Source organism: Actinoplanes italicus, from assembly GCF_003001815.1.
Taxonomy (GTDB): Bacteria; Actinomycetota; Actinomycetes; order Mycobacteriales; family Micromonosporaceae; genus Actinoplanes; species Actinoplanes italicus.
Window position 1 is genome coordinate 115,079 of the sequence record NZ_PVMZ01000007.1, and the last position, 57,671, is coordinate 172,749.

The window sequence follows — 57,671 nt, forward strand, 5'->3', positions numbered from 1 at the left end:
GGGTGCGGGTCGCGGGCCAGCAGGGCGACCACCTCACGCGGTGTGCCGGGCAGGTACGTGAGCAGGTCGCGGACCAGCGGTTCGGGGTGGTGGGCCAGGCGGCGGTGGACCCAGCCGGGCAGCGGATCGGACCAGCGGGCGGGAGGGCCTTCGAGGAGGGCCTGCAGGACCCGGATGCTGAGGTCGCCGACGAGGCGGGCGCGCTGTGCTCCGGTGGCGCCGGGGCTCTGGGCGAGTGCTTCGCGTACCTCGGGGCCGGGGTGTGCGGCGAGGGTGTCGAAGGCCTCGTCGGTCCAGGTGTGCCGGCAGGTGAGGTCCCACGGGGTGATCCGGTCGTCGGCGGCGAGCCGCAGCAGCACAGCGCCCGGGAGCGCCGGGTTGCGGGCCAGGCCGCGCAGGGCCGCCAGGGGGTTGGGCACGAGCACGAAGGATACGGGCAGCGGCCCGGCGCATCCATCCCTGGATGGACGCGCCGGGCGTGAGTGAAACCGTCAGTGCGACGTCACGAGAGAGGGCAGGTGCTGCGGTAGTCGGAGATCGACGAGCTGCTCGGCCCGGGGCAGATGAACTGGTCGTACCGGGTGTCGTTGTCGACGAACCGCTTCAGCCAGGCGACGGACTGAACCGCGGTCGGCGTGTTGGTGCTCTGCGGGAAGAAGTGGCTGGCGTTGTTGAGCTCGAGGTACGCCTTCTCCGCCGACGCCGGGATGCTGTTGTAGAAGGGAATGGAGTGCGAGGAGACGGCCGCGATGCTGTCACTCTCGCCGCCGATGATCAGGGTCGGCACACGGAGCTCGCTCCAGCTCTTGTCCGTGTTCCACGGCGCCAGAGGCACCGCGGCCTGCAGGGACGGCCGGCTGCTGGCGGCCTCGAGGCTGCCACCGCCGCCCATCGAGTGCCCGGCGACCGCGAGACGGCTCGCGTCGATGCGGGTACGCACGGAGCTGCGCTGGGTCAGGTAGTCGAGCGCGGCGAGCAGCTGCCGGCCACGGGAGGCCGGCTGGTCGGCGGTGGTGTTGGTCTCGATGCCGATGACGACGAAGCCGTGTGACGCCAGCCGCGGCCCGAGCCAGGAGATGCTCGACCAGTAGGCGGTGAATCCGGGCGAGATGGCGATGGCGCCGAAGGTGCCGTCGCTGGTCGAGGTCGGGTAGTAGATCTCGCCGCCGCCGAATCCGGTGACGGACAGGCTGGAGACGGAGGTCTGGCTGACCGCGTACGGGCCACGGGAGGCCTGCAGCGAGGAGAGCGTGGGCGCGGGGCCCCGCTCGTACGGGTTGTCCGCGGCCTGCGCGCTGGTCACGCCGGTGCCGGCGACGAGGGTGACCGCGGTGGCCGCGACGGCCAGCCAGCGGAGGGCCCGCTTGGGGACGGATGTCACGTCGACTCTCCTTACCGTGGGGGATCGGATCGACGAGCGTCAGTTTTGGCGGGATGACGACAAGTACGCATCGGTGAAATCACCGGCGTTCTGTCATCGCATGGCAACATCCCGGAAATTTCATTTGCCGAAACGGTGTTCCGTTCGCGCCGGGAGCAGGGCAGACTCGCGGCATGATTGATGCACCGGCAGTGCATAAACTTTGGCCGGACGCGATCGCCGCGATCGGCGGGCTCACCGCGTCGGCCCGTGCCGGCCGTGGCGGCGTCCTGGTGATCTCCGCCGGGCCCGGCGAGGGCCGCACCACACTGCTGCACGCGGTCGCGGACGGCCACGCCCACGACTGGACGGTGCTCACCACCACCGGGTACGAGGACGAGCGCGGTCTGCCCTACGCGAGCCTGCGGACGCTGACCGGCACCGGCGACGCGCTCCCCTTCCTCCTCGAAGCGGCGCAAGCCCGCCCGGTTCTGTGCCTGATCGACGACGCGCACCTGCTCGACCCGGAGTCCTGGCGGTCGATCTCCTTCGCCGCCCGCCGCCTCGGCGCCGGCCGGGTCGCGATCGTGCTGTCCGTCCCGGCCGGCGCCGAGCCGCCCGGGTTCGACGTGCACCGCCTGGCCCCGCTGAGCCCCGCCGCGGCCCGCCGGATCCTCGCCGCCCACTGCCCCGATCTGGCCGAGGACGTCGCCGGCACCCTGGTCGAGATCGCCGCCGGTCACCCCGGCGCCCTGGCCGACCTGGCGCGCGGGCTGTCGCCGGAGCAGCGCCGCGGATACGCGCCACTGCCGGAGTCGCTGCCGCCGGACAGCCCGCTGCGCCGCCGGCTGGCCGCCGAGCTCGACAGTCTTCCAGCCGTCACCCGTGAACTGCTGCTGCTCGCCGCCGCGGCCCCCGACGCCGCCCCGGACACCCTGCTGGCGGCCGCGCCGGGTGATCCCGGGCTCGCCGACTTCGGAGCCGCCGAGCGGCGGGGGCTGGTCACCGTCACGGCGGCCGGGGTGCGCTTCCGTGGGCCGTTGATGCGCGCGGTCGCGTACGCCGAGATGCCCGTCGCCCGTCGCCGGACCGCCCACGCCGCCCTCGCCGCGGTCCTGGAGTCCCGCGGGGCCCGTCTGCCCGCACTGCTGCAGCGCGCCGCCGCGACCACCGGGCCGGACGCGGCCCTGGCGCGGGAGCTGGCCGATGCCGCGCGGTCGGCTGATCCATCGGTCGCGGCGGAGGCGAGGCGGTACGCGGCCGGGCTGTGCCCCACCCCCGCCGACCGGGCCGCCCTGCTGCTGGACGCGGCCCGCTCCGCGTGGCTGGCCGGGCGTCCGCACCAGGCCGGGCTGCTGATCCGCCGGATCCCGGCGGCCGGTGGCACGGCCCGGGTCCGCGCCCGCGCCCTGACCGCCGAGATGAGCCTGCCGGAGAGCCGCCCGGGGGCCCGTGACGTGCTGCTCGACGTGGCCGCGGAACTGGCCGAGACCGATCCCGGCACCGCCCTCGAGGCGCTGGCCCTTGCCGGGGAGTCGGCGTGCCGCTCCGGCGAGCAGGGCCGCTACGCCGCGCTGGCCCGCCGGGTGGCCGCCGCGGAGCACGGCGACGAGCCGCCGGCCGTCACGCTCACCTTCCGGCACGTGGCCGGGCTGGCCCGGATCGCCGAAGGCGACGAGCAGGGCGCTTTCGTCCCGCTGCGCCGGACCGTTGCGCTGGCCGACCGGGTGGCCGAACCCGGGCCACTGCTGCGCGCCGCCACCGCGGGCATCCTGATCGGCGACGCCCGCAGGGCCGCCGCGCTGGCGGGGCGGGCCGCCGTGCTGGCCCGGGAGGCGGGCGCGTCGGTGCTGGTGCCGCAGGCCTTGGAGCTTGCCGCGCTGTCCGGGATGGCGTCCGGCGACTACGCCGCGGCCAATGAGGCGGCGATGGACGGGGCGGCGGTCGCCCGCGGCACCGGCCAGCCGGTCCTGGCCGCCGGCCACCTGGCGGTGCTGGCCGTGCTGGCCGCCCTGGTCGGCGACCGGACCACGGCGCTGCACCGGATCGCGTCGGCCGGCGACGGGCCGTCGCGCCCGCTCTGCGAATGGGCGCTGGCCCTGCTCGACCTGGTCGACGGACGCTGCCAGGCCGCCGCCGAACGCCTGCTCGCGGTGGTCACCGGACCGCCCGGACCGGGTTCGGCGCTGCTGCGGGTGGCAGTGGTGCCGCACCTGCTGGAGACCGCCGCGCAGACCGGGGCGCGCTCGGCGGTGGAGCCGGTGGCGGTGGCGTTCGACAGATGGGCCGGCCGCACGGGGCAGCCCGCCTGGCTGGCGCTGCGCGACCGCTGCCGCGCGCTGCGCTCCGACGACTCCGAGACCGCGGCCGGATACTTCGACGCGGCGCTCGGTCACGAGGGGGACGGGGGTTTCCCGCGGGCGCACACCGAGCTGCTGTACGGCCGGCTGCTGCGCCGCAGCCGCCGCAACGTGGCGGCGCGAACCCACCTGCGGCGGGCCGCCGAGACGTTCCAGCTGCTGGACGCGGTCCCGTGGGCCGAGCAGAGCGTCCGGGAGCTGCGGGCCGCCGGAGAGCGGGTGGAGACCCCGCAGCCGTCCGGGCCCGCGCTCACCGCCCAGCAGGAGCGGATCGCCTCCCTGGTCGCGGGCGGCGCCACCAACCGGGAGGTGGCCCAGGAACTGCACCTGAGCCCGCGCACCGTCGACCATCACCTGCGCAACGTCTTCGCCCGGCTCGGGGTCCGCTCACGCACCGAGATGGCCCGCATGTTGACGACCTGAGCCTGAGCCTGGGCCGTGTTTCGCAGGCGCGCTTCCGGGGTGTGCGGCTGTCAGCCGTATCTCGGGCCGGGGTTCCCCTGCCTTGAGGTGACTCGGCTACGCCAGCTCGCGGGCCGTCAGGTGCCGGGTGGCCGTGGTCGTCGGCTTGCGTGGGGGATGACCGCCGTTTCCCGGTGCTGGACGATCATCGTGGGCTGTTTTCCGAGGGCGGCCCCGTGATATGGCTGCTTCCCGGCCAGGGAAGGGTGCGCGGGACACCGCTGGGCGATCGGGTCGGCCTGGGAGGGGTGCGCGGGGTTCTGCTGGGCGATCGGGCCGGGTCGGTTGGGTGCGTGGGGTGCTGCTGGGTGATCAGGTCGGGCCGGTTGGGTGCGCGGGCATCGCGTCCGGGGATGCGGCAGGACCGGGATGAACTGCGGGCTGTCGCCGCGCTGCCCGTCGGTCACTCCGGTGTGAAGTTCTGGCTTGGTCGCTGAACCAACTACCGAACGTTATCGATCACCGCCACACCACAACATCAACGGCCCTACGAAACACTGCCTAGCCGAGGTCGAGGGTCGCCCAGCGTTCGGCGAGCTGACGGCGGCGGCAGGCGACCAGGTGGCCGGCCAGGATGCCCGGGTGGCCGCCGCGCACGCACACGTCGGCGCCCGCGTCGAGGACGCCGGAGACCAGCTCGGCGGGCGCCCAGTCGTCGATCAGGGCGACGATCCGGGTGACCGGCGGCAGCAGCGAGCGGGCGGTCCGGACACCCCGCGCCGTCGCGCCGCTGAGCACCACCAGCTCGCCGGCCCGGACGTCGTCGAGATCGGGCAGCATCCGCATCCGCCAGCCGGACGGCAGGTGTTGCGGCAGGGCGGCGACCCGGCTCCGCTGGCCGAGCACGGCGACCACGGGCTGAGCCGCGGGCGCGACGGCGTGATCGATCTGTCCGAGCATGGCGGTGCTCCCCTCGCTGATCCCTCGTGTGACCCCCACGATTCGCCGCGAGACTGTGCACCACCATGTGCCCCGGCTGTGTGTTAGGTGTCAGCCGTTCCAGCTGGCCAGCACGGGATCGACGTCGTGCTCGAACCCGAGCGCCGAATAGGTCGCGGTGTCCAGTCTGAGAAGCCCGCCGACCGCCGGGGGCAGCCCGATCCAGCGGGCGCCGGCCACGCGCAGGCAGTGCCCGTGCGCGATCATCGCCACGTCGCCGCGGGTCAGCATTTCGCGGGCGCGGGCCAGGACGCGGTCGAGACGCGCGCCGACCTGCTCGGGGGACTCGCCGCCGGGACAGCCGTCGGTCCACAGCGACCAGCCCGGCCGCCCGGAACGGATCTCCGGTGTGGTGATGCCCTCGTACTCGCCGTAGTTCCACTCGGCCAGGTCGTCGGTCACCTCGGTCACGGTTAGCCCGGCCAGCTCGGCGGTGCGCCGCGCGCGCTCCCGCGGGCTGGACAGCACGGCCGCGAACTCCCGCCCGGCGATCCGCTCACCGGCGGAGCGTGCCTGCCGTTCCCCTTCCGAGGTCAACGGCAGATCGGTGTACGAGGTGTGCCTGCCGCGGGCACTCCACTCCGTCTGCCCGTGCCGGATCAGAACGATCTCCGCCATGTGCCCTCCCGCTCCATGTCTACCAGGGCGAGGCGTCCACCAGAGGCGAGGCGTCCATCAGAGGCGAGGCGTCCATCAGAGGCGAGGCGTCTACCAGGGAACAGCCATCGGGTGCCGCTCCTCGTCGCGGGCGGCGATCTGTGCGAGCGCACGCAGATACTGCCCGCGGGTGATCTCACCGGCGATCAGCTGGGCGGTGAGGACACCTTCGAGGCTGCTCGGCGCCGACGGCTCGGCATGCCCGGCGGCGCGGTCCGGCCCGCTCCCGTCGGCCCGGTCCTCCCGCGAGGGCCAGAACGCGAGCAACGCAGCGGCCACCAGGCCTAACATCGCGACGAGCAGAACCACCATCAGCGTCACCACCCTTCCCGTGACATCTTCTGCACCCACCGAGATCATCGGCAGCGGAAGCGCGAAAGATCCCTTTTGACACACCCGGTAGGGCCCACGAAGGTATGACTAACGGCCCTGTCTGTGGCGGGCCTGTCAATGCACCGTGGAAACATGAAGTGCCTGGTGCTGTACGAATCGATGTTCGGCCACACCGAAGCGGTGGCCCGGGCGGTCGCGGCCGGGATGTCCTCCGCCCTGCCCGGCGGCTCTCTGGTGGAGATCGCCGACGTGTCGGCCCGTCCGCTCCCGAGGGGGGTCGGCCTGCTGGTCACCGGAGCGCCCACCCATGCCTTCGGGATGAGCCGGCCGGCCACCCGCGCCGACGCCGCGCGACAGGGCACGGTACGGCCCGGTGCCGTCGAGGCCGGGCTGCGTGAATGGCTGGACGGCCTGGCCGGGCTGGACGACGTCGCCGTGGCCGCGTTCGACACCCGGGTCGCGGGCGCGCTGTTCACCGGCTCGGCGGCCCGCAAGGCGCTGCGCTCGCTGCACCGGCTCGGCGGCGAGCCCGTACTGGCGGCCGAGGGCTTCCTGGTCTCCGGTACGCGGGGACCGCTCGTGCCGGGCGAACTGGACCGGGCCCGCGAGTGGGGTGCCCGGCTGGCCCGCGCGGCCAGCGCCTCCTCCGCCGCGGCCGCCTAAGGTCCGGACCGAGGAGGAGCCATGCGGCCCTGGATCGATGAGCCGGATCGGCACGATGACCCGCCCGTCGCGCCTATCGCACTATTCTGGACTAATCAGACAGCGAAACGGAGTGCCCGGTTCGCTGGTCTCTCCTTCAGGAGGCAGTGATGAGCACCGGATACCTGATCGTGGTGGGCGTCGACGGCTCCGAAGGCGGTCGCCGCGCTCTCGCCTGGGCGGCCACCGAGGCGGCCGCCCGCGGAGGAGCCGTCCGGGCCGTCATCGCCTGGTCGTGGACCGGCCTCGACTACGGCCCGATCGCCACCGCCGTCTCGCCGAGCGACGAGAGCGCCCTCGCCGGCCAGGTGCTGGCCTCCGAGATCGACGCCCTCGCCCGGGAGCGGGGCTCACGGCTGCCGGTCACCGCCGAGGTCGTCGAGGGCAGCCCCGCCGAGGCCCTCACCACCGCCGCCCGCGACGCCGACCTGCTGGTGCTGGGCAGTCACGGCCACAGCCGGGTCCGGCACACCGTCCTGGGTTCGGTGAGCGAGTCCTGCATCCGCAAGGCCACCTGCCCGGTCGTGGTCATCCCGGCTCCGATCCGGGAACCCGCCACCGTCGGCTGAGACGGACGCACGGCGAGGGGCGCGTCATCCGGCGCGCCCCTCGCCGTGTCCATCGGCCGGCGCATCAGGTACCGGGGGGCCGTTGGTCCCGAAACGGTCGGGACCTCGGCCGTGCCGCAAGGGGCTCTGCGGCACAGGTGGCGATCGATGCGGAAGCGGAGAGTCATAGGTGACGACAAGGTCTCGAGGAGGACCAGATGGCCACCACCGCACGCCACAACATCGCCCAGTTGGAGCAGGTCGAGGCCCCCGGCTCGATGCTCACCCACACCGCCGCCCGGGTGCTGGCGGTGCTGCGGATCGCCACCGGGTTCGTCTTTCTCTGGGCGTTTCTCGACAAGACATTCGGATTCGGGTACGCGACGCCCGCCGAGCGCGCCTGGATCAACGGCGGATCGCCGACCAAAGGATTTCTCTCCGGAGTCGAGGTCGGACCGTTCGAGAACTTCTTCCACAGCATCGCCGGAGCCGTCTGGGCCGACTGGCTGTTCATGCTGGGCCTGCTCGGGGTCGGCGTCGCGCTGATCCTCGGCATCGGCCTGCGGATCGCCGCCGTCGCCGCCGGCCTGATGATGGCCTTCATGTGGGCCGCCGAGTGGCCGCTCGCCCAGGAGACCAGCAGCGGTGAGCCCACCCGGTCGAGCAACCCGCTGGTCGACTACCACGTCGTCTACGGTCTGGGTGCCGCGGTGCTGGCCCTGACCTACGCCGGGCACACCTGGGGTCTGGGCCGCTGGTGGGCGCGACTGCCCCTGGTCCAGAAGAACCGCTGGCTCATCTGATTCGCCCATCCCCCACAGCCCGGCCGGGGCGCCCCGGCCGAGCTTCCCCGTGCCCGCGTCCGGCGGATCGTGCGCAACCGGTACCTCCGGACGGTCCGCAGGCGCATGCTGCGAGGAGACGAGAAACCGGGAGGCAGGGATGATCGCGCACGTGGGTGACCGGATCGTGGTCAAGGGCAAGCACGTCGGCGACGGCAGCAGGGGCGGTGTGATCACCCAGCTGCGGCACGAGGACGGCACACCGCCCTACGAGGTCCAGTGGGACGACGGGCACACCGGCCTGATCTTCCCGGGGCCGGAGACGCACCTGGAGGCCGGCCGCGCCTCAGCGGTCTCCTGACCCGCGGGGCGCCTCCGCCGGCCGGGCGGTGCTCTCCCGCAGGCGAACCCTCGCCGGCGGGGCCGGGCGGACCGGCGGCGGCCCACCGTCGAGCACGGCCAGGACGGTCTCGCCCAGGACACGGCCGAACGCGTGTGCGTCGGTACCGAGGGCGGACAGCGGTGGTGTGGCCAGCTCGCACAGCGGCGAGTCGTTGCCGGCGACCAGGCTGAGGCGCCCGGGGACCGGGATCCCCTCGCGGGCCAGTTCCCGGGCGGCGGCCACGGCCATGACGTCGTTGTCGAACACGACCGCGGTGGGCGGCGGGTCGGCGGCCAGCAGCGCCCGCAGGCCACGGACGCCGGAGGCGGCACTGTAGTCGCCCTCGGTGACGTGGACGGTGAGGCGGTGCGCCGCGGCGGCGGCGCCACGTTCGGCGGTGTGCGCCAGGGCGGCGGGCCCGCTGACGCGGCCCACCACCCGGTGCCCGAGATCGTGCAGGACGTCCAGCGCGGCGGTCAGGGCGCGGCCGTCGTCGGTGACCACGGCGGGGTACGCCCCCTCGCGCCGGCCCGCCAGCAGGGCCGGGAGTCCCAGCTCCGCCAGCAGGTCCGGCCGGTCGTCGCCGTGCACGAGGTTGACCAGCACCACCGCGGCGACCGACCGTTGCGCCGCCCAGCGGCGATACGTGTCACGCTCGGCCGCGGCGTCCGCGACGACGAGCAGGAACACGCTCCCCGCCCGTCCGGCCAGCACCTCGTCGAGCCCGGCGGTGAGTTCGAGGAAGAACGGTTCCACACCGACGCGCGCGTCGCCCGCGGTGAGGACGAGCCCGATCAGCACAGCCGGTTCGCGGAGTGCAGCAGTCGCTCCATCTCCGCGCCGCCGGTGCTCCCCGGGGCCGTCGTGACGGTGAACGTGCGGGACTCACCGGGCAGCAGGTCGATCAGCATGTCGTCGACCTCGGCGGACGGGCTCAGCCGGTCGGCGAGGAGGGCGACGTCCCGGGCGAACGACCTCGCCGTGACGGTCACCTCGTAGCCGTTCCGGACGGCGGTCACCTCGGTCGTCAGCGCGTCCGGGTCGTAGGCGAGGTCCCGGTCCTCGGCGAACAGATGGACGGCCCGCAGGGTCCCGGCGTCGGCCACCAGGACCTCGCCGGCCGCGCTCGTCACGGCGTACAACTCGGGGGTCAGGTCTTGGATCCGCACGGACCTGGCCGGCACGCTGACCTGGAGTTCCGCCGAGGCCAGGCACGTCCCGCCGAAGGTGGTCCGGCGCAGCCGGACCGGCGAGTCCCACGGCTCGTCGGTGTCGTTGACGGTGACCAGCACCGGGACGCCGTCGCGGAGGCGAAGGGCGAGAAGCCTGGGGGCGTACGCACGACGCAGCGCGTACCAGGCGGGCTTGCGCCGCCCGGCGCCGTCGACCATGGCCCACGACGTGACCGGCCAGCAGTCGTTGAGCTGCCAGATGATGCTGCCCATCGTGCGCGGGGCATGGGACCTCAGATGCTCGACGGCGTACGCGGTGGCGCGCGCCTGGTTGAGCTGGGTCGCCCAGTGCCAGTCGGCGAAGTCCTCGGGCACCCGCATGTGGTGGGCCAGGCCGCGGTCGAGTTTGCCGTTGCCGTCCTCCGCCTTCTGGTGCAGCAGGAACGCCGCCGACTCCTTGTGCAGGTCGGCCGGGTCGAGGGCCTCGGCGAGCGTGGACCAGGCCGGTGGCGCCTGCCAGCCGAACTCGGAGCAGAACCGGGGCACGAACCGGTCGTGATGGGTGTAGTCCTGCCGGTTCCACACCTCCCACTCGTGGCGGGTGCCGTACCGGTCGTCGTTGGGGTGCACGACCTCGGGATCGTGGCCGGGGCTGGACGGGCTGCCCGCGTGGTACGGCCGGGTCGGGTCGAGGGCGGCCACGAGTTCCGGGAAGTCGCGGTAGTAGTAGCCGGCGCCCCAGGTGGCGCCGTTCAGCTCGTCCTTCCAGCCCCAGTCCTCGTGACCCCAGATGTTCTCGTTGCCGCCGTTCCACAGGATCAGCGAGGGGTGCGGGGCCAGGCGGGTGATGTTCTCAGCCGCCTCGGCGAGGATCTCGGAGCGCAGCGGCTCCTCCTCGGCGTAGGCGGCACACGCCAGTGGGAAGTCCTGCCACACCAGGACACCGCGCTCGTCGCAGACGTCGTAGAAGTCGTCGCTCTCCCAGATGCCGCCGCCCCAGATGCGCAGCAGGTTGGCGTTCGCGGCCACGGCACGGTCGACGGCGGCCTCGAGATCGGCGCGGGTCAGGCGGGTGAGCAGGTGGTCCTCGGGGATCCAGTTGAGGCCCAGCACGAAGACCTCGCGGTCGTTGACCAGCAGCGTGAACTTCGTGCCGTGCTCATCGGGGGTCTCGTCGAGGCGGACGTCGCGGAAGCCGACGCGGGTGCGGTGCTCGTCGAGGGCCTCGCCGCCGGACAGCAGGGTGACGGTGACGGGCACCAGCGGCTGGTCGCCGTAGCCGGCCGGCCACCAGAGCGGGGCGCCGGGCACGGCGAGCTCGACGCTGCCACTGACGGTGCCGGCCGCCAGCTCGACGGTGGCGCGACGGTCGCCCGCGGTCACCTCGACGGTCAGCGGGGTGTCGGCGGCGCGTTCGACGTCGACGTGCACGGTGAGGCGGTCCCGGGTGGCCAGCGGGCGGACGGCGGCCAGGCGCGCGGTGCGCCACCGCTCCAGGCGCACGTTCTTCCAGATGCCGGCGGTCTGCAGGTCGGGACCCCAGTCCCAGCCGAACGAGCAGGCCATCTTGCGGACAGCGTTGAAGGGGTGGGCGTACGCGCGGGGCCGCCGCCCGATCCGGCGCTCGGTCTCCTCCGCGTACTCGAGGGCGGACGCGAAGTCGACGGTCAGCGGGATCGCCTCGCCGCCGAGCAGCCGGCCGACGTCGAAGCGGTAACCGCGGTGCATGTTCGCGGTCCGGCCGATCTCCGTCCCGCCGAGCTCGACGACGGCGACCGTGTCGAGGCCGTCGAAGACCAGGTCGACGCGCTCCCCGTCGGCGGCAGGCTCCGCGGTGAGGGTGGTCTCGTAGCGCCACGCCGACCGGTGGAACCAGACGAGGTCCGCCTCGTTCGTGCCGGTGTAAGGGTCGGGGATGAGACCGGCCGCGAGCAGGTCGACGTGAACGGTGCCCGGGACCGTGGCGGGCAGGGTGGCGGCGGCGATCGCGGGCGGCACGGGGCCGCCCGTGGCGCGCAGGGTCCAGCCGGTGTTCAGGTCGTGTCGCAGCAGCATACGATGATTCTTAAGCCAGTGAAGTAACCTCGTCAACCACCTGTGGGAGCGTGACCATGAGTGCTCGGGCACGCATCCTCGACGCGATCCGCGCGGGCGAGCCCGTGAGCCGTGTCGAATTGGCCCGCCGCACCGGGCTGACCGAGGCCGCCGTGTCGACGACCGTACGCAAGCTTCTCGATGAAGGTCTCGTGCTGGAGACCGGCCGCAGCCCCAGCGGCGGCAAGCCGCGCACGCTGCTGCGCCTCGATCCGGCCGCCCGCGTCGCCGTCGGCATCCACCACGACGGCGACCGGATCATCTACGTGCTGACCGGACAGACCGGCGGCGTCCTGGCCCGGCTCGCCACCCCCGCCGTCTCCCCCAGCTACGCCGCCGGGCCGCTCGCCGACGGCGTCGAGCGACTGCTCAGCGTCGCGGGCGTGGACCGGGACCGCTGCCTCGGCGTGGGCGTCGCCACGGCGGACGGCCCGCCGCCGGACGAGATCGCCGGCTTCCCGGTGCTCAGTCAGGATCAGGCCACCGCGGCGGCGGTCGGCGCCTACTGGGTGGAACGGGTCGAGCCGGAGCGCCCCTTCGCGGCCCTCTACCTGGGCACGGCCTTCGGCGCCGGGGTGGTCCTCGACGGCCGGGCCCGACCGGCCGGTTTCGGTCACGTCTGCGTGCTCGTCGACGGCCCGGAATGCTGGTGCGGCGGGCGGGGCTGCCTGGAGGCGGTGGCCGGGCCCCGTACCGTGATCACCTCCGGCGGGCCCGCCGGCTTCGACGCGGTGGCCCGGCAGGCACGATCCGCTCCCGGTCCCTGCCGGGAAGCCCTCGAAGCGTCGGCAGGGTACGTCGCGGCGGCGGCCGAGACGGTGGTGAACCTGTTCGGGGTGAACCTGCTGGTGCTGACCGGCCCGGGTTTCGCGGCGGCGTCGTTCGTCTACGGCCCGGCCATAGCCCGCCGGATCAGGGCGGCTGACGCCCGCACATGGAAGAGATCAGTAACGGTCACCGTCTCACCTGCCGCGACCATCGCCGCGGCCACCGGAGCGGCTGCCCTGATCCTCCAGTCCCACCTGACCCGCTGACCCGCTGACCGGCGGACGGTGACGGTCGGTCGCGAGAAATCTCCGGTGTGTCATTGAACCGATCCAAGACGGGGCTGGTACACACCCGCGTCCGGCTTGGGGAGGGAGAAGGACCATGGCCGATCGACTGCATGTCGACCCGGTGTCACTCGAGGGGATCGCCGACCAGCTGCTGCGGTCCGCGGACGGGCTGGGGGCGGCCGTCTCCGGCGCGCCCGGGGCACCCGACGCCGGGATGGACACACCGATCTTCGACGAACTGCTCGTGCACCTCGGGCAGAGCGCTTCCGGCCTGGCCGAAGGGCTCGGCGCGGCGGCCGCGCGGGTGACACAGGCGAATCACACGTACGCCGACGAGGACGCCGGCAACGCGCAGAGCATCAACGGGAGTCGATGATGCCGATCGACACGCGACTCGACGGGAACCCGGCCGCCCTGTTCTCCGGCGCGCAGTGGCTGCGCGGCCGGCTCGGCTTCGAGGTCGACAACGGCGCCACCACGATGCGGCTGGCCGGTCACGAGGCGCGGCACAGCTGGGTGGGCGCGGGCGGCGCGGCGTTCAGTGAGCGGATGACCGCCGCCGCGGGGCTCGCCGACCGGCTGCGGGCCGAGATCGAGGCGACCGCCGCGACGTTCTCCGACTACGGCCAGACGCTGGCCACCGCGCAGGCGCGCATGCAGGCCGTCCGGTCCCTCGCCGGCGGGCAGGGCCTCATGGTGGCCGGGACGTTGATCCTCGACCCGGTCGCGGCCGACCCGGCGACCTACGCGAGGCTGCAGACCGCCTATGTCCTGGCCATGTCGCAGGTCGCGGAGCTGCGCACGCTGATGGCCTCGGCACGGGCGCTGGCGCAGGCCCGGCAGGCGCAGGTGCGGGCCGTGCCGCCGATCCAGCCCACCGACGTGGTCAGCGGCTCAGGTGGCGCGCCGCCGCCCGCGAAGCCGGACGAGCTCCGGTCCCGGGCGTTCACCACGGAGCAGAGCAAGCCGGCGCCCGGCCCCGAACCCGCCGGGCGCAACCTCCCCGCCCACGAGCAGACCCACGTCGTCCAGCAGCGCAACGGTGTGCAGGCCGGAAACTGAGAACGGGAGCCGAGGGCCCGGGTTCTCCGCGAGGTGACGCTACAACCCGGCGGCAACCGTTCCGGCAACCGTGAGCAGGCAGAGTGCGACCCATGCGAAAACTGGGAGCGGCCGTCGCGGTCGTCGCGTCAATCCTCGGTGTGGCCGGAAGTATCGCCGGTCCCCTGTACGCCGCGTTCGGGGCGAGCTGACACACTTGACCGATCATGACGCTGACCGATCGCCTCCCGGGCTCCCCCGAACCTGACGCCGTCTTCGACGCCTTCCAGGCGTGGGTGACCGAGCAGGGCCTGACCCTGTATCCGCATCAGGAGGAGGCGCTGATCGAGATCGCGACCGGCGCGAACGTCATCCTGAACACACCGACCGGCTCGGGCAAGAGCCTGGTCGCGACCGGTGCGCACTTCGCGGCGCTGGCCGACGGCCGCACCACGTTCTACACGGCGCCGATCAAGGCGCTGGTGAGCGAGAAGTTCTTCGCCCTCTGCGCGACGTTCGGCGCGCACAACGTGGGCATGCTGACCGGTGACGCGAGCGTCAACGCGGACGCGCCGATCATCTGCTGCACCGCGGAGATCCTGGCGAACCTGGCACTGCGTGAGGGCACCGACGCCGACGTCGGACAGGTCGTGATGGACGAGTTCCACTTCTACGCCGAACCCGACCGGGGCTGGGCCTGGCAGGTGCCGCTCATCGAGCTGCCGCAGGCGCAGTTCATCCTCATGTCGGCGACGCTCGGTGACGTGACCCGGTTCGTCGACGATCTGTCGAGGCGCACCGGCCGGGAGACGGCCGTGGTCAGCAACGCCGAGCGGCCGGTCCCGCTGATCTTCGAGTACGCGATGACACCACTGCACGAGACGATCGAGGAGCTGCTGACGACCAAGCAGGCGCCGGTCTACATCGTGCATTTCACGCAGGCCGCGGCGCTGGAGCGGGCGCAGTCGCTGATGAGCATCAACATGAGCACCCGGGCGGAGAAGGACGCGATCGCCGCGGCGATCGGCAACTTCCGGTTCACGGCGGGCTTCGGGCGTACGCTCTCGCGCCTGGTCCGGCACGGGATCGGCGTGCACCACGCGGGCATGCTGCCGAAGTACCGCCGGCTGGTCGAGACACTCGCGCAGGCCGGCCTCCTCAAGGTCATCTGCGGTACGGACACGCTCGGCGTGGGCATCAACGTGCCGATCCGGACCGTGCTGTTCACCGGCCTGTCGAAGTACGACGGTGTGAAGACCCGCCTGCTCAAGGCACGTGAGTTCCACCAGATCGCGGGCCGCGCCGGTCGTGCCGGGTTCGACACCATCGGCACCGTGATCGTCCAGGCTCCGGAACACGTGATCGACAACGAGCGGGCGCTCGCGAAGGCCGGCGACGACCCGAAGAAGCGCCGCAAGGTGGTGCGCAAGAAGCCGCCGGAGGGGCAGATCGGCTGGGGCCGGCCCACGTTCGACCGGCTGGTCGACGCCGAGCCGGAGCCGCTGACCTCGTCGTTCCAGGTGAGCCATGCGATGCTGCTCAACGTGATGAACCGGGGCGGCGACCCGTACCCCGCCCTGAAGCATCTCTTGACCGAGAATCACGAGGAGCGGCCCGCTCAGCGCAGGCACATCCGCAGGGCGGTCGGGATCGCGCGGGCGCTCGTGGCGGGTGGCGTCATCGAACGTACCGATGAGGGCATCTACAAGCTCGTCGAGGATCTGCAGCTGGACTTCGCCCTGAACCAGGCGCTGTCGCCGTTCGCGCTCGCGTGCCTGGAGCTGCTCGACAAGGAGTCACCGGAGTACCCGCTCGACGTCGTCTCGGTGATCGAGTCGACCCTGGAGGACCCCCGGCAGATCGTCTCCGAGCAGCGCAAGAAGGCCCGCGGCGAGGCGGTCAACGCCATGAAGGCCGAGGGCATCGAATACGAGGAGCGCATGCAGCTCCTGGAGGACGTGACCTGGCCGCAGCCGCTGAAGGAGCTGCTCGAGGCCGCGTACGAGACGTACCGCCGCGGCCACCCGTGGGTCGCCGACTACGAGCTCAAACCCAAGTCCGTGGTCCGCGACATGTACGAGCGGGCCATGACGTTCACCGAGTACGTGTCGTTCTACGGCCTGTCCCGCTCCGAGGGCCTGGTGCTGCGCTACCTCGCCGACGCGTACCGCGCGCTGCGCCAGACGGTGCCCGAGGACGCCCGCACCGAGGAACTCACCGACCTCATCGAGTGGCTCGGCGAGCTGGTCCGTCAGGTCGACTCCAGCCTGCTCGACGAGTGGGCCCGCCTGCAGAACCCCGGCGAGGAGATCACCGAGGTCCGCATCGACGACAAGCCGCCCGCCGTCACCCGCAACGCCCGCGCCTTCCGGGTGCTGGTGCGCAACGCCATGTTCCGGCGGGTGGAGCTGGCCGCGCTGCGCCGCTGGGACCTGCTCGGCGAGATGGACGCCGAGCACGGCTGGACCTCCGAGCGCTGGCAGAAGGCGATCCAGGACTACTTCGAGGAGTACGACACGCTCGGCACCGGCCCGGCGGCGCGCGGCCCGGCGTTCCTGAACATCGAGCAGGGCGCCACCCAGTGGACGGTCCGGCAGGTGTTCGAGGACCCGGAGGGCGACCACGACTGGGGCATCGACGCCGTCGTCGACCTGGCCGAGTCCGACGAAGCCGGCACGGCCGCGATCACGGTCACCGCCGTCGGCCCGCACTGACGGTGCGACCGGAGGACGTCCTGGCCGTTCTGGCGGAGCTGGCCCCGGCCGGCGCCGACCGGATCCTGGACGTCACGCAGGGCTCGCAGCCGCTCGTGTGGCTCGCCGGCTCCGATCGTGTGCCGCGTAAGGACGGTGACCGGCTCGCCGCCATCGACGCGCTGCACCGCGAGGAGCGGATCCTGCACCGGGGCTGGGGCTTTCTGGCCGGCCGCACCGAGGTCGACGGGAAGCAGCGCAAGATCCGGGTACCGCTGCTCAGCCAGCCGGTGCACCTGGAACGCACGCTCACCGGCTACCGGGTGGCGGCGGCCGGGGACGTCGAGGTCACCCCGCTGATCGCCGACCGGGAACTGGCGGCCTCGCTGGAGAACGCGCCCGGTCTGGGCAGCGCCGGCTGGCTCGACGTGGTCGGCGCGCGGGCCTGGCTGGCGTCGGCGGCCGAGGCGACCGGGCTCGAGTTCGACGCGGTCACCGAGCCGGGCGGGCGGCTGCCGGCGGACCGCCTCGTGCTGGTGGCGGGGGCGGCGCTGTTCGTGGCACGTGACGTGTTCGGCGGCGGCCTGCGCGACAGTCTGCGCAGCTGGGCGGGCCGGGACCTGACCGGGACGGCGCTGGCCGCCGTCTACGGGTGTGCGCCTGACCTCCCTGCCGCTCCCGCTCCCGGCGATCCGGTCCTCTCACCGCTTCCGCTCAGTGAGGCGCAGGCCGCCGTGGTGGCGCGGGCCCGGACCGCTCCGGTCACGGTGGTCTCCGGGCCGCCCGGCAACGGCAAGAGCCATACGGTGGTCGCGGCCGCTCTCGAGGTGGTGCTGCGCGGTGGGTCGGTGCTGATCGCGACACAGTCGCCGCACGCCGCCGAGGTGCTGGCGGCTCTGCTGGCACGCTATTCGGGTCCGGCGCCGGTGCTGTTCGGGGACGCGGACCGGTCCAGCCTGGCGGCCTCCCTCGGGGCGGGCGCGGACGAGGGTGTCGGGTCACGGCAGCTGCGCGCCGACCGGCAGGCGGTTCTTCACAACCTTTCGCGGGTACGGTCGGCGCGCGCCGCCGTCACGACGGTCCTGCGGGCCGAGCTGCTGGCGGCCGGCCTGCCCGGCTACGAGCCGCTGCTGGCGGGGCTGGCCGCCGACGTGCCGGGTGCCTTCGACGACGACGTGGACCTCGACGAGGCCGCCCGCCTGCTCGGCTCGGGCAGTCCGGCCGGGTGGTGGGCACGTCGGCGGGTGGCGAGGGCTCGGGGGCGGGCCCTGCGGCTGCTGGGCGCTCGTCCGGGCGTACCGATGGAAAGGGTTCTCGAAGCTCTCGCCGCGGCGAGCGCGCAGCGAGCCGCCGCACGTCTCGCCGTGACCGGTGGTGGTGATCTTGACCGGTTGTGGGCCGTTGTGCACGAGGCCGAGGCCGCGTTGCGGGCGTCCGCCGGGACCTCGATCCGGCATGCCGCGCGCAGTGCCGAGCGGTGGGACGGTGACGCGCGGCGGGCCGCGTCCGCGCTGGCCACGGCTCTGCGGTCGGGCCGGAACCGGCGCCGGGAACTGCTCGCCCGCCTGGACGCGCCGCCGCTGGTGCGGGCGCTGCCGCTGTGGATCGGCACGGTCGCCGATGTGGAGGACCTGCTGCCGGCCGCGCCCGCTCTGTTCGATCTCGTGGTGATCGACGAGGCGTCGCACGTCGACCAGATCCGGGCCGCGCCGGTGCTGGCGCGGGCGCGGCGGGCGCTGATCGTCGGCGATCCACGACAGCTGCGGTTCGTGTCATTCGTCAGTGACGCCGGGGTGAGCGGGGTGCTGGAACGGCACGGCGCCGACGACCGGTTGGACGTGCGGCGGGTCAGCACGTTCGACCTGGCCACCGCGGCCGCGCCGACGACCTGGCTGACCGAGCATTTCCGCAGCGTGCCACACCTGATCGGGTTCTCGGCGCGGCGGTTCTACGACGGGCGGATCGTGGCGATGACCCGGACGCCGGCCGCCGACGAGGCCGACGCCGTCGACGTGGTGCCGGTGGCGGGCGCGACCGTGTCCGACGGGGTGAACACGGCCGAGGTGGCAGCCGCCGTAGCGGCGGTGGAGAAGCTCGCGGCGGCCGGGTTCCGCGGCATCGGGGTGATCACGCCGTTCCGGGCGCAGGCCGACGCCTGCGAGTCCGCGCTGGTGGCGGCGTTCCCGGTGGAGCGGATCGAGGAACTGGGGCTACGGGTCGGCACGGTACACGCCTTCCAGGGCAGCGAGGCCGACGCGGTCGTCGTGTCGCTGGGGCTGGTCGATGGCGACGCGGCCGGGCGGCGGCGGTTCGTCACCGACGCGCAGCTGTTCAACGTGATGGTCACCCGGGCGCGGCGCCGGCTCGTGGTGCTGAACTCGCTGACCGCCCCGGACGGGCTGCTCGGCGAGTATCTGCGCTACGCCGCGGGTCCGCCGCATCCCGGACCGGCTCCGGACGCGCCGACCGGCTGGGCGGCCCGGCTGGCCGTCGAGCTCGAACGCGTCGGCGTGCCGGTCCGGCCCGGTTACGCGGTCGGTTCCTGGCGGATCGACCTGTGCGCGGGTCCGGCGTCGTCACCGGCCGGCGTGCTGTGCGGCGTACACCCCGGCGGCCCGGAAGCGCACCTGGCCCGCCAGTCGGCCCTGCACCGGGCGGGTTGGCGCCTGATCGACGCGTTCCCCACACGCTGGGACGGCGACCCGCGCCGGGCGGCCCTGGAGATAGCCGCGGCGTGCTCGTCAGAGTGAGCGCGGGTTCCCGTCAGAGCGCGGGTTCCCGTCAGAGCGCGGGTTCCCGTCAGAGCGCGGGTTCCCGTCAGAGCGCGGGTTCCCGTCAGAGCGCGGGTTCTCGTCAGAGCGAGCGCGGGTTCAGAATGCGGTTTATGTCGGTCACGGCCGGCAGGCGGACACGGAACGTCGTGCCGAGGCCCGGCTCGCTGGTGGCGGTCACGTCGCCGCCCTGGTCAGCGACGATCCGGCGCACGATGGTCAGTCCCAGGCCGGAGCCGCCGGTGGCCCGCTGCCGGGCCGGGTCGGCGCGCCAGAACCGGTCGAACACCCGGGACACCTCGTCGGCGTTCATGCCGACACCGGTGTCGCGCACGGTCAGGATCGCGTCCGGCCCGTCCCGCGAGACGCGTAGCTCGACCTGCCCACCGGCGTCGGTGTAGCGGATCGCGTTGCTCATCAGGTTGCCCAGTACCTGCCGCATGCGGTCCGGGTCGACGAACACCTCGACCGGCTCGGGCGCGTCCACGACCACCTCGATGCCCGCGTTGCCGGCGACGACGCGATGCGCGGTCGCGGCGGTCTCGGTCAGGTCGGCCAGGTCCAGCGGCATCGGGTCGTAGCCGAGCTCACCCGCCTCGGCGAGCGCCAGCACCTGCAGGTCGTCGAGGATCCGCCGCTGCAGCAGGGTCTCCTCGTGCAGGGACGCGAAGAGTTCCGGGCTGGGCTCGATCACCCCGTCGGCCAGGCCCTCCAGGTAGCCGCGCAGGTTCGACAGCGGGGTGCGCAGCTCGTGGGCGACGTCGGCGACCAGCCGCCGCTGGCGTTCCTCGCTGCGCTGCAGCGCCTCGGCCATCGCGTTGAACGCGCCGGACAGGCGGGCCAGTTCGTCCTGGCCGCGGGTCGGCACCCGGACGTCCAGGCGGCCGGCGGCCAGTTGGAGGGAGGCCCCGGTGAGCAGCCGGACCGGCCGGCTGACCCGCCGGGCGATCGCGGCGGTGCCGACCGCGGCGACCAGCAGCAGGGCGGCGGCGCCGAAAGTCGCCGGTTGCTGGATGACCTCGAGGCCCCGGTCCTGCCGTGCGCCGAAATACACCTGCAGCGGTACGACCGACGGGTTCTGCACCGCCGACTGGAACCCCAGGAGCAGGCACTTGTCGTAGCCCTCGCCGGTCAGGGCGCAGCTGCCGATCCCCGCCCAGGCCTCCTTGAGCCACGTGGCGTCGTTGTGGACCTGGAAGGCCGCCTTCCTCACACAGTCGGGGGCGGCCAGGCGGCGTTCCTCGTCGAGGTAGGGCGGCTGGTCGAGGGTCAGCGCCGGGGACGTCGCGCCGCCGGCGGCCATGCAGCGGGCCGCGGCCAGCGCCGCACGGTACTGCGCGGCCTGGAACAGGGCGCGATCGGTCGGCCGGCCGTCGGCCGGCAGCCCGTCGAACAGGTCGGGCGGGAGTTGCGGCCGCCGCAGGATGATCTGCGCGGGCCGCGTCGCCGGGTCGTCGAGCCGCTCGCCCGTGCTGGCCTCGATCCGCACCCCGGCCAGCCGGGCCGACACCAGGATGTCGGGGTCGATGTCCGGCACCGGTTCGACGGTGCTGGGCAGGCGCTGCACCGGCCCGGACGGCCGCTTCTCGAGGTGGTCGGAGTCGGTGACCACGTCACCGTCGCGGGTCTCCACCCGGATGTGCAGGCCGGTCCGCTCGGACAGCCCGGAGACCACGCCGTCGATCCCGACCCACTGGCCGTGCGTCACGCCGAAGGCGCGGATGGCGTCGACGATCTCGGATTCGTGCCGGTCACGGGCCTGTTCGGCGCGGCTCACCTCGCGGGCGGCGAGACTCAGGGTGAGCCAGGCCGTGGCACCGATCGCCGAACCGGCGACGAACAGCACCAGCAGGAAGATCCGCAGCCGGAAACTCACGGTTCGGCGATCCGGTAGCCGCGGCCGTAGACGGTCTGCACATAGCGGGGTTCGGCCGGGTTCGTCTCGATCTTGCGGCGCAGGTTGACGACGTGGGCGTCGACGGTCCGCTCGGAGACCTCGTTCTCGAAGCCGAACGTCTTGTCCAGGATCTGGCCGCGGGTGAAGACCCGGCCGGGTTCGCGGGCCAGCAGTTCCAGGATGCCGAACTCCTTGGCGGTCAGCCGGACCGGTTCGCCGTCCACCCGTACCTCGAAGCGGGGTGCGTCGACCTCGAGCCCGCCGACCCGCAGCACCTCGGAGGCCTCGCCGCCGCGGGTGCGGCGCAGCAGGGCCCGGATGCGGGCGGTGAGCTCGCGGGGGCTGACCGGCTTGCTCAGGTAGTCGTCGGCGCCGATGTCCAGCCCGAGGAGCATGTCGTTCTCCGCGGACCGGGCCGTGACCAGCAGGATCGCCACGTTGGCGAGGGTGGCGTCGGGGTCGGCGCGCAGGATCCGGCAGACGTCCAGGCCGTCGACCTCGGGCATCATCCAGTCCAGTACGACCAGGTCGGGGCGGCGGGCACGGGTCTGCTCGAGAGCGGCCCGGCCGTCACCGACGGTGAGCACCTGATGCCCTTCCCGTTCCAGGTACAGGCGGATCAGCTGGGCATGCTTGGGATCGTCGTCGGCTACGAGGATGCGGGCGGTCACGGCTCGCATTCTGTCCCAGCCTGTCCAGCCGCCCAAGAAATATGAAGAACCCGTGAGGTTCACGTCCCGGATTCGTGCCGCGCACAATCACAGCATCTTCCGCACAGGTTCTTCACAGGTGCCGTCCTACGGTCGCCTCCTTGCAATGTTGAGGAGGTACTTCGATGTGTGGCCTGAGCGCATTCGTCAGCAGCCGTTCTGACGCCGGCCCGCTGGACGCCTCGTTCCGTGAGGCCTTCGCCGCCTCGCTGTCGAGCATTCACCACCGCGGACCCGACGACACTCAGATCGAGTTCGGTGACGGGTTCGCGTTCGGCTTCAAGCGCCTCGCGATCATCGACCGCGAGCATTCGGTCCAGCCGCTGCACTACGCCGGCCGGTGGACCGTGGTGTTCAACGGTGAGATCTACAACTACCGGGAGCTGCGGGCTGAGCTGATCCGGGAGCACAACGCGGTCTTCGCCACCGAGGGTGACAGCGAGGTCCTCGCGGCGGCCTACCACTACTGGGGCGAGGCCGCCCTTCCCCGGCTGCGCGGCATGTTCGCCTTCGTGGCGTACGACCACCGCACCGGCACCCTGCACGCGGCCCGCGACGCCTTCGGCATCAAGCCGATGTACATGCTGGAGACCGCCGACGGGCTGTACCTCGGCAGTGAGCGCAAGGTCCTCGACCCGTTCGCGGCGCCGGCCGGCGCGGCCCTGGAGACCGAGGCCCTCGCCCACTACCTGACGTTCCAGTTCGTGCCCGACCCGATGACGCTGCACCGGCACATCAAGCGGCTGCCGCCGGGTCACCGGATCATCTGGACGCCGGGCGGCGGGATCCGCATGCACCGCTGGTTCCGGCCGTCGCTGCGCCCGCTGCACGTGCAGCCGGAAGCCGCCTACCAGGCGATCCAGGACGCGCTGACCGCCAGCGTCCGCAAGCACCTGCACGCCGACGTGCCGGTCGGCACGTTCCTGTCCAGCGGTGTCGACTCGTCCGCGATCGCCGCGCTCGCCGCCCGGGAGAAGCCCGACCTGCACGCGTTCACCGCCGGGTTCGCGGCCCAGGGCTACTCGGAGATCGAGATCGCCCAGGACACCGCCGACCAGCTCGGCATCCGGCTCACGCCGACCGTCGTCACCGACGAGGACGTTCTCAACCACCTGCCGCGGATCATCCAGTTGCTCGACGACCCGGTCGCCGACCCGTCGCTGATCCCGCTGTTCTTCCTGGCCCGGACCGCGTCCCGGTTCGTCACCGTGGTGCTGTCCGGCGAGGGTTCCGACGAGCTGTTCGGCGGCTACACGATCTACCGGGAGCCACTGTCGCTCGACCGGGTCGACCGGCTGCCGCCCGGCATGAAGCGGGGCCTCAAGCACCTGGCCGAGGTGCTGCCCGAGGGGGTGCGGGGCCGCTCGTTCCTGGAACGCGGCACCACCCCGATCGAGCAGCGTTACTACGGCAACGCCCGGATCTTCGACCCGGAGGAGAAGGCCAAGGTGATGCGGTTCACGTCCCAGCCGCACACGGCGATCACAGCGCATCTGTACGCCGAGACGGCCGACGTCGACCACGTCGCCTCCATGCAGTACGTCGACCTGCACACGTGGCTACCCGGTGACATCCTGGTCAAGGCCGACCGGATGTCGATGGCGCACAGCCTGGAACTGCGGGTGCCGTTCCTGGACCAGCAGGTCTACGCGGCCGCCGCCGGCCTGCCCACCGACCTGAAGCTGCCGCCCGGCACCGTCACCACGAAGCACGCGCTGCGTGAGGCGATGAAGGGCATCGTGCCGGAGTCGGTGCGCTCGGCCAAGAAGCTGGGCTTCCCGACCCCGACCCGGCTGTGGCTGCGCGGCCCGATCGGCGACTGGGTGGACCACCTGTTGTCCACCTCGCAGACCGGCCACCTGATCGACCTGGAGTACGTCCGGGGCCTGCTGGCCGAGCACCGCGCGGGCGGCGCCGACCGCTCCCGCAAGGTGTGGACCGTCGCGATGTTCTGCCTGTGGCACGCCATCGCCGTGGAACGCTCGATCGTCGTCGACGAGCCGCTCCCGCTGCCGCACCGCCTGCCCAACCAGCGCCAGGAGGGCCTCTCCTCGATCGGTCTCTGACCGGCGTCCGCACCGCCCCGATCCCCCGGCCCGGCCGCCACCGGGCCGGGCCGGCCGCTCGGGCAGCCGGACACCCGCTGCCCGCTCCCGGCCAGACGTCACCACATGGGCGGAACATCCGCCCATGTGGTGACCTGCGGTTCGATCCACGGCACGGATCACCACGCGGTCTGCCTTGTGCCCGCGGCGTGGTGACCTACGGGCCGATCCGCACCACAGCCAGCCCACGCGGGGGCGTGGGCTGGCTGTGTGGTGAGGCGCGGCTGACGTCATGATCGATGGATGCGTGACGGGGAATGGTGGCAGGGGCTGAACCGGGCGGACTCGGCTGTCGGCCCAGCGGAAGCGTGGCTGCGGCCGAGAGCGGCGCTGCGGTGGGAACCGGTCGACAAGCCGATCGTCGAGCCGGTGACGAAACTGGGCGGCCAGCCGGTCTGGCTCGACGAGCCCTTCTGGCCGGTGTCGTCGACGGGCGGCGGACCCATGGTGTTCATCGCCCAGTTCCGGCTTCCCGGGCCGGAGCTGCGGATGGCGTACCTGTTCATCGCCGATGACCCGGACGGCACCGGCCTGACATTCGAGCCGGAGGGCGGCGACAACGCCCTGCTCGTGCAGCCGGACGGCCGGATCCCGGAGTTCGTGCGCGGGGTGGCGCAGCCGACCGGGCCGTCGCTGTGGCGCCGCGGGGAGCAGTGGACCGAGCGGGTGCCGGTCGAGGTCCGGGTGAGCGCGACGGACTTCGGCCCGGACGACGAGTACCACTACAGCTGGATCGGTGGACGGCCGCACTTCTGGCAGCCCGACGTGCTCGGGATCGGTAAGGGCTGGCTGTTCTTCTTCCAGCTCGACGGCGCCGAAGGGATCGACGAGGACGCCTACGCGCTCAACTTCGGCGGCGGGACGGGCTTCGCCTTCCTGAGCCGGGACGAGCGCGAAGGTCGCTTCTTCTGGGACTGCGTCTGAGAAACGAAAACCCGGGACCGATGAGTTCGGCGGCCGGACACGGTCCTGACTCACATGGGGGTCTCTGCGGTCCGGTTCGTGGTGCGGGCGACGATCACGCGCGCCGACATTCCCGCGCTGTGTGCACGGCTGGCCGACCTGCTGCGGGGGCGGCCCGGCGACGTCGTGACGTGCGACGTCGCCGGGATCGACCGGCCGGACGTGGTGACGGTCGAGGCCCTGGCCCGGCTGCGGATGACCGCCCGCCGGCACGGCAGCCGGCTGGTGGTCACCGGTGCCTGCCCGGACCTGCTGCTGCTGTTCGGGCTGCTCGGGCTGACCGACCTGCTGGCCGCGGGCGGGCCGGGGCCAGCGTCCGGCAGGTCAGGGCAGGTCGGCCGGCGGCAGGTGGGCCGGCAGGCCGAAGAGCGGGAACAGCCGGGCGGTGTCCAGGAAGTTGTTGACGGCCGCGATCCGCCCGTCTGAGATCTCCAGGACGATCAGCGCCCACGGGTCGTGCCCGGCGCCGGTGGTGCTCGACCGGTACTGCCCGAACGCGGGCATGCCGTTGGCGATCACCGGGATCAGGCGGGAACCGCGGCAGCCGCTGCCGGTGCCCTCCATCCACGCGGTGATGTCGTCGTGGCCGTGCAGCCACAGCGCCAGCGGCGGCATCGACAGGGTGGCGTCCTCGTGCAGGAGTGTGGTGAGAGCGCGCAGGTCGTACGCCTCGAAGGCCTTGACGTAGCGACCGAGAAGCTCGCGCTGTTCCGCATCGAGGGGTTGGAAGGCGTCGCCCGCCGAAGGCGTGGCGGCCGCGAGGGTGGCACGGGCACGCTGCAGGGCACTGTTGACACTGGCCACCGAGGTGTCGAGCAGCTCGGCGGTCTCCTGCGCCGACCAGGCCAGCACCTCCCGCAGGATCAGCACGGCCCGCTGCCGGGCCGGCAGGTGCTGCAGCGCCGCGACGAACGCCAGCCGGATCGACTCGCGGCCGGCGACCAGGTTCGCCGGATCGGAGCCCTCCGGCAGGACGCGCTCGTCGGGGACCGGGCCGACCCAGATCTGCTCCGGGTGGATCGCGCCCGGATCGGTCGCGTGGCCGGAACCGGCCGGCCCGAGGTCCATCGGGCGGACCCGGCGCTGGGCGCTGCCGGCCATGTTCAGGCACACGTTGGTGGCGATCCGGTAGAGCCAGGATCGCAGCGACGAACGTCCCTCGAACGTGTCGTGGCCGCGCCACGCCCGGATCATCGTCTCCTGGACGGCGTCCTCGGCCTCGAAGGCCGAACCCATCATCCGGTAGCAGTAGCCGATCAGCTCGGGGCGGAATCGCTCCAGCTCGGCCTCGATCGGTGGATTGGTGACGGCTTCGCTCACAGGCCGAAACCTATCGCGGAAATTTTCTCCGCGGCACCGATGAGTTTCCGGAAGGCACCGTGTCTACCCCGTGCAGACCGAAACGATGAGGGAGTGACCATGAGCTACGCCGACGTCAACGGCATCAACCTCTACTACGAGATCCAGGGTTCCGGCCGGCCGCTGATCCTGCTGCATGGCGGTCTGGGCTCCGGCGAGATGTTCGGGGCGTCACTCGCCGCCTTCACCGCGGGGTATCAGGTGATCCTGCCCGACCTGCAGGGGCACGGGCGCACCGCGGACATCGACCGGCCGCTGGACATCGCCACGATGGCCGACGACGTGGCGGCTCTGATCGATCACCTGGGGCTGGACAAGCCGGACGTGGTCGGGTTCTCCCTCGGCGGCGGGGTCGGCCTGCACCTGGCGATCCGACACCCGGAGAAGATCGGCAAGCTGGTGTCGGCGTCGGCCGGGATCCGGCGGGGCGCCACCTATCCGGAGATCCTGGAGCAGCAGGGCCAGGTGACGGGTGCCGCCGCGGAGTTCATGAAGGAAACGCCGATGTACGAGCTGTACCAGCGGGTGGCGCCGCGTCCCGAGGACTTCCCGCGCCTGCTCGACAAGATCGGCGAGGCGATGCAGAAGGACTTCGACCTGACCGACGAGGTCCGCGGCCTGCGGGTGCCGACACTGGTCATGGGCGCGGACGCCGACATGGTGCCGCCCAGCCACTTCGTGGAGATCTTCAACCTGCTCGACGGCGGCCTGCGCGACGGCGGCTGGACCGGCGAGGGACGGCCGAAGGGCGGCCACGCCCTGGCGATCGTGCCCGGCACCACCCACTACGACATCATCGACTCGCCGCTGTTCGCCACGCTCGCCTTGGCGTTCCTCGCCAAGCGCGACTGATCGTCGTCCTCGCGCCCCTACCGCCAGAGCCCCCGCCGCCACGCCGCCGTCCCCGCCGTCCCCGCCGGCCACCGCCACAGCCGCCGCCACGCCCACCGCCGCCGCCGCCAGCCACCGCCACAGCCCCCGCCGCCGCGCCCACCGCCACCGCCGGCCACCGCTGCTTAGCCCACCGCCACCGCCGGCCACCGCTGCTACGCCTGCCGCCGCTGTTGCCATGCCACGCGGCCGCTCCGCCGCTCGCCCATGCCACAGAGGTTGTGAGGTTCAGCCGTCATTTCGACCCGAACCCCACAAGATCGCCGCGTGGAGTAGGCGGACACCCCGCGCCCCCGCCACCCCGCTAACGCCCCACCCCGCACCACCCACCCACGTCAGAAACCTTGCGAAGTTCAGCCGCCAACTCGACCCGAACCCCACAAGATCGCCGCCTGGAGTAGGCGGACACCCCACGCCCCGCCACCCCACTGCCGCCCCACCCACCCACGTCAGAAACCTTGCGAAGTTCGGCCGCCAACTCGACCCGAACCCCACAAGATCGCCACGTGGGATGGGCCCTCGCCAGGCGGGCGACGAGCGGCGACGGGCAGCGGGCAGCGGCGATGGGCGGCGGACGGCGGGCAGCGGGCAGGCGGCGGCGGGCAGGCGGCGGCGGGCGGCGGGCAGGCGGCGGCGAGGTCCGCCCCGGGGGCGGCGACGGGGTCGAGTGTCGGGCCGGTTGCGGGGTGGGGCCGGATGGGTGGCGGGGGTGGGTGTCAGGCGACGTAGTCGCGCAGGTGGCGTGCGGTCAAGGTGTCCGAGGTGGAGACGAGCTCGGCGGGCGTGCCGGTGAAGGTGACCCGGCCGCCGTCGTGGCCGGCGCCCGGCCCCAGGTCGATGATCCAGTCGGCGTGGGCCATCACCGCCATGTGGTGCTCGATGACGATGACGGTGTTGCCGGTGTCGACGAGCCGGTCGAGCAGGGCCAGCAGCTGGTCGACGTCGGCCAGGTGCAGGCCGCTGGTGGGCTCGTCGAGCAGGTAGGTGGCGGTGCCACCGCCCATGTGGACGGCCAGTTTGAGACGCTGCCGCTCGCCGCCGGACAGCGTGTTGAGCGGCTGGCCGAGGGTGATGTAGCCGAGCCCGACGGCGTTGAGCCGGTCCAGCACGGCACGGGCGGCCTTTTCGGTGAAGAACTCGAGGGCCTCGCCGACCGGCATGGCCAGGACCTCGCTGATGTCGCGGCCACGCAGTTTGTAGCCGAGCACCTCGGCGGTGAAGCGGCGGCCCTCGCACTCCTCGCAGACGCTGGCCACACCGGCCATCATGGCCAGGTCCATGTAGACCAGTCCGATGCCTTTGCAGTTCGGGCAGGCGCCCTCGGAGTTGGCGCTGAACAGGGCGGCCTTGACGCCGTTGGCCTTGGCGAACGCGGTCCGGACGGCGTCCAGCAGGCCGGTGTAGGTGGCCGGGTTGCTACGCCGGGAGCCACGGATGGCGGACTGGTCGACGACGATGACGCCGTCACGGTTGCGCAGCGAGCCGTAGATCAGTGAGCTCTTGCCGGATCCGGCCACCCCGGTGACGACGGTGAGCACCCCGGTCGGGATGTCGACGGAGACATTTCGGAGGTTATGCGTACTTGCGTTGCGAATGGGGATATTACCGGCATGAGGCCTGACCGACTCGCGAAGCGCCACCCGGTGCGAGAGATACCGCCCGGTCAGCGTGGACGACGTACGCAGATCGGCCACCGCCCCCTCGAACTGGATCCGCCCACCGGCCGGCCCGGCGCCCGGCCCGATGTCCACCACGTGATCGGCGATCGAGATCGTCTCCGGCTTGTGCTCGACGACCAGGACCGTGTTGCCCTTGTCCCGCAGTCGCAGCAGGAGCCCGTTCATCCGCTGGATGTCGTGCGGGTGCAGACCCACGGTCGGCTCGTCGAACACGTACGTGATGTCGGTGAGACTGGAGCCGAGATGGCGCACCATCTTGACCCGCTGTGCCTCGCCGCCGGACAGGGTCGCCGACTCCCGGTCCAGCGACAGGTAACCGAGCCCGATCTCCACGAGCGAGTCGAGCGTCTGCCGCAGGTTCGTCACGACCGGCGCGACCGACGGCGCGGTGATCCCGGCCAGGAACACCGCCAGATCACTGACCTGCATGGCCGAGCACTCGGCGATGTTGCGCCCGTCGATCCGCGACTGCAGCACGGCCGGCTTGAGGCGGGCGCCGCCGCAGTCGGGACAGGCCGCGAACGTCGCCGCCCGGTCGATGAAGGCACGGATGTGCGGCTGTACCGACTCACGTTCCTTGGTCAGGTACATGCGCTGCACCTTCACGACGAGTCCCTCGTACGTCGTGTTGATGCCGTTGACCTTGACCTTGATCGCCGGTTTGTGCAGGAAGTCGTCGAGCTCGGCGTCGGTGAACTCCTTGATCGGCTTGTCCGGATCGAACAGTCCGGACTCGGCGAACCCGCGCACGTACCAGCCGTCGACGCTGAAGTTCGGGACCGTGATCGCACCCTCGTTGATCGACTTGGACCGGTCGACGAGCTGGTCGAGGTCGAGGGTGGACACCTTGCCGAGGCCCTCGCAGCCGGGGCACATGCCCTCGGCGTTGAACGAGTAGGCGAGCGCGCTGCCTGCGCCCGGTGTGCCGAGACGACTGAAAATGATCCGGAGCATCGTGTACGCGTCGGTGGCCGTGCCGAGCGTGGATCGGGCGTTGGCACCCATCCGCTCCTGGTCGACGACGATCGCGGCACTGAGATTGTGCAGGGCGTCGACGTCGGGACGGGCCGGGCTGCCCATGAACGACTGCAGGAACGCCGAGTACGTCTCGTTGATCATCCGCTGGGACTCCGCGGCGATGGTGCCGAACACCAGGGACGACTTTCCCGAACCGGACACCCCGGTGAAGACCGTCAGTCGCCGTTTCGGAACGTCGAGGGAAACGTCGCGGAGGTTGTTCTCCCGGGCCCCGCGGACCTGGATGACATCGTGGCTGTCTGCGATGTGAGTCACCGGCAGACGGTAGCGCGCAATGCGGTCAGAAACCGTCCGTTATCCGGCGCGACGGCGGGCCCGGCGGGCCGCCAGCTCGTCACCCTCGGCCGGCTCGGCCGGAACACCGACCGGCTGCGGACCGGCGGCCGGCTCGGACGGCAGATGCGACAGCGAGCCCTGGATCTCCTTGAACGCGCCGCCGATGGCGATGCCGAACACGCCCTGACCACCCTGCAGAAGGTCGACGACCTCCTCCGGGGACCGGCACTCGTAGACCGTCGTGCCGTCCGAGATCAGCGTGATCTCCGCCAGGTCGTCGACCCCCCGCGAACGGAGCGTCTCGATCGCGCGCCTGATGTTCTGCAGCGAAACCCCGGCGTCCAACAGTCGTTTGACCACCTTGAGGACGACCAGATCACGGAACGAATAGAGCCGCTGGGTGCCGGAACCGGTCGCGTCCCGCACGCTCGGGACCACCAGTGTGGTCCGGGCCCAGTAGTCGAGCTGACGGTAGCTGATCCCGACCGCCTGACAGGCGGTCACTCCCCGATATCCGACTTCCCCGTCCTCGCCGACGAGAGGGCCTTCAAGAGGTTGCTCGTGCACGCGACTACCTCCCCGCGCCCATGATCAAAATCTAGGCGGTGTGCCGGTTCACCTGGACTTCACGAGCGTATATCTCAATCACGGCCGAAACATGGAGGTAACCGCTCGACACGCCGCGCACGGACGAACGGCGCCGGTCGATGCCGCCCGGTTCATGTCAACCGGCGAAGTCTTCGGGACGCACCTGGTCGAGGAACTCACGGAACTTCTCGACCTCGTCCTCCTGCTCATCCGGGATGACGATACCCGCTTCGGTGAGCACTTGATCAGCGCAACGGATCGGCGCGCCGACACGCAGCGCGAGCGCGATCGAGTCACTCGGCCGCGCCGACACCCGCAGATTGTCACCGATCAACAGATCAGCGTAGAAGACGTTGTCCTTCAGCTCGGTGATCTCGACCGCCTTCAGCGGGGCCTTCAGCGCCGCCAGGATGTCGCGCAACAGGTCGTGGGTCAGCGGACGGGCCGGCTTGACACCCTGCTGCTCGTAGGCGATCGCGGTCGCCTCCACCGCGCCGATCCAGATCGGGAGATAACGGTCGCCGTCGACCTCCCGCAGCAACACGATCGGCTGGTTGCTGGGCAGCTCCACCCGGACCCCGACCACGCTCAGCTCACGCACCGCCGCCTCCGTGTCGTTATTGTCTCGGCCGCACCGCAGCCGCCCTAACCTGCACGGTACACGCACACCGGGGGTGTCCGATCCACGCGGCATCGCCTTTCAGCGACCCAACTCACCCCGTAGACCCGAACGAACCAGTGCCGCGTGCAACCGCTGCGAGAGCGCCTGCAGCTCACGCGCAGTCTCGGCGGCACGAGCCCGCGCCGCCGGGTCGTGCTGACGCGCCATCGGCGCCAGCAGCTGTGTGAACAGGCCCACTTCGCGGTCCGCGCCGTTGCGGAAAGCCCGCAGGTGACGGACCTCGAGACCGTATCGAGTGAGACCCACCACGGCCTCCACGATGATCACCTGATCGGCGTCGTACCAGCCGGGCGGACGCGCGGTGACCAGGCCGATCTGCTCCAGCTCGGCCAGCAGCGCCTCGTCCACCCCGGTCCGCTCGACCAGGTCGGCCTTCGGGATGCGGGCGTCGGCCGGGTCCTTGGCCTGCTGGGTGCCGACCGCCACCAGCGTGGGCCGCTGAGGGACGACCGGCTCCTTCTCCATCCGGTCCAGCTGCTCCCGGATCACCCGCAAGGGGAGGTACTGATCGCGCTGGGCGGTCAGCACGAACCGCAGCCGTGCCACGTCGTTCCACGAGTACTTGCGGTACCCGGAGGCGGTGCGTTGCGGGTCGACCAGACCCTCCGCCTCCAGGAACCGCAACTTCGAGATCGTGGTGTCGGGGAACTCGGTGCGCAGATGGGCCAGCACCTCCCCGATGCTCATCAGCGCACTGTCACGCCCGTCCTGAGGGCGCGAGGCCCCCGGATCACGCGCTGCCGCCCCCGACGGAGTCACGCCCGGCCCTCGCCCTCCGGCCGCGGACCGGCGATGAACACCAGACGGAACTTGCCGATCTGGACCTCGTCGCCGTTGCTGAGGGTCGCGGATTCGACCCTTTCCCGGTTCACGTACGTACCGTTGAGCGAGCCGACATCGCGGACGGTGAAGACACCGTTGTCGCGGTGGAACTCGGCGTGGCGGCGCGACACCGTCACGTCGTCGAGGAAGATGTCACTGTCCGGGTGCCGGCCGCTGGTCGTCACGTCGTGATCGAGGAGGAAGCGGGCCCCGGCGTTGGGCCCACGGCGCACCACCAGCAGAGCCATCCCCGGGGGGAGCGAGCCGGCCACCCGGCTCGGAACCACGTCCGTCTCGGGTCCCTCGAGCACCTCGTCAAGGGCGCCAAGGTTCAGCGTGGACGTGACGTCGAGCGGGGGGAACTCGTCGTCTGGGCGCGTCATCGGACCACCTCACGGATCAGTTGGTCGTCGCCTCCCGGCGAGGCTGGCGACGTTGCGGCCCCGCCGAGGCCAGTTCGGCCCGACGCACGACTATCGGTTTCAAAGGAATAACAGTTCTTCGTGTGCTCCGCGAGCCTAGTCAGCGCCAATATCGCTGAGCAACCGGACTCGCGGGGAACGAATGGACGGGTATGAAACCCGGTGACGCGTCAGCTTTCGGTCAGAGCCCGGTAGGCCGCCGCGTCCAGCAGAGCCGCCACCGACGCCGGGTCGTCCGGCGCGATCTCGACCAGCCACCCGGCCGCGTACGGCTCGCCGTTGATGATCTCCGGCTCGTCGGTGAGCGTGGCATTCCTGGCCACCACCGTGCCGGAGATCGGCGCGTAGATCTCCGAGACGCTCTTGGTCGACTCGATCTCACCGAGCGAGTCACCCGCCTGCACGACCGTGCCCTCGTCGGGCAGTTGCACGTAGACGATGTCACCCAGCGCATCCTGCGCGAAATGGGTGATACCCACCCGCACCGGCCCGCTGCCGTCACCGGCGACCCACTCGTGCTCCGCGGTGTACCGCAGATCCTCAGGAATCAACGCTTCCTCCGTTAATCACGACACCGGACGCGCGTACCGCAAGGCTGCCGCCTTACGCACCGCGGTCACTTCGACCAGCGAACGCGAGTCCATGGTCACGCTACCGCCGTCACTCTTCGCCGACGCCACCACCCCGCCCGGGATCTGCAGCGCCGTGCTCATCGTGCCCGCTGGGCCGATCACCAGAAGGTGGAACGGGCCGGTCAGCTGCTCACCGTCAGCAATGATGCCGCCACCGGACGCGTCCACGAAGAAGCTCGACGCGACCACTCGCACGGCTGTCCCGTTCGTACCGTTGAGCTGCATCACCTCGCCGCCGGCACCGCGCAGCTCCTGCACCGTGTTCAGCACGTCGGAGGCATCCACGTCGCTCAGCGTGATGTCCAGGCCGGGCCCGCTGCCACGCTCCGTACCGGCCAGCAGACCCAGCTGCCGACTGCGCCGCTCGGCCTCCGCCCGCGCCGCCTCCTTGCCGCCGACCTCCGAGCTGAGCTGCTGTTTGCTCTGCTCAAGGGTCTGGATCTCGGCCAGCAGGCGGCTGTCCTGGGCCTCCAGATCGCTCAGGATCCGGACCAGGTCCTCCTGCCGCATGGCCGAGAGTCCCTCGTCGGCGTCGTTGCTGCGCAGCTGCACCACCAGGGTGAATCCGAGCAGCGCCAGGAGCACCCAGATCAGCGTCCCGGCCGGGGCGGGCCGCCGGCGGGCCGGGCGATCAAGATCACTTTCCGCCTTCGGCACGGAAATCGACGGATCGGGTGACGTGTCCGAGGTCTCCCCCGCACCCTCCGGTGCGCCCTTTCCGAGATCAAGATCACCTTCTGGTACGCCCTGAGCGGCGCCGATCTCCGAGGTGTCTGGTCGATCCCCCGCTGCGGGCGAGGCGACCGGGGCCGGGGGACTCAGCGCCGTGGAAGGGCTCTCCGAGGCCGACGGGTTCACCGTCCCCGGCGGGGTCAGCGCCGCCGGCGGATTCACCGTCCCCGGCGGGGTCAGCGCCGCTGGCGGATTCACGGTCCCCGGCGGGGTCAGCGCCGCCGGCGGACTCACCGTCGTCGGCGGGTTCAGCGGCCGCCCGGCCAGCGAGACGGTCGGCTCGTCGTCAGGCTCGGATACCGCCATCCGGCGATCGTCAGGCCTCCGCCGGGAGACAGGCGGTTCACTTTCTTCTGGTCTCCTCCCGGGAGCGGCCGGCCCGCGATCGTCAGACTTCAACCCGGGAGCGGCCGGCCCGCGATCGTCAGACTTCAGCCCGGGAACGGCCGGCTCACGGTCGGCGAGTGAGACGGTCGGCTCCTCATCGGCCTCGACCGGCACGGGAAGAGAGACGGCCGTCTCCTTCTCGGCCTGCCGCGGCACGCTCGCACCGGGACCCGCGGAGGGCTGACCGGCAGAGGACGCGGAGGAAGCGGGCGGAAGCGCGGGAACGGCGGGAGAGGCAGGCGGAAGCGCGGACGCCGGGGGCGTGGCGGCCGAAGGCGTGCCGGGAGCCGCCGCGGCCTCGCCGCCGGACCGGACGTTGTCGTCGGGGTCGGTCATCGCACGTCCCTAGGCCCGGAAGAGGTGGCGTCGGATCGCCGCGACATTACCGAAGATCCGCACGCCCAGCACGACGACGACACCGGTCGACAGCTGACCGCCCACGCCGAGCTGGTCCCCCACATAGACGATCAGTGCCGAGACCAGAACGTTCGAGATGAACGACACCACGAACTGCTTGTCGTCGAAGATGCCGTCCAGCTTGGCGCGCACCCCGCCGAACACCGCGTCCAGCGCCGCCACCACCGCAATCGGCAGGTAGGGCACCAGCTCGGGCGGAACGGACGGCTCGAACAGGATGCCCAGCAGGACACCGGCGAGCAGGGCGAGTACGGCGATCATCGGCCGCCTTCCGTCACTGAGGTGTCCGGCACGGGCGACCCCGCACCGGACGGAGCGTTCGACGAGGGGGAGTCCGACGGCGCGATGCTGGGTTGCACCGAGCGCAGCTTGAAGCCGGCCGCCGCCTCCAGGGTCAGATCGTCGGCCTGGGCGGCCTCGAAGGAGATCCCGAACCGGTCCGACAGGGTCTCGAAGAACTGGCCGGCGTACCCCTTGCGGAAGTCGTCGGCCATGTCGTCGGGGCCGATCGCGGAGATCTCGTACGGCGAGCCGACCGGCCGGATGTCGACCAGGATCGCCTCGCCGGCCTGCCGGATCCGCGACGTCGCGGTCAGACGCTGCCCGTTGATCATGATGGCCTCGGCGCCGGCCTCCCACAGCGCGTTCGCCGCCAGCTGCAGGTCGATGTCCTTGACCTGCGCCTCGGTACGACGCTGCCCGGTCACCGCGTCCACCGACGTCGGCCCGTCGGTCAGTGTGATCCGCGCGCCGGAACCCCGCACCCGGGCCATCCCGGTGAGCGCCTCCAGCTCGAGCAGGCGGGCCACCGCCTCGCCGCCCAGCTCGCTGTCACGCAGCGCCGCCACCTCGTCGGCGAGCTCGTCGGCCCGGCGCTGCAGCTCCTCGGTCTCGGCCCGCCGGTTGTGCACCTGGCCGATCAGCGACTCCCGCGCCGTGGTGCGGGCCGGTTCCTCGGCCACCGTCTGCCGATAGGCCACCACCAGCAGGAACCCGATCACCACCAGGGTCAGCGCGGCCGAGCCGCCGGCCATCAGCCGCCGCGGCCCGGCCCGTGGCCCCTCCTTCGCCCGGCGCGCGGCGGCGTCGGCGTAACCCGGGTCGAGCGGGTTCTGGAACAGCGCGGTCAGGAAGTCGGGGCCCCACGTCCGTTTCCCGGAACCACCGTCCGGGTCCGGCGGCCCGTCGAGCTCGGGCAGGCCCGGCTCGGCAGCGGGGCGGATCACGACGAGGCCTCCCGGTCGGCGCGGAGCACCCGCGCCGCCTGGACCATGTAGAGAACGGCCGCACACCAGTACAGCCCGAGCGCCCACCAGGCCAGGCCCCAGCCCACCGGCCCGGCCCACCACTCGAACGACGGCACCGCCTTGGCCAGCAGGATGAGCGGGAACGAGCCGAGCAGCAGGAACGTGCCGGTCTTGCCGACGTAGTGCACGGGAGGCGGGCCGTAGCCGTGCCGGCGCAGGATGAGCAGCACCACGCCGAGCACCGCCTCACGCAGCAGCAGCGCCCCGGTCAGCCACAGCGGGATCACCTCGCGCACGGTGAACCCGATCAGCGTCGCCACGATGTAGAGCCGGTCAGCGAACGGGTCGAGCAGCTCGCCCAGGCGGCTCACCGAGTTCATCCTGCGGGCGACGTAACCGTCCACCCAGTCGGTGGACCCGCCGACCATCAGCACGATCACCGCACCGACGTCGTTCTCCACGCCGAGCAGGAGGTAGAGGAAGAGGGGCACCCCGAGCAGCCGCAGGAAGCTGATGGCGTTGGGGATGGTCCAGATCCGGTCGGAGGTCTCGATGGACGGCGCAGGCTGCTGCGACATCGCGACTTCCTCTCCCCCTCGGCCGAGGCCCCCGCCCGGCTCGTGTGCGAGCCGGGTATCGGCTGCTGCCGGTGTGGCGGCTGTGCGTATACGTCCCGGTCGCGGAGCAACTATAACCATCCGCGTCCCGCAGCCTGACGCGCAGTCACGCCCGCCACACCGTGCCTGTCGCGGGGACGGCAGGCGCGGCGGGGTACGGAGCTAACTGGCGGCCCGGCGCGCGGCGCGTCCCCGGCGGGCCCGGACGTAGTCGTCGATCACGTAGCGGCCCAGCTCGCCCGGTTCGGGGCTGAAGACCCGCCCGCCGTTGCGGTGGGCCACGGCGCCGACGAAGCGCCGCAGACCCGGGTCCTCGCCGAGCATGAACACGTTCAGCGTGGCGCCGAACCTGGTGAGCAGGTCCACCTCGCGGATCGTCGCCTGGATCGTCTCGGCCAGCGGAGGCCACCAGAAGATCGCCTCGCCGTCGTCCTCCAGGTGCGAGGTGGGCTCGCCGTCGGTGACGACGAGCACGACGGGTTCGGCCCCTGGGTGCCTGCGCACGTGCCGGGACGCCAGTTTCAGGGCGTGCTGCAGGTTCGTGCCCTTCTCCGTGGTTGGCTCGATGGCGGCCAGCTCACCCTGGGACAGCGTCTGCGCGTACCGGCCGAATCCGATGATCTGCAGCGCGTCCTGCGGGTACTTGGTGGCGACCAGGTGCGACAGGGCCAGGGCGGTCTGCTTCATCGGGCCCCAGCGGCCGTCGGCGTACATCGAGTAGGACAGGTCGACGCAGAGCGCGACCGCCGCCGAGGCACGGCGCTCGGTCTCGGCGACCTCGAAGTCGTCCGGCTCGAGACGGACCGGGAGCTCCCCGCGACCGCCGGCCGCCCGCCGCCGGACGGCGTTGCCGATCGTGCGGACGACGTCGAGCGGCTGGTCGTCGCCGAACTCCCAGCGGCGCGACGATCCGATCAGATCGCCCGCGGCGCCCGCGTCGCGCATGTCGTGCTGCCCGCGTTTGCCGGCGATGTCGCGGAAGATCGCGGAGAGGGCGGTCTGACCGAGCCGGCGCAGCGCTTTCGGCGAGAGGGTCAGACCGTCGGCGTCACGCTGCACCCAGCCCTGGCGGCGCAGTTCGCGTTCGAGCTCGCGCAGCCGGCGCAGGTCGTCGGCGGCGCCCCGGCCGAGCTGGCGTTCGACGGCCTCGACGTCGACGTCGTCGAGGGTCGCGCCGGGATGCTCCTGACCGAGCTGGTCGATCAGCTCGTCGAGGTCGGCGATCTCGCCGAGCGCCGACGCGGCGTCGCCGTAGCCGAGGTCGGCCGGGCCCCGCATCCGCTCACCACGGCCCCAGTTCAGGTTGGGGCGCAGCGAACGCAGGTTGTCGGTGAGCTCGGCGAGCTGCCCGGCGAGCGGACCGTCACCGAGCGCCTGGGCCATCAGCTGCTGCAGCTCCTCGCGCTGCTGCGGGCTGAGCGAGCGCATCAGCCGCTCAGCGGCCGCGGCCTGCCGGGCCAGCGAGTCGATCAGCTCGTCGACGTTGCGCGGGTTGTCGGGGAAGAAGCGGCCGTGCTTCTGCATGAAGTCACGGAACGCGTCATCGGTGTCCTCGCCACGGGCGTGCCGCCCGAGGAGTTCGTTCAGATCCTGCACCATGTCCGACACTTCAGACATGTCACCGTTCTGAAGCGCCTGTTTCATCCCGGCGAAGCGCTGCGAGACCACCTCCTCCCGCAATCCGGCCAGGATCTGCTGGTAGATGTCCCGGGCTTCAGGTGAGGCCCACTGATAGTCGGACAGGTCCGACACGGCCTGGGACACCGACCGTGGAAGGTTGTCGAGCACCGCCTCGCTGAAACGAGCCGCGTCGTCGTCGCGGGCCGTCAACGCGTCCCGCTCTGCCGCGAGAGCCTGGTCGAGCATCTGCCGGGCCCTGGTGACGGCTCCGTCGAGGTTGCCCCGCCGCAGCGCGTCGCGGCGCAGGCGGCGGGCGCGCTCGCGCAGGGCGTCGAGCCCGCTCCCGTCACGCGGGCCCCGCCGGATCAGATCGCGCAGCGCGTCGCGCAGGCTGTCACCGGCGAGGACCCGCTCGCCCATCTCGTCGACGGCCGCGCGCACGTCGTAGGGCGGCGCGAGCGGATCGGGCCCGTCCCGCCACGCCCCGTATCGAAAGACGTTGCCGCTCATGAGATCTCAGCTCCCGTAGAGGGTGCGGCCGTCGTCGGTCAGTTCCTTGGCCAGCCGGCGGGTCAGGTGCAGGCCCTCCAGCACGAACTCGATGGCGGACGCCGCCTGCCCGGGGCTGGGCGCGTCGCCGAGGCCGAGCCGGTCGAGGACCTTGGCCAGGCCCGGGACGGTGCCGATCTGCCCGAGCAGCTCCTCGGCGCTGACCAGGTCGCCGGTCTGGATGATCGCGCCCTCGGCGACCAGGTCGGTGAACCCGGACAGGTCGAGGCCGGACAGCCGGGCCCGGAACGTCTCAGCGGTGGCGACCCGCAGCAGGTGCCCGAGAATCTCGGTCTCCCGGCCCTCCTCACCGCTCTCGAACTCGACCTTGCCGCGCAGCGTCGAGGTGACTGACACGGTGTCGCAGACCCGGGCCACGGCCTCACGCTCGCCGCGCAGACCGGCCCGGCGCAGCGCGGACGCGGCCACCGTCTCGGCGGCGGCGATCGCGAACCGGGCGGACACGCCGGAGCGGGAGTCGACCGACGGCGACTCGCGGACGCCGCGGGTGTACCGCGCGAGGACCTCGACCAGGTGCTCGGGCAGTGACGCCACGAGCGACGCCTCCTGCCGGATCAGAGCGGTCTCCAGCTCCAGGTCGAGCGGGTAGTGGGTGCGGATCTCGGCGCCGAACCGGTCCTTGAGCGGGGTGATGATCCGGCCGCGGTTGGTGTAGTCCTCCGGATTGGCCGACGCCACGAGCAGCAGGTCGAGCGGCAGCCGCAACTGGTAACCGCGGACCTGGATGTCGCGTTCCTCCAGCACGTTGAGCAGCGACACCTGGATGCGCTCGGCGAGGTCGGGCAGCTCGTTGACGGCGAAGACGCCCCGGTTGGTGCGCGGCACGAGGCCGAAGTGGATGGTCTCCGGGTCGCCCAGGGCACGGCCCTCGGCCACCTTGATCGGGTCGACGTCGCCGATCAGGTCACCGACGCTGGTGTCCGGGGTGGCGAGCTTCTCGCCGTACCGCTCGGAGCGGTGCAGCCAGGCGATCGGGAGCAGGTCACCGGCCTCCGCGGCCAGCCGGCGGGCCGCGGGGGTGAGCGGATGGTACGGATGTTCGTGCAGCTCGGAGCCGGCGATGTAGGGCGTCCACTCGTCGAGCAGGCCGACGAGGGCCCGGATCAGCCGGGTCTTTCCCTGGCCGCGTTCACCGAGCAGCACCATGTCGTGGCCGGCGAGCAGCGCCCGCTCGACCTCGGGCAGAACGGTGTCCTCGTAGCCGACGATGCCGGGAAACCGGGGCTCGCCGGAGCCGAGCCGGGCCAGCAGGTTGTCGCGGAGCTCCTCCTTGACCGTGCGGAACTCGTGCCCGGTGGCACGCAGCTCCCCCACGGTGCGGGGCAGGTCGGCGGGTGGGGTGGGCGTGATCGCGGTAGTCGCCTCTGTCACCGCAAGAACGGTACTCCTCCGGATATGACAAACATCGACTGTGCGTGCCGACACATCCAGGCGCGCGGGATTGGCTCTGGTTGCGGCAGGTGCCGCGCGGCACGCTCCAACCCATGACAACCGAGATTCAGCGGTACGCCGCATTCACGCTCGACCCGTCCGGCGGCAATCCGGCCGGTGTGGTCCTCGACGCGAGCACCCTGGACGACGCCGCCATGCAGGCGATCGCGGCCGACGTCGGCTATTCGGAGACGGCGTTCGTAACCGTCCGTGACGGTGACCGGTTCCGGGTGCGGTACTTCAGCCCGCTCGCCGAAGTGCCGTTCTGCGGGCACGCCACCGTCGCGACAGCGGTCGCGCTGGGCCCGGGACGACATGTCTTCGCGACCAACGCGGGTGACGTGCCGGTGCTCGTCGACGACGCCGGGCGGGCCACGCTGACCAGTGTGGACCCGAAGATCGCCGAGCTCGGCGACGCGGACCTGGCCGATCTGCTGGCTGCGCTGCGCTGGGACGCGGGCGACCTCGACCCACTACTGCCGCCGCGGGTCGCGTACGCCGGGGCGTACCATCCGATCATCGCCGTGAGCAGCCGCGAGCGCCTCGCCGACCTGGACTACGACGTGCCGGCGTTGAAGGCGCTGATGACGGCGCGTGACTGGACCACGGTACAGCTGGTGTTCCGCGACCCGGCGGGTTCGTTCGACGTGCGCAACCCGTTCCCGGTCGGCGGGGTGTACGAGGACCCGGCGACCGGCGCGGCCGCCGCGGCCCTCGGTGGTTACCTGCGTGAGCTGGGACTGGTCGCCGCGGACGCCACGATCGAGCTGCGGCAGGGCGACGACCTGGGACGGCCGAGCCGGATCACCGTCCGCCTGGACCCCGGCGTGACCGGGGTCCAGGTGAGCGGCGCCGCGGTGGAGATCAGCCGAGGCGGAGCTCCGACGACGACGCCGTGACCGGGGTCCAGGTGAGCGGCGCCGCGGTGGAGATCAGCTGAGGCGCAGCTCGATCGACGACGCGCCCGGCTGGACGCCCACCACGGTGCCGGACGGGTAGCGCAGCGTGTGGTCGCGGTCGGTGGCGATCAGTACCACGCCGATCCGGTGACCGGCCGCGAACACGTGGTCGGTGCTCTGCAGATCCCACCGGAACGTGTACGGCTTCCCGGCCTCGATCGGCGTGGTCCGTGCCGGGGAGAGCCGGTTGCGCACGTCGATCCAGCCACGGGTGACGATCTCGTAGTCGGAGGCCGCCGTCACGTACTCCCGCTTGGCGAAGCAGCCGGGGTCGCCCTCGATGCCGGGCCCGACGCAGTCCTGCTCGGCGAGTGTCCGGGTGCGCACGAACCGGTCTGCGGTCCCGTAGTCGACGAGCAGAGCGGTCAGGTACGGCGAGTCACCCGTGACGTCGGCGCGGACCGTGACCTCGGGCGTGCCGGAGAGCCGGACGTCCTTCGTCAGCGGCGCGCTGAGGTGCACGAACCGGTTCGGGTCGGCGGTCTCGGGCGCGGCGGCCAGCGACTCGGCGGTCCGCGACGTGTCGTCGATGAACGTCTGCCGGGCCCCGCCGCCCAGCCGGACCGTCGTGTCGCGGCCCTTCAGGGGCCAGGATCGTGACGTCGTCCACTGGTTCGGGGCGGTCTCGACGTCGGCGACCGGCTCCCGCATGATCCCGGTGTCGATCCGGTAGAGCCACTGGTCGAACCAGCGGTGCAGGGTCGACAGCCACGCGTCGCGGCGGATGTTGAACGGGTCGGTGTGCCCGGCCTGGTGCAGCCAGATCTTGCGGGGCACGTGGTTCTTCCCGAGGGCGTCCCACCACTGGCCGGCCTGCCCGGTGCGCACGTTGAAGTCGTGCAGCCCGTGCACCAGCAGCACGCTGGCCCGCACCTTGTGGGCGTCGCGCAGGTAGTCGCGTTCGGCCCAGTACCTGCTGTAGTCGCCGGTCTCCCGGTCCTGCTCGCGTTCCAGGTCAGCCATGACATCGGCGCAGACCTCGGGATTCGCCCTGGTCAGGACCGCCTTTGCCAGGATGTCGGTGTCCTCGCCCTGGAAGCCTCCGGGCGCCACGACCCCACCGTCGGCCCTGTAATAGTCGTACCAGCTGCTGATCGCCGCGATCGGCACGATCGTCTCCAGACCGCGCACGCCGGTGGAGGCGACGGCGTTCGGGAGGGTGCCGTTGTAGGAGACACCGATCATGCCGGTACGCCCGGTCGACCAGCCCGCCTTCACGGGTGCCCCGGCGGCGTCGAAGCCCGGCGCCCGTCCGTTGAGCCAGTCGATGACGGCCTTCATGCCGAGGGTCTCGTTGCGGCCGCCCGAGGTGGGGCAGCCGTCGGAGCCGCCGCTGCCGAGGCTGTCGGCGAAGATGACGGCGTACCCGCGGGGCACGAAGTAGTTGTCGAGGTATCCGGCGAAGGTGATCGTCTCGGCGCGGTTCACGGCCTGCGGGGAGAGCGCGGAGACGCTGCCGTCCCGGTCGACGTCGTCGTGGTTCGGGATGTCGTTGAGGCCCGCGTAGTACGGGCTCGGCTGGAAGATGACCGGCACCTTCGCTGTGGTGGCGGGCCGGATGATCCGCACGGCGACCCGGTCCGGTCTCCCGTCGGAGTCGCTGTCGACCGGGGTCTGCACCCAGACCTGTTCCCGGACGGCGCTGGCGTAGTCGTGGACGGGCTGGGTACCGCCGGTCGTGGCGCGGGCCGGATCGGCGGCCGTCACCACCGGTCCGGCGAGGACGAGGAGCACGGCGAGACTCCTGGCAAGCAGTCGCATCGGCACACCGTATCGCCAAACTTCGATGCCAGGGGGTACGCCTAAACTCACCCCTGATGAGCGCCACACTGATCGCCCGGGAACTCGCGGCGGGACACGGGGACCGCACCCTCTTCACCGGACTCGACCTCGTCGTCGCGCCGGGTGACGTGATCGGCCTGGTCGGGGTCAACGGAGCGGGTAAGACGACGCTTCTGCGTACCCTCGCCGGTTTGATCGCCACGGAGAGCGGAAGCGTCTCGCTGAGCCCGCCCACCGCCAACGTCGGATATCTGCCGCAGGAGCGGGAGCGCCGCGCCGGTGAGACCGTGCGCGGCTTCCTCGGCCGGCGGACCGGGGTGACCGCCGCGCAGGAGGCGATGGACGCGGCCGCGGTCGCCCTGGCCGAGGGCGAGGCGGGGGCCGACGACCGGTATGCGGCGGCTCTCGACCGCTGGCTCGACCTGGGTGGTGCCGACCTCGACGAGCGGATCGCCGAGGCCGACCTCGGGTTCGACCTGGACCTGCCGATGACCGCGCTCTCCGGCGGGCAGGCGGCCCGCGCCGGGATGGCGTCGCTGCTGCTCAGCCGCTATGACGTCTACCTGCTCGACGAGCCCACCAACGACCTCGACCTGGACGGGCTGGCCCGTCTCGAGGCGTTCGTGGCCGGGCTGCGCGCCGGTGCCGTGGTGGTCAGCCACGACCGCGAGTTCCTCACCCGCACCGTCACCAAGGTCCTCGAACTCGACCTGGCGCAGAACCAGATCAACCTGTTCGGCGGCGGCTACGACTCCTATCTGCGCGAGCGCGAGCGGGCCCGGCAGCACGCGCGCGACCAGTTCGAGGAGTACGCCGACAAGAAGGACGATCTGCTGGAACGCGCCCGCATGCAGCGCGGCTGGGCGGACAAGGGTGTGCGCAACGCCCGCCGCAAGGCGCCCGACAACGACAAGAACGCGAAGGCGTTCCGGGCCGACGCCAGCGAGAAGCAGGCCGCCAAGGCCAGGCAGACCGAGCGGATGATCGAGCGCCTCGATGTGGTCGAGGAGCCGCGCAAGGAGTGGGACCTGCGGATGGAGATCGCCGTCGCGCCCCGCGCCGGCGCCGTCGTGGCCACGCTGCGCGACGCCGTGGTCCGCCGCGGCGACTTCACGCTCGGCCCGGTCACGCTGCAGATCGACTGGGCCGACCGGGTGGCGATCACCGGCGCCAACGGTTCCGGCAAGTCCACCCTGCTCGCGGCACTGCTCGGCCGGATCGGCCTCGAGTCGGGCGCGCAGCACCTGGGGCCGGGTGTGGTGGTCGGCGAGGTCGACCAGGCCCGCGGCCTGTTCCTCGGCGACGAGCCGCTGTCCCGCGCGTTCGGGGCGGCCGTGCCCGACTGGAACGACGCCGACGTGCGGACGTTGCTGGCCAAGTTCGGGCTCAGGTCCGCGCACGTGCTGCGCCCGGCCGCGACCCTCTCCCCCGGCGAACGCACCCGCGCCGCGCTGGCCCTGCTGCAGGCGCGCGGGGTCAACCTGCTGGTGCTCGACGAGCCGACCAACCACCTCGACCTGCCGGCGATCGAGCAGCTGGAGTCGGCGCTGGCGGGTTACACCGGCACGCTGCTGCTGGTCACCCACGACCGCCGGATGCTGGAGGCGGTCGCGACCGACCGGCACGTCGAGGTCGCCGCCGGCAAGGTCACCGGCTGACCGGGCCCAGCTCCCGACGGCCCAGCTCCCGACGGCCCAGCTCCGGACCGCTCAGCTCCCGACGGCTCAGCTCGCGGTGGTGAACGGGCTGCTCAGCGGGCCTTCGTTGGCCGACCGGTCCAGGCCGCTGACACAGTAGGTGGCCGGGCCCGCCGGAGGCTTGCGGTCGACCACCGGGCTGCCGGCCCGGCCCGTCGCCACCAGGGTGCCGGTGTCGGAGTCCGTACGGTAAAGGGCCCAGCTCGTGCCGTCGCCCCCGGTGACCGTGAGGGTGACCGCACCACCGTCGGACCTGGTCGCCGCGGTGATCCGCGGCGCGGCGGGAGGTGCCGCCGGGAGCCGCGCGATCCGCGGCAGGAGCGCCGGCGTCGCGTAGTGCTTCGCCCGGTATCGGGTGACCGAACCGAGCCGGTCGGCGCGGACCTGCTTGGCGTTGTAGTGGACCTGTCCCTGGACGCCGTACTTGTCGTTCAGGGCCATCTGCCTGTCGAGCTGTGCCGGATCGCTCCAGTCGCCCTTCTCGCCGACCCGGTAGTCGGCCATGCCGATGTAGAGCTGCACGCCGGTGCCCTTGACCGTTTTCGACCACCAGGGCAGCACCTTGGCGTAGTCGGCCTTGTCGAACCCGATGGTCCAGTACAGCTGCGGCACGATGTAGTCGAGCCAGCGTTCGCGCACCCAGGTGCGGGTGTCGGCGTAGATCGCGCTGTAGCTCTCCAGACCCTTGGTGTCGGAGCCCTCGCCGCCGTTGCGCCAGATCCCGAACGGGCTGATCCCGAACTTCACCCACGGCTTGGTCTCGGCGATCCGCTGCCGCATCTCGCGGACCAGGGCGTTGACGTTCTCCCGGCGCCAGTCGGCACGGCTCTTCCCGGCGCCGTACTTCGCGTACGAGGCGTCGTCGGGGAAGTCCTCGCCCTTGCCGTCGCCGGGGTACGGGTAGAAGAAGTCGTCGAAGTGGACGCCGTCGACGTCGTACTTGACGACCGCCTCCAGCATCGCGTCCTCGACGAACTTGCGCGCCTCCGGGTTGCCCGGGTCGTAGTAGAAGCGGCCCTTGGGCCCCGCCGGGTGGGCGATCCGCCACTGCGGGTGCACCACCAGCGGATGGTTCGCGGGCAGCTTGGTCAGGTCCGTTCCGGCGCCGGACGGGGCGAACTGGGTCCCCCGGTACGGGTTGAACCAGGCGTGGAACTCCAGGTTGCGCTTGTGGGCCTCGTCGACCATGAACGCCATCGGGTCCCAGCCGGGGTCCGTGCCGTCGAGCCTGCCGGTCAGCCAGTTCGACCACGGGGCGAAGTCGGACTTCCAGAAGGCGTCGCCGCTCGGGCGTACGTGCACGAAGATCGCGTTGTGGTTCTGCGCGACGGCCAGGTCGACCCACCGCAGATACTCGGAGCGGACCTGCTCCTGCGACAGCCCCGGACGGCTCGGGAAGTCGATGTTGTAGACCGTGGTGAGCCACATGCCGCGCAGCTCCCGTGGCGCCGTCACCGGCACCGCACCGCACCGGCCGGCCACCGTCTGCGTCGGCGCGTCGGCCACCGCCACGGTGCCGCCGCTGCGCGCCGGTGGCTCGTAGAACGCGGCCCGCAACAGGCCGAGTCCCAGCACCGCCACCGCGAACAGGACCGCCGCCAGCAGCATCGCCACCCGCGCCGGCGGCCGGCGCAGCAGACTCACAGCACCGACCGGTAGATCTCGAGAGTGTCCTCGGCGATCCGTGACCAGCTGAACCTCTCCACAGCGCGGCGACGTCCGGCCCTGCCCATCCGCTCGGCCAGCTGCGGGTCGTTCAGCACGCGGGTCAGGGTCGCGGCCAGGTCGGCGACGAACCGCTCCGGGTCGACGGGCGTGCCCGTACCGTCCTCGACCTGCTCGATCGGCACCAGCAGACCGGTCTCGCCGTCCGCGACGACCTCGGGGATGCCGCCGGTCGCGGTGGCGACCACCGCGGTCTCGCAGGCCATCGCCTCCAGGTTGACGATGCCCATCGGCTCGTAGATCGACGGGCAGACGAAGACGGTGGCGTGCGTGAGGACCTGGATGACCTCCTGCTTGGGCAGCATCTCCTGCACCCAGATCACGCCCTTCGCATCCCGCACGCCGCGAAGCTCACGGGCCAGCTCGGCCACCTCGGCGGCGATCTCCGGAGTGTCCGGGGCACCGGCGAGCAGGATGATCTGCGCCTCAGCGGGCAGCTCGCGGCAGGCCCGCATCAGATACGGCAGGCCCTTCTGCCGGGTGATCCGCCCGACGAAGACGACGCTGGGCCGGTTGCGGTCGATGCCGAGCCGGTCGGTCACGTCCGTACCGGAATCGGGGGTGTAAAGATCGGTGTCGATGCCGTTGTAGACCACGTGGATCTTGTCCGGATCGACCGAGGGGTACGCCTTGAGCACGTCCCGCCGCATCCCGCCCGACACCGCGATGATCGCGTCGGCGTTCACGATCGCGGTCCGCTCGCAGAACGACGAGAGCGCGTAGCCGCCGCCGAGCTGCTCGGCCTTCCACGGGCGCAGCGGCTCCAGGCTGTGCGTGGTCAGCACGTGCGGGACGCCGTGCAGCAGCTTGGCGGTGTGCCCGGCGAAGTTCGCGTACCAGGTATGGCTGTGCACAACGTCGGCGCCCGCACAGCCCTGGGCGATCGCCAGGTTCACCCCCATGGTGCGCAGGGCGGCGTTCGCCCCGGCCAGCTCGGCGGGCTCGGGATAGGCCGTGACGCCCGGTTCGTCGCGTGGCGCGCCGAAGCAGTGCACCCGCACGTCGGCGAGCCCGCGCAGGTCGCGGGCGAGGTATTCGAGGTGGACACCGGCGCCGCCGTACACCTCCGGCGGATACTCCCGGGAGATCAGATCGATCCGCACCTGGTCACGGCGTACATCAGCATCGGCCACCCTGGCAGGATAGTCGGCGCCGCCGCCCGACCTTCAAGTCGTGCCCCGACCGGACGATAAACGATGCGTGACATCGTCAGGCGGCCGCCTCTGGCTCTGGAGCCTGCTGCTGGGCCTCGCGGCGGCGGCCACCTCGTCGTTCGCCGGCGGAGGGTCGGGCATCGGTGTCACCGTCGTCCAGTGGGCCGCACCCCTGGCGCTCGTCGCCGGGCTGTGGTGGCGCCGCCCCGAGCAACCCCTGCTCTGGTGGATCGCCGCCGCCGGATTGGCCCTCCACGCGGCCGCCCAGGCCTGGTGGCGGCTCGGGCTCGGCGGCGCTGTGAAACCCGCCATCCCCACCCACGACGTCGCCGATCCGCTCTTCTACCTCGCGTTCGTGCTGTCCGCGACGACCCTGCTGTTCCTCGCGGCCCGGCACACCCCGATCGCACAGCGCCGCGCCGACGCGCTCGACGGTCTCATCGTCTTCGTCGGTATGACCGGCGTGACCTGGAGTTTCGCCACCGAGCCGTTCCTGGTGAAGTTCGCCGGAGAGCCCGGCTCGCTGCTGCTCTTCGGCACCTACGAGATCCTCGACCTGATCCGGATCTCGCTGGCCGGGATGGTGGTCCTGATCCCCGGACGGCGCAGCCCGGCCGAACGGGCGGTGATCGGCGGCTCCGTGGTCCAGATCGCCGGCGACGTCTCCTACATCCTCAGTCTGTCCGGTTCGTCCGCGTACGGCTGGCCGCCCGGCACCCTGGCCGGCGTGCCGTCGTCGGGGATCCAGGACCTGCTGTGGCTCTCCGGCGCCGTGCTGATCGCGTCCGGGGTGCTGCACCCGACCGCGGGCAGTGCCGCCCGGCCGCTGCCGGGCCGGGGCAGCGTGTCGCAGGTCCGGCTGGTCGTGTTCGTCCTGCTCGCGGTGGCCTGCCCGGTCGGGACGGCCGGCGCGGGTACGGCTCCGCTGGTCATCTCGGTCCTGCTGTCCTGCCTGCTGGTGCTCCGGATGGGTGTCCTCGGCAAGCTCGCCCAGCAGCGGGCCGAGGCACTCGACTCGGCGCTGCAGGGCCAGGAGGCGCTCCGGGCCGCCCTGGAACACCGGGCCACCCACGACTCGCTCACCGGGCTGAGCAACCGGGCCGCCCTCACGGCGGAACTGGAGACCGCCGTGGAGCGCCCGCCCGGCGCGCGTGGCTGGCTGTTCCTGATCGACCTGGACGGCTTCAAACCGGTCAACGACACCCTCGGGCACCCTGCCGGTGACGAGCTCCTGGTGCGGCTCGGCGCGGACTTCCGCGCGATGGTGCCGGACGGCCTCGTCGCCCGGCTCGGCGGGGACGAGTTCGCGGTGGTGCTGCCGCCGCTGTCCGGCGACGAGCCCCGTGAGCGCGCGGACGCCCTGCTGCGGGTGGCCGGTCTGACCCGCGAGATCGCGGGACACCCGGTGACGGTGTCGGCGAGCATCGGCCTGCTCGATCTCGACCGGGTCGGCTCGGTCGCCGCCGCGCTGCACGACGCCGACATCTCGCTCTATGCCGCGAAGGCGGCCGGCCGTGGGTGCTACCGCGTCCACGCAACCGAACCCGACCAGCGCGGCACCCGCGCCGCAACCGGCGCGAGGTGACATGGCAACTGTGCAGATCCCCCGCCTCCCGGCCTGGCAGTACACCCTCGTGGGTGGCACCGCGGTGGTGCTCGTCCTGCACCTGCTCGGCAGCGGGCCGGCCTGGCTGATCCCGCAGGCGATCGCGACGGTGATCCTGTTCCGGGCCGCCCGCCGGCATCGGTGCGGGTGGTGGCTGTTCACCGCGGCGAGCGCGGCCGGCCTGGCCGCCTCGGCCTTCTGGGTCGTCCGCGGCGGGGTTCCGGCGAACACGCCGATGGGCCTGACCCTGGCCCTGCAGTACGCGCTGCACGCCGCGGCTGCCGTCCAGTTCAGCCGGCTGCGGCGTCCCGGCGGCGCCGCCGAGGCCGCCGCCGTGGTGCTCTGCCTGGCGATGCTGGCGTGGTCGTTCATCGTGCTGCCGTACCTCGACCAGCCCGGTTACGAGATGGTCGACGACGCCCTCGCGGTGCTCTACGCGATCCTCGACCTGGCGATCCTGGCGACCGCGCTGCGGACCGCCGCCGACTCCCGGCGGGTGCCCGGCCGGCTCGTGGCCGCCGGTGGCGTCATGCTGCTCGCCGCCCACCTGGTCTACGCCGCGGCCGGGGCCGAGGGCACCGCGGCGCTGCTGCCCGGTGGGCTGCCGCACCTGACGGCCCAGCTCTGGTGGGTGTTCGTGGCGGCGGCCGGCATGCACCCGCAGGCCGCCCAGTTCGAGGCCGCGGACCCGACGCCGCGGCGACCCGCGCTGATCGCCATGTACGCCGCCGCCGTCGCCAGCCCCCTGCTGCCGGCGATCGCCGACCCGCGAGGCGTGGTGATCGTCCCCGCGCTGCTCACCGCCGGGCTGTGCGGGCTGCTGCTGCTACGGATCGTGCTGCTCGCCCGGCTCGCCCAGCGCCGCGCCGTACAGGCCCGCCAGGCGCTCGCCGAGCAGCGGGCGCTGCAGGAGCAGCTGGCCTACCGGGCCGGGCACGACGGGCTGACCGGCCTGGCCAACCGTGACCTGCTGCTGGAACATCTGGATCGGGCCGTCGCCGGGGAGCGGCCGTTCGCCCTGATCCTGTGCGCGCTGGACGGGTTCAAGGAGGTCAACGACACGTACGGCCACCACGTCGGCGACACGGTGCTGCGCCAGGTGGCCGGGCGGCTGCTGCGGTTCGCGCCCGAGGTCGCGATGGTGGCCCGCCTGGGCGGCGACGAGTTCGGCTTCCTGGTCACCACCGGGGCCGACGCGGCGGAGCTGGCCGACCGCGTGGTGACGGCCGTGTCGGTGGCGCCGTACGAGGCCGGGGAGCGGCGCATCCATCTCACCGCGCGTGCGGGGCTCGCGGAGGGCGTACCCGGGAATGATGCCGTTCTCGGTGACGCCGATCTGGCCCTGCGCGCCGCGAAGCAGGCCGGTGGCGCCCGCACCGCCCGTTTCGACGAGTCACTGCGCGCCGAGCAGTCCGAACGCGCCCGGATCGCGGCCGGCCTGCGCCAGGCGCTGACCGACGGCGGCCTGTTCATGCACTATCAGCCGGTGGTGGAGACCGGGACGGCCCGGATCACCGGCGTCGAGGCGCTGATGCGCTGGCGCCGCGACGGGGAGCTGGTACCGCCGGGCGTGTTCATCCCGGTCGCCGAGCAGACCGGCCTGATCATCGCGATCGGCGCACAGGCGCTGCGGCTGGCGTGCGGGCAGGCCGTGGCCTGGCACCGGGAGCACGGGCTCTACCTGACCGTCAACGTCTCCACCCACCAGCTGCGCGACCCCGGCTTCGCCGCCACGGTGCTGGAGATCCTGGCCGACACCGGGCTGCCCGCCGCGGCGCTGGTGCTGGAGATCACCGAATCGGTGCTGATCGACGCCGCGGACACCCCGGTACTCGGGACGCTGCGGTCGCGCGGCATCCGGATCGCGATCGACGACTTCGGTACCGGGTACTCGTCGCTGGCCTACCTGCACGCCCTGCCGGTCGACATCCTCAAGATCGACCAGTCGTTCATCCGCCGCCACGAGGACCCGCCGCGGCCCCAGGACGTGAGCCTGACCAGGGCCATCCTCGAGCTGGCCCGCGGCCAGGGCCTCATCGCGGTGGCCGAGGGCGTCGAGACCGCCGGGCAGGCGGACCTGCTCCGGGAACTGGACTGCCCGCTCTCGCAGGGCTACCACTTCGGCCGTCCGGCCGACGCCGAGACCATCGGGACGCTGCTCGGCACCCGGGTCGAGGGGGTCGCGGCCTGACCGGAAAGAAGGCCTCATCGCCAGCAAGATATTTCGAACCGCCCTTTCGGGTGGCGCGGGGGCGGCCGGAATATTAGCGTCCTCCCCATGGCAGTCAAGGTGCTTGCGATCGTTCTGGCTGGTGGGGAAGGCAAGCGCCTGATGCCGTTGACGGCTGACCGGGCCAAACCCGGTGTGCCGTTCGGCGGTATCTATCGCATGATCGACTTCGTGCTGTCGAACCTGGCCAACGCCGGGTACCTCAAGATCGTCGTGCTGACGCAGTACAAGTCGCACTCCCTGGACCGGCACATCTCCAAGACGTGGCGCATGTCGACGCTGCTCGGCAACTACGTCACCCCGGTCCCCGCCCAGCAGCGCCTGGGCCCGCGCTGGTTCGCCGGCTCCGCCGACGCGATCTACCAGAGCCTCAACCTGATCAACGACGAGTCGCCCGACTACGTGATCGTCTTCGGCGCCGACCACATCTACCGCATGGACCCGAAGCAGATGGTCAACGACCACATCGCCTCCGGGGCCGCGGTCACCGTCGCCGGCATCCGCCAGCCGCTGAGCCTCGCCGACCAGTTCGGCGTCATCGACGTCGGCGCCGACGGCAAGCGCATCCGTGCCTTCCGCGAGAAGCCGAAGGACGCCGTCGGCCTGCCCGACGCACCCGACCAGGTCTACGCGTCGATGGGCAACTACGTCTTCACCACCCGCGCCCTGTGCGAGGCGGTCTCCGCCGACGCGCAGAACCCCGACAGCAAGCACGACATGGGCGGCAACATCATCCCCATGCTGGTCGAACGCGGCGAGGCGAACGTCTACGACTTCCGCGACAACGAGCTGCCCGGCGCCACCGACCGCGACCGCGGCTACTGGCGCGACGTGGGAACCCTCGACTCGTTCTACGAGGCCCACATGGACCTCATCGCCACACTGCCGATCTTCAACCTCTACAACCACGACTGGCCGATCTTCACCAACTACGGCTCGTGGCCGCCCGCGAAGTTCGTCCACGGCTACGACGACCGCCAGGGCCGCGCCCTCGACTCGATGATCTCCCCCGGCGTCGTGGTCTCCGGCGCGCTGGTCGAACGCTCGGTCATCTCCCCGAACGTCCGCGTCAACTCATGGGCCCACGTCGACGGCGCGGTCATCATGGAGGGCGTCTCGGTCGGCCGGCGCGCGGTCATCCGCAACGCCATCATCGACAAGAACGTCGTCATCCCCGAGGGCGCGCAGATAGGCGTCGACCTCGATCGTGACCGCAAGCTCTACACCGTCAGCGACAACGGCGTGGTGGTCATCGGCAAGGGGCAGAGAGTAGAGCTTTAACCCCTTATCCGGTACGGCTACGCCGGCCCCGAACGCACCTGTCGCGTCCCGGGGCTCCGCCGCGACGCAGGCGATCCCTCACGGCCCCAGAGCCACCGCCGGGGCTGAGGGCGTCCCCGCACCGTTACCCCGCAGCGGGGCACCACCCATCCGTGGCGCCCGCGCCGGCCCGGCCCAGCGGCCCAGCAGACTCCGGCCGCCCTCTCACCGACCCCCGCGGCCCACCCCCGCCACCGAGGGCAGGCACACCAGTCCGAGCACCCGCGGCCCACCCCCGCCACCGAGGGCAGGCACACCAGTCCGAGCAGATGCTGGCTGCCGTTCACTCCGCCAGGCCGAAATCGGACACACTCCGCCTTGGCCGGATGCCATTACTCCGGTAGGTCGAGGTCGGCACGAGCTGTCCCAGCAGACGCCAGCTGTCATCCCCCTCCGCGCCCAGGTCGGACATGCCATGCCCTCACACCCTGCCGAGCCAGGTCGGACGCGCCATGCCCCGCTTCCCCACCAGGCCAAGGTCGGCCACACCGTCGCCCGGCAGCCGCTCTTCACCCCACCAGACCGGGACCCGGCCACACCGCAGCCAACAGACGCAGACCACCGCTACCCCACCAGACCGGAACCCGGCAGAACATGGCTTCGCGACTCGCCGCGCCGAGGGGCGCCGCGCGTCCCGCCAGTGCATAACCGCCACAACCCACAGCTGGATGATCAACTTCGCCCGTTTTCGGCGGCGAGCTGTGGGCAATGGCTGCTTCCCTGCCCAGGAAGCGTGCGTAAGCCGCTGCTCGCCGATCAAGACCACCCAGGAGGCATGCGTAAGCCACCGCCCGCAGATCAACACCGCCGGGAGGCGTGCGCGACCCGCAGCCTGCCGATCGACACCGCCGCGAGACGAGCGCGAGCCGCAGCACGCAGATCAACAGCGGGGGCAACGTGCGCAAGTCGCTGGTCAGCGGCGGCCGCGGAGGGTCTGGGACGGGGACTCGCCGAAGCGGTCACGATAGGCGCCCGCGAAGCGGCCCAGGTGGGTGAAGCCCCACCGATAGGCGACCTCGCTGACGCTGACCCGGCCCGGTTCGGAGCGGGACAGCTCGTCGTGCACGCCGTCGAGGCGCAGGCGGCGCAGGTAGGTCAGCGGCGGCAGGCCGACGTGCTGGCGGAACGACTCCTGCAGCACGCGGGCTCCGACACCGGCGAGGGCGGCCAGATCGTGGGTGGTCCAGCCACGTGCCGGTTCGGTGTTCATGGCGTCGAGGGCGCGTTTGACCGTACGCGGGCGGTGCGGGCCCTGCAGTCCGGCCGGCTCCTCGCCGTAGGGGTGTTCGACGGTGAGGGCCAGGCCGCTGACCACCATGTCACGCCAGCGGGCGGCCATCCGGGGGCGGCTGGCGAGAGCGTCGGGGCCGCGTAGCTCGTGCAGGAGCAGCCGGGCCAGGGCGGCCCAGGTGCGGCCGGGACCGTCGACCAGGTCGAAGGTGGCGCCGAGCGGCAGCGGGGAGACGACCCGCTGGTCGAGGGCCGCGTCCACCTCGCGTTCCAGGGCGGCGCGATCGACCTTCACGCTGAGCAGGCGGCAGGTGCCGGGCCAGTCGATTTCGATGTCGCCGGTGGGCCGGTAGACGACGGCGCGGGAGGCGTCGGCGAAGACCGCCGAGCCGCGGTGCTGGGAGCGGATGAAGCCGTTGAGCGGCACCAGGACGTGGTACGCCGTCTCGAGCGCCCCGATCGACACGCGGATGTCGGTGCCGTACCGCACCTCACCGACGGTGATCGGACCGAGCGTCGCCACGTCGGCGGTGAACCGCAGCCGGCCGGGGTCACCGACCGGCTCGATCCGCAGGGGTCCGTAGTAGAGCTTGCGGCAGAAGTCGGTTGCCTCGTCCATGTCGGAGGTGCGCAGGCCGACATGGACCGGGACGTCCGCGCCCGGCGTCGCCGGGCCCGGGAGCCGCTCGCCTGCCATCCGTCCAGACTAGACCGTGAGAGGTGTCCTGCCGGGGACGAGATTCGCCGGCCAGGTGACCTCGGCGACGGCACCGCCGCGCACGTCGACCTGGGTGAGCGGGGTGTCCTCGTCCTGCCAGACCACGTAGCGGCCCTCCGGCAGACTGTCGATGACCACACAGAAGGTGACACCCGAACGGACGTACCGGGCGCGGACCGCGGCGTGGGTACGCCGTCCGGTGTCCTCGACCGGGGACACCTCGATCTCGTGGCCGTGCAGCACGGACGGCGTGTTGATGATCAGCGCGCCGATCGTACCGCCGATGTTGAGCATGACCGTGCCCTGACCGGACGGCGCGAAGGTGTGGTGGTGATGGTGGTGGTCACCGTGTCCGAGACTCATGACGGAACTCCCTGCGGAAAATGAGGTCAGGACGGGTTGGAGAAGCCGTCGAACGGAACGGGCAGGTACGGGAACTTCTTCAGGAGCTTGGCGCTGACGTTCTTGATGCTCAGGCCCTGCTCGACCGCGGCGGACGCGGCGTCGGCCTTGAAGTCTTTGTTCACCAGCGGCAACGTGGCGCCGGCCACGGCTTTGATGGAGATGGAGACCACGTCGTCGGCGATGCGGCGCCCGTTGGGGAAACCTGCGAGGTCGCCGCCGACGACACCGAAGGCGTTCTCCTTCTCGGCCGGCGGGATGGCCGTGTTGAGCCGCAGCATGTCGGCCTGAAGGGTGCCGGTGTTGTTCTGGAAGCCGTCGATGATCCCGTCCGGGATGCCGGTCAGCAGGATGGCCAGCAGATCGGCGCGGGGCTCCTTGGTCTTGTTGAACTCCGCCAGGTTGTCGAAGAGACCCGGGTAGAGCACCGGCAGGAGCGCTCCCAGCTCGGGCGTGGCGACGAACTCGGCGAACCGCTTGTCCTCGCTCGGCGGCAGGCTGTTGAACTTGTCCTTCTGCGCCATCGGCACGATGACCTCGTTGAACAGCGGGTTGCCGAGCCGGGAGACCTGCACCTGCGGGCCTACCACCACGTCACCGGCGCCCTTGTCGCCACGGACCTCGACCTGACGGCGGCTCGCGGACGTCCACACGCCGATGACGGCGCCCGCGTCCTTGGCCCGGACCCGCTTCTTGCCGTCGCGGCGGACCATGTCCAGCGGGATCTGGATCGCGATGCTGTGCACGTTGGTCTTGTCGGTGGCGTTGACGGCCTTGCCCGCGTAGTTGAACAACTGCGAGCCGACCAGGTGCTTGTCCTGGAACGGGCGCAGCGTACCCAGGTCGAAGATCGCGCCGAGGTCGACGAAGAAGGCGTCGGCCCGCTGGCCGGCGAAGACGATCTCGCGGCTCTTCAGCTTGTGCACCGCGTCGGCGGCGAGCTTGTCGTAGTCGGGGATCGAGATCTTGCCGACGTTGCAGGGCGGGCACGGGAGCTTGTTCGCCAGGACGGTGCTCTTGCCGTGGCTGTCGACCTTGGTCACCGAGTAGAACTGTCGACGGTTCCAGTTCTCGTCGTCCAGCGACTTGATCTGACCGGTGTTGTACAGGAACGTCTTGTCGTTGCGCAGCTCGGTGCGGAACCGGAACTGGTAGGTGATGTCCGGGCGGGCGTCACCGTTCGCGTCGATGTGGATCTCGTACAGCACGTCATCGCCGAACTCGAAGAAGTTCGGGCCGCTGGCGGGGATCTGGAGCGGCACGTAGTTGGCGATGATGGTGACCGTGTCCGGATCGTCGGGGCTGACGAACGCGTACAGGTCGGAGCTGTCGGCGACCGGGTCCTTGCTGATCTCCGGCGCTTCGCGATGGGAAGACATGTTCGGGGGGATCTCCTGTCGGAAGGTAACGTCGGAAGGTCAGCGGCCGGCGGCTTTTAGCAGGCTGGCCACGAGCTTCTTGTCGGTGATCGTCTTGACCTTCTCACCGGAGAAGACGTCGATCGTGCCCTTCTTGACATCGCGCAGCGAGATGACGAGCGGCGCGCCGCCGTCCTTGCTCTCGGTCTCACCGGCGAGGCTGAGACCGGCCACCGAGACGGCGGAGACGCCGACACCGGTAGCGGCGAGGGCCAGCACGCGGCGGCGGGACAGCCACGAGGTGCGGCCCGGTGCGCGGTAACGAACACGACTCATGCTTGGCCTTTCATCGTTGGGGGGCCTGACAGGCGATGCATCGTCGACGCCGATCAGTACGAGATCCACGTCCCGGCGGTTCAACAAAAGTTTTCGAGAACGCTCAGCGGGTACGTCCGCGGCGGAGGCGGGAAAGGCCCGCACCGGCCGCTGCCAGCAACGCTGCGGTGATCGCCCCGCCGATCAGCCAGTGACCGAAACCGACCATTCCGTCGTCCGGCTTCGAGATGGCGACCGGCTCCGGGTCGATGGTGGCCGGCGGCGGGGCGGCGGGCTCCGGCGACGACGGGGCCACCGGCGGGGTCGTCTTCACCACGGCGGCCTTCCTCGTGGTGGGAGCCGCGGCGGAAGGGGTGGCCGGCGGGGCCGAGGCCGCCGCTGGGAACACCAGGTCGGAGCAGGAATAGTATGTGTCCGGGGTGTTGCTGGTCTCCCAGACCGTGTAGAGGATGTGCCGCCCGGTCCGTTTCGGCAGCGTCACCCGCATCCGGTATGCCCCGTCGGTCAGCGGCGGATCCTTGATGTCGGCGAGCGGCGAACCGAGGTCGTCCCAGGTGAGCTTCTTCGCCGGGTCGTAGCCCGCACGGGTGAGATAGAGACGGAACGACCCCTGGTGCGGGATGGTGCCCCGGTAGGAGATTTTGAGCTTCTGCCCGGACGCCACCTTCGTCGACGGGAAGTCGTCGCGCGCCAGGTCGAGGCCCCGGTAGAGGTCGAT

The 57,671-nt window shown here is 71.7% G+C and carries 49 protein-coding genes (2 of these 49 running past the window's edge); 19 read left to right on the forward strand and 30 right to left on the reverse strand.

Going from position 1 to position 57,671, the window contains the following annotated elements:
• Positions 1–419 carry the start of an LRV domain-containing protein gene (locus CLV67_RS18650; RefSeq protein WP_146169228.1) on the reverse strand. Its footprint begins 826 nt before the window's first position, so only the first 419 of its 1,245 coding nucleotides appear in the window; its start codon is at positions 417–419; its stop codon lies off the left edge, out of view.
• 83 nt (positions 420–502) lie between these two features.
• On the reverse strand, positions 503–1,381 hold the full coding sequence (locus CLV67_RS18655; RefSeq protein WP_106320031.1) for an alpha/beta hydrolase family protein: 879 nt from the start codon (positions 1,379–1,381) through the stop codon (positions 503–505).
• Positions 1,382–1,572: 191 nt separating this feature from the next.
• On the opposite strand from CLV67_RS18655, the gene CLV67_RS18660 reads away from it, so the two are divergent.
• The gene (locus tag CLV67_RS18660) at positions 1,573–4,143 is read left to right on the forward strand and encodes a helix-turn-helix transcriptional regulator (protein ID WP_106320033.1); all 2,571 of its coding nucleotides are present in this window, start codon (positions 1,573–1,575) and stop codon (positions 4,141–4,143) included.
• 540 nt (positions 4,144–4,683) lie between these two features.
• Here the strand turns inward: CLV67_RS18660 and CLV67_RS18665 are convergent.
• From CLV67_RS18665 to CLV67_RS18675, 3 genes are all read right to left on the reverse strand, one after another.
• On the reverse strand, positions 4,684–5,082 hold the full coding sequence (locus CLV67_RS18665) for a hypothetical protein (protein WP_106320035.1): 399 nt from the start codon (positions 5,080–5,082) through the stop codon (positions 4,684–4,686).
• Positions 5,083–5,172: 90 nt separating this feature from the next.
• The gene (locus tag CLV67_RS18670) at positions 5,173–5,739 is read right to left on the reverse strand and encodes a histidine phosphatase family protein (RefSeq protein ID WP_106320037.1); all 567 of its coding nucleotides are present in this window, start codon (positions 5,737–5,739) and stop codon (positions 5,173–5,175) included.
• A 90-nt stretch (positions 5,740–5,829) separates the two neighbouring features.
• The gene (locus tag CLV67_RS18675) at positions 5,830–6,090 is read right to left on the reverse strand and encodes a hypothetical protein (RefSeq protein ID WP_106320569.1); all 261 of its coding nucleotides are present in this window, start codon (positions 6,088–6,090) and stop codon (positions 5,830–5,832) included.
• 153 nt (positions 6,091–6,243) lie between these two features.
• On the opposite strand from CLV67_RS18675, the gene CLV67_RS18680 reads away from it, so the two are divergent.
• The 4 genes from CLV67_RS18680 (at position 6,244) to CLV67_RS18695 (ending at position 8,504) form a co-directional block, all read left to right on the forward strand.
• The gene (locus CLV67_RS18680) at positions 6,244–6,774 is read left to right on the forward strand and encodes a flavodoxin family protein (RefSeq protein ID WP_106320571.1); all 531 of its coding nucleotides are present in this window, start codon (positions 6,244–6,246) and stop codon (positions 6,772–6,774) included.
• Between the two features lie 149 nt (positions 6,775–6,923).
• The gene (locus CLV67_RS18685; protein WP_106320039.1) at positions 6,924–7,382 is read left to right on the forward strand and encodes a universal stress protein; all 459 of its coding nucleotides are present in this window, start codon (positions 6,924–6,926) and stop codon (positions 7,380–7,382) included.
• Positions 7,383–7,579: 197 nt separating this feature from the next.
• Positions 7,580–8,164, forward strand: a complete 585-nt coding sequence (locus CLV67_RS18690) for a DoxX family membrane protein (RefSeq protein WP_106320041.1) — start codon at positions 7,580–7,582, stop codon at positions 8,162–8,164.
• A 139-nt stretch (positions 8,165–8,303) separates the two neighbouring features.
• Positions 8,304–8,504, forward strand: coding sequence for a DUF1918 domain-containing protein (locus CLV67_RS18695; RefSeq protein WP_106320043.1), 201 nt, complete (start codon positions 8,304–8,306; stop codon positions 8,502–8,504).
• Here the strand turns inward: CLV67_RS18695 and CLV67_RS18700 are convergent.
• Together CLV67_RS18700 and CLV67_RS18705 are read right to left on the reverse strand one after the other, a co-directional pair.
• A complete protein-coding gene (locus CLV67_RS18700; RefSeq protein ID WP_106320045.1) occupies positions 8,490–9,326 on the reverse strand; it encodes a substrate-binding domain-containing protein in 837 nt (278 codons plus the stop codon). The two genes, CLV67_RS18695 and CLV67_RS18700, sit on opposite strands and share 15 nt — an antisense overlap.
• A complete protein-coding gene (locus tag CLV67_RS18705) occupies positions 9,320–11,752 on the reverse strand; it encodes a glycosyl hydrolase 2 galactose-binding domain-containing protein (RefSeq protein WP_203737171.1) in 2,433 nt (810 codons plus the stop codon). Before CLV67_RS18705 ends, CLV67_RS18700 begins: the two co-directional genes overlap by 7 nt.
• Before the next feature lie 56 nt (positions 11,753–11,808).
• On the opposite strand from CLV67_RS18705, the gene CLV67_RS18710 reads away from it, so the two are divergent.
• The 5 genes from CLV67_RS18710 to CLV67_RS18730 all read left to right on the forward strand — a co-directional run bounded on the left by CLV67_RS18710 (position 11,809) and on the right by CLV67_RS18730 (position 19,330).
• Positions 11,809–12,825 carry an ROK family transcriptional regulator gene (locus tag CLV67_RS18710; RefSeq protein ID WP_106320047.1) on the forward strand — a complete coding sequence of 339 codons (1,017 nt, stop codon included), beginning with the start codon at positions 11,809–11,811 and terminating at the stop codon, positions 12,823–12,825.
• A 115-nt stretch (positions 12,826–12,940) separates the two neighbouring features.
• Entirely contained in the window at positions 12,941–13,222 is a 282-nt protein-coding gene (locus CLV67_RS18715; RefSeq protein WP_106320049.1) for a hypothetical protein, read from the forward strand.
• Positions 13,219–13,908: an eCIS core domain-containing protein gene (locus CLV67_RS18720; RefSeq protein WP_106320051.1), complete on the forward strand. Its 690-nt coding sequence runs from the start codon at positions 13,219–13,221 to the stop codon at positions 13,906–13,908. Before CLV67_RS18715 ends, CLV67_RS18720 begins: the two co-directional genes overlap by 4 nt.
• A gap of 206 nt (positions 13,909–14,114) precedes the next feature.
• Positions 14,115–16,601: a DEAD/DEAH box helicase gene (locus CLV67_RS18725; RefSeq protein ID WP_106320053.1), complete on the forward strand. Its 2,487-nt coding sequence runs from the start codon at positions 14,115–14,117 to the stop codon at positions 16,599–16,601.
• A 2-nt stretch (positions 16,602–16,603) separates the two neighbouring features.
• Positions 16,604–19,330, forward strand: a complete 2,727-nt coding sequence (locus CLV67_RS18730; RefSeq protein ID WP_106320055.1) for an AAA domain-containing protein — start codon at positions 16,604–16,606, stop codon at positions 19,328–19,330.
• Positions 19,331–19,433: 103 nt separating this feature from the next.
• Here the strand turns inward: CLV67_RS18730 and CLV67_RS18735 are convergent, their stop codons facing one another.
• Both CLV67_RS18735 and CLV67_RS18740 read right to left on the reverse strand, forming a co-directional pair.
• Complete coding sequence (locus CLV67_RS18735; protein WP_106320057.1) at positions 19,434–21,227, reverse strand: sensor histidine kinase; 1,794 nt, start codon at positions 21,225–21,227, stop codon at positions 19,434–19,436.
• A complete protein-coding gene (locus CLV67_RS18740) occupies positions 21,224–21,928 on the reverse strand; it encodes a response regulator transcription factor (RefSeq protein WP_203737172.1) in 705 nt (234 codons plus the stop codon). Before CLV67_RS18740 ends, CLV67_RS18735 begins: the two co-directional genes overlap by 4 nt.
• A gap of 155 nt (positions 21,929–22,083) precedes the next feature.
• On the opposite strand from CLV67_RS18740, the gene asnB reads away from it, so the two are divergent.
• From asnB to CLV67_RS18755, 3 genes are all read left to right on the forward strand, one after another.
• Positions 22,084–24,024: an asparagine synthase (glutamine-hydrolyzing) gene (gene asnB / locus CLV67_RS18745; RefSeq protein ID WP_106320059.1), complete on the forward strand. Its 1,941-nt coding sequence runs from the start codon at positions 22,084–22,086 to the stop codon at positions 24,022–24,024.
• Positions 24,025–24,306: 282 nt separating this feature from the next.
• Complete coding sequence (locus CLV67_RS18750) at positions 24,307–24,987, forward strand: hypothetical protein (protein WP_239166396.1); 681 nt, start codon at positions 24,307–24,309, stop codon at positions 24,985–24,987.
• Between the two features lie 54 nt (positions 24,988–25,041).
• On the forward strand, positions 25,042–25,452 hold the full coding sequence (locus tag CLV67_RS18755) for an STAS domain-containing protein (protein ID WP_106320061.1): 411 nt from the start codon (positions 25,042–25,044) through the stop codon (positions 25,450–25,452).
• Here the strand turns inward: CLV67_RS18755 and CLV67_RS18760 are convergent.
• Positions 25,351–26,346: a sigma-70 family RNA polymerase sigma factor gene (locus CLV67_RS18760; protein ID WP_106320063.1), complete on the reverse strand. Its 996-nt coding sequence runs from the start codon at positions 26,344–26,346 to the stop codon at positions 25,351–25,353. The genes CLV67_RS18755 and CLV67_RS18760 overlap by 102 nt on opposite strands.
• Positions 26,347–26,445: 99 nt before the next feature.
• Here CLV67_RS18760 and CLV67_RS18765 point away from each other — a divergent pair, with 99 nt between their 5' ends.
• Positions 26,446–27,237, forward strand: coding sequence for an alpha/beta fold hydrolase (locus CLV67_RS18765; protein ID WP_106320580.1), 792 nt, complete (start codon positions 26,446–26,448; stop codon positions 27,235–27,237).
• Positions 27,238–27,992: 755 nt separating this feature from the next.
• Here the strand turns inward: CLV67_RS18765 and CLV67_RS18770 are convergent.
• The 12 genes from CLV67_RS18770 to CLV67_RS18825 all read right to left on the reverse strand — a co-directional run bounded on the left by CLV67_RS18770 (position 27,993) and on the right by CLV67_RS18825 (position 40,376).
• On the reverse strand, positions 27,993–30,248 hold the full coding sequence (locus CLV67_RS18770; RefSeq protein WP_106320065.1) for an ATP-binding cassette domain-containing protein: 2,256 nt from the start codon (positions 30,246–30,248) through the stop codon (positions 27,993–27,995).
• Between the two features lie 39 nt (positions 30,249–30,287).
• Positions 30,288–30,836: a MerR family transcriptional regulator gene (locus CLV67_RS18775; protein ID WP_106320067.1), complete on the reverse strand. Its 549-nt coding sequence runs from the start codon at positions 30,834–30,836 to the stop codon at positions 30,288–30,290.
• A 157-nt stretch (positions 30,837–30,993) separates the two neighbouring features.
• Positions 30,994–31,458, reverse strand: coding sequence for a bifunctional nuclease family protein (locus tag CLV67_RS18780; protein ID WP_092540989.1), 465 nt, complete (start codon positions 31,456–31,458; stop codon positions 30,994–30,996).
• A 99-nt stretch (positions 31,459–31,557) separates the two neighbouring features.
• A complete protein-coding gene (gene ftsR, locus CLV67_RS18785) occupies positions 31,558–32,226 on the reverse strand; it encodes a transcriptional regulator FtsR (protein ID WP_106320069.1) in 669 nt (222 codons plus the stop codon).
• Positions 32,227–32,294: 68 nt separating this feature from the next.
• Positions 32,295–32,744: an oxoglutarate dehydrogenase inhibitor Odhl gene (odhI, locus tag CLV67_RS18790; RefSeq protein ID WP_106320071.1), complete on the reverse strand. Its 450-nt coding sequence runs from the start codon at positions 32,742–32,744 to the stop codon at positions 32,295–32,297.
• A gap of 209 nt (positions 32,745–32,953) precedes the next feature.
• A complete protein-coding gene (gcvH, locus tag CLV67_RS18795) occupies positions 32,954–33,334 on the reverse strand; it encodes a glycine cleavage system protein GcvH (protein ID WP_106320073.1) in 381 nt (126 codons plus the stop codon).
• A 15-nt stretch (positions 33,335–33,349) separates the two neighbouring features.
• Positions 33,350–34,453 carry a DUF881 domain-containing protein gene (locus tag CLV67_RS18800; protein WP_106320075.1) on the reverse strand — a complete coding sequence of 368 codons (1,104 nt, stop codon included), beginning with the start codon at positions 34,451–34,453 and terminating at the stop codon, positions 33,350–33,352.
• Positions 34,454–34,879: 426 nt separating this feature from the next.
• Positions 34,880–35,212, reverse strand: a complete 333-nt coding sequence (locus CLV67_RS18805; protein WP_106320077.1) for a small basic family protein — start codon at positions 35,210–35,212, stop codon at positions 34,880–34,882.
• Positions 35,209–36,177, reverse strand: coding sequence for a DUF881 domain-containing protein (locus tag CLV67_RS18810; protein WP_239166397.1), 969 nt, complete (start codon positions 36,175–36,177; stop codon positions 35,209–35,211). The genes CLV67_RS18805 and CLV67_RS18810 overlap by 4 nt, the downstream gene beginning before the upstream one ends.
• Positions 36,174–36,776: a cardiolipin synthase ClsA gene (clsA, locus tag CLV67_RS18815; protein WP_106320079.1), complete on the reverse strand. Its 603-nt coding sequence runs from the start codon at positions 36,774–36,776 to the stop codon at positions 36,174–36,176. The genes CLV67_RS18810 and clsA overlap by 4 nt, the downstream gene beginning before the upstream one ends.
• A gap of 201 nt (positions 36,777–36,977) precedes the next feature.
• The gene (locus tag CLV67_RS18820) at positions 36,978–38,945 is read right to left on the reverse strand and encodes a vWA domain-containing protein (RefSeq protein ID WP_106320081.1); all 1,968 of its coding nucleotides are present in this window, start codon (positions 38,943–38,945) and stop codon (positions 36,978–36,980) included.
• Positions 38,946–38,951: 6 nt separating this feature from the next.
• On the reverse strand, positions 38,952–40,376 hold the full coding sequence (locus tag CLV67_RS18825; protein ID WP_106320083.1) for a sigma 54-interacting transcriptional regulator: 1,425 nt from the start codon (positions 40,374–40,376) through the stop codon (positions 38,952–38,954).
• Between the two features lie 113 nt (positions 40,377–40,489).
• On the opposite strand from CLV67_RS18825, the gene CLV67_RS18830 reads away from it, so the two are divergent.
• Positions 40,490–41,335: a PhzF family phenazine biosynthesis protein gene (locus CLV67_RS18830; protein WP_106320085.1), complete on the forward strand. Its 846-nt coding sequence runs from the start codon at positions 40,490–40,492 to the stop codon at positions 41,333–41,335.
• 33 nt (positions 41,336–41,368) lie between these two features.
• Here CLV67_RS18830 and CLV67_RS18835 read toward each other — a convergent pair whose 3' ends face one another.
• Positions 41,369–43,156 (reverse strand): Xaa-Pro dipeptidyl-peptidase, encoded by a 1,788-nt coding sequence (locus CLV67_RS18835; protein ID WP_106320087.1) that lies wholly within the window; start codon positions 43,154–43,156, stop codon positions 41,369–41,371.
• 56 nt (positions 43,157–43,212) lie between these two features.
• Here CLV67_RS18835 and CLV67_RS18840 point away from each other — a divergent pair, with 56 nt between their 5' ends.
• Positions 43,213–44,835: an ABC-F family ATP-binding cassette domain-containing protein gene (locus CLV67_RS18840; protein ID WP_106320089.1), complete on the forward strand. Its 1,623-nt coding sequence runs from the start codon at positions 43,213–43,215 to the stop codon at positions 44,833–44,835.
• A gap of 66 nt (positions 44,836–44,901) precedes the next feature.
• Here the strand turns inward: CLV67_RS18840 and CLV67_RS18845 are convergent, their stop codons facing one another.
• Together CLV67_RS18845 and glgA are read right to left on the reverse strand one after the other, a co-directional pair.
• The gene (locus tag CLV67_RS18845) at positions 44,902–46,518 is read right to left on the reverse strand and encodes a glycoside hydrolase family 10-like protein (RefSeq protein WP_239166398.1); all 1,617 of its coding nucleotides are present in this window, start codon (positions 46,516–46,518) and stop codon (positions 44,902–44,904) included.
• On the reverse strand, positions 46,515–47,732 hold the full coding sequence (gene glgA, locus CLV67_RS18850) for a glycogen synthase (RefSeq protein ID WP_239166399.1): 1,218 nt from the start codon (positions 47,730–47,732) through the stop codon (positions 46,515–46,517). The genes CLV67_RS18845 and glgA overlap by 4 nt, the downstream gene beginning before the upstream one ends.
• Before the next feature lie 67 nt (positions 47,733–47,799).
• Between glgA and CLV67_RS18855 the strand changes: the two genes are divergently transcribed.
• From CLV67_RS18855 to glgC, 3 genes are all read left to right on the forward strand, one after another.
• Positions 47,800–49,338 carry a GGDEF domain-containing protein gene (locus CLV67_RS18855; protein WP_106320091.1) on the forward strand — a complete coding sequence of 513 codons (1,539 nt, stop codon included), beginning with the start codon at positions 47,800–47,802 and terminating at the stop codon, positions 49,336–49,338.
• A 1-nt stretch (position 49,339) separates the two neighbouring features.
• Positions 49,340–51,550 carry a putative bifunctional diguanylate cyclase/phosphodiesterase gene (locus tag CLV67_RS18860; protein ID WP_170153925.1) on the forward strand — a complete coding sequence of 737 codons (2,211 nt, stop codon included), beginning with the start codon at positions 49,340–49,342 and terminating at the stop codon, positions 51,548–51,550.
• Positions 51,551–51,637: 87 nt separating this feature from the next.
• Positions 51,638–52,870: a glucose-1-phosphate adenylyltransferase gene (glgC, locus tag CLV67_RS18865; RefSeq protein WP_106320095.1), complete on the forward strand. Its 1,233-nt coding sequence runs from the start codon at positions 51,638–51,640 to the stop codon at positions 52,868–52,870.
• 952 nt (positions 52,871–53,822) lie between these two features.
• Here glgC and CLV67_RS18870 read toward each other — a convergent pair.
• The 5 genes in view from CLV67_RS18870 to CLV67_RS18890 are tightly spaced (at most 39 nt apart) and all read right to left on the reverse strand, a layout consistent with a single transcriptional unit that may run on beyond the window.
• On the reverse strand, positions 53,823–54,836 hold the full coding sequence (locus tag CLV67_RS18870; RefSeq protein ID WP_239166400.1) for an AraC family transcriptional regulator: 1,014 nt from the start codon (positions 54,834–54,836) through the stop codon (positions 53,823–53,825).
• A 9-nt stretch (positions 54,837–54,845) separates the two neighbouring features.
• Positions 54,846–55,220 carry a phospholipase gene (locus tag CLV67_RS18875; protein WP_106320097.1) on the reverse strand — a complete coding sequence of 125 codons (375 nt, stop codon included), beginning with the start codon at positions 55,218–55,220 and terminating at the stop codon, positions 54,846–54,848.
• 26 nt (positions 55,221–55,246) lie between these two features.
• Complete coding sequence (locus tag CLV67_RS18880) at positions 55,247–56,638, reverse strand: DUF4331 domain-containing protein (RefSeq protein WP_106320099.1); 1,392 nt, start codon at positions 56,636–56,638, stop codon at positions 55,247–55,249.
• 39 nt (positions 56,639–56,677) lie between these two features.
• Complete coding sequence (locus CLV67_RS18885; RefSeq protein WP_239166401.1) at positions 56,678–57,022, reverse strand: hypothetical protein; 345 nt, start codon at positions 57,020–57,022, stop codon at positions 56,678–56,680.
• A gap of 34 nt (positions 57,023–57,056) precedes the next feature.
• A protein-coding gene (locus CLV67_RS18890) for a lytic polysaccharide monooxygenase (protein ID WP_106320103.1) crosses the window boundary here: on the reverse strand, positions 57,057–57,671 show its 3' portion. 270 nt of this gene lie beyond the right edge of the window; the window shows 615 of its 885 coding nt (coding positions 271–885); its start codon lies beyond the right edge, outside the window; the stop codon is at positions 57,057–57,059.

Coding starts and splice junctions, on each gene's coding strand:
- CLV67_RS18750 (WP_239166396.1), top strand. CDS start 24,307: ATGCGTGACGGGGAATGGTGGCAGGGGCTGAACCGGGCGGACTCGGCT.
- CLV67_RS18675 (WP_106320569.1), bottom strand. CDS start 6,090: ATGGTGGTTCTGCTCGTCGCGATGTTAGGCCTGGTGGCCGCTGCGTTG.
- asnB (WP_106320059.1), top strand. CDS start 22,084: ATGTGTGGCCTGAGCGCATTCGTCAGCAGCCGTTCTGACGCCGGCCCG.
- CLV67_RS18765 (WP_106320580.1), top strand. CDS start 26,446: ATGAGCTACGCCGACGTCAACGGCATCAACCTCTACTACGAGATCCAG.
- CLV67_RS18755 (WP_106320061.1), top strand. CDS start 25,042: ATGGGGGTCTCTGCGGTCCGGTTCGTGGTGCGGGCGACGATCACGCGC.
- CLV67_RS18820 (WP_106320081.1), bottom strand. CDS start 38,945: ATGAGCGGCAACGTCTTTCGATACGGGGCGTGGCGGGACGGGCCCGAT.
- CLV67_RS18740 (WP_203737172.1), bottom strand. CDS start 21,928: ATGCGAGCCGTGACCGCCCGCATCCTCGTAGCCGACGACGATCCCAAG.
- CLV67_RS18715 (WP_106320049.1), top strand. CDS start 12,941: ATGGCCGATCGACTGCATGTCGACCCGGTGTCACTCGAGGGGATCGCC.
- CLV67_RS18665 (WP_106320035.1), bottom strand. CDS start 5,082: ATGCTCGGACAGATCGATCACGCCGTCGCGCCCGCGGCTCAGCCCGTG.
- CLV67_RS18805 (WP_106320077.1), bottom strand. CDS start 35,212: ATGATCGCCGTACTCGCCCTGCTCGCCGGTGTCCTGCTGGGCATCCTG.
- CLV67_RS18710 (WP_106320047.1), top strand. CDS start 11,809: ATGAGTGCTCGGGCACGCATCCTCGACGCGATCCGCGCGGGCGAGCCC.
- CLV67_RS18835 (WP_106320087.1), bottom strand. CDS start 43,156: ATGCGACTGCTTGCCAGGAGTCTCGCCGTGCTCCTCGTCCTCGCCGGA.
- CLV67_RS18695 (WP_106320043.1), top strand. CDS start 8,304: ATGATCGCGCACGTGGGTGACCGGATCGTGGTCAAGGGCAAGCACGTC.
- clsA (WP_106320079.1), bottom strand. CDS start 36,776: ATGTCGCAGCAGCCTGCGCCGTCCATCGAGACCTCCGACCGGATCTGG.
- CLV67_RS18720 (WP_106320051.1), top strand. CDS start 13,219: ATGATGCCGATCGACACGCGACTCGACGGGAACCCGGCCGCCCTGTTC.
- CLV67_RS18860 (WP_170153925.1), top strand. CDS start 49,340: ATGGCAACTGTGCAGATCCCCCGCCTCCCGGCCTGGCAGTACACCCTC.
- CLV67_RS18670 (WP_106320037.1), bottom strand. CDS start 5,739: ATGGCGGAGATCGTTCTGATCCGGCACGGGCAGACGGAGTGGAGTGCC.
- CLV67_RS18685 (WP_106320039.1), top strand. CDS start 6,924: ATGAGCACCGGATACCTGATCGTGGTGGGCGTCGACGGCTCCGAAGGC.
- CLV67_RS18870 (WP_239166400.1), bottom strand. CDS start 54,836: ATGGCAGGCGAGCGGCTCCCGGGCCCGGCGACGCCGGGCGCGGACGTC.
- ftsR (WP_106320069.1), bottom strand. CDS start 32,226: ATGAGCATCGGGGAGGTGCTGGCCCATCTGCGCACCGAGTTCCCCGAC.
- CLV67_RS18690 (WP_106320041.1), top strand. CDS start 7,580: ATGGCCACCACCGCACGCCACAACATCGCCCAGTTGGAGCAGGTCGAG.
- CLV67_RS18705 (WP_203737171.1), bottom strand. CDS start 11,752: ATGCTGCTGCGACACGACCTGAACACCGGCTGGACCCTGCGCGCCACG.
- CLV67_RS18800 (WP_106320075.1), bottom strand. CDS start 34,453: ATGGCGGTATCCGAGCCTGACGACGAGCCGACCGTCTCGCTGGCCGGG.
- CLV67_RS18875 (WP_106320097.1), bottom strand. CDS start 55,220: ATGAGTCTCGGACACGGTGACCACCACCATCACCACCACACCTTCGCG.
- CLV67_RS18880 (WP_106320099.1), bottom strand. CDS start 56,638: ATGTCTTCCCATCGCGAAGCGCCGGAGATCAGCAAGGACCCGGTCGCC.
- odhI (WP_106320071.1), bottom strand. CDS start 32,744: ATGACGCGCCCAGACGACGAGTTCCCCCCGCTCGACGTCACGTCCACG.
- CLV67_RS18725 (WP_106320053.1), top strand. CDS start 14,115: ATGACGCTGACCGATCGCCTCCCGGGCTCCCCCGAACCTGACGCCGTC.
- CLV67_RS18830 (WP_106320085.1), top strand. CDS start 40,490: ATGACAACCGAGATTCAGCGGTACGCCGCATTCACGCTCGACCCGTCC.
- CLV67_RS18840 (WP_106320089.1), top strand. CDS start 43,213: ATGAGCGCCACACTGATCGCCCGGGAACTCGCGGCGGGACACGGGGAC.
- CLV67_RS18680 (WP_106320571.1), top strand. CDS start 6,244: ATGAAGTGCCTGGTGCTGTACGAATCGATGTTCGGCCACACCGAAGCG.
- glgC (WP_106320095.1), top strand. CDS start 51,638: ATGGCAGTCAAGGTGCTTGCGATCGTTCTGGCTGGTGGGGAAGGCAAG.